This window comes from Streptomyces sp. CC0208 (assembly GCF_003443735.1).
Lineage (GTDB): Bacteria > Actinomycetota > Actinomycetes > Streptomycetales > Streptomycetaceae > Streptomyces > Streptomyces sviceus.
On the sequence record NZ_CP031969.1, the window covers coordinates 8,727,498 to 8,784,487 of the forward strand.

Sequence of the window (56,990 nt, forward strand, 5' to 3'; positions counted from 1 at the left end):
GCGCGGGGCGCAGAGCGGGAGTCCGCGGTTACGCTCGCCGCGTGATGCACCGGTGGAAAGGCCATGTAAGCCGCCACCCTCTGTGGGGCGCCGTCGAGTTCACGTTCGCCTGGCATGTGGCGTTGGTGCTGTTCGCCAAGGTGATCCTGCCTCCCCTGGCACCGTCCTGGTTTCCCGACCTGGGCGCCACCGTCGTCAACGCGGTCTGCTTCGCGGGCGTCTGGGTCGTCCTGTGGCGGTGGGGATGGCTGCGCGTGAGTGGCGTCGCCGCGCTGGGCGGACTGCGGCGCTGGTGGCTGGCTCTCCCGATGCTTCTCGTGGCCTGCTCGTACGCGGTGGCAGGCGTGGAGGGACGTACGACTCTGCTGGTCAGCAGTCTGATCTCGCTCATGTGGGTCAGCATCAACGAGGAGATCTACAGTCGCGGCCTCGTGCAACAGGTTCTCGCCCCGCTCGGTGCGACGCGGGCGGCGATCGGCGTCGGTTTCCTGTTCGGCGTCGGCCACTTGCAGAACTACCTGTTTTTCGGCGCCCCGTTGGACGACACGCTGTGGCAGATGCTGTCGGCCGGCCTGTTCGGCTTCACCTGCGCGGGGCTGCGGTTCGCGATCGGCTCGGTCTGGCCGATGGTCGCCGCCCACGGACTGGACGACTTCTTCCAGATCCGTTCACCGGGAGCGGCACCGGACTGGTGGCAGGTGTGCGTGTACGTCTTCCATGCCGTGTACGGGGTGTGGCTGCTGCGCCGCTACGGCACCGGAGATGTCCCTCTGACGCGGGACGGCGTTCCTGCGGACCCTGATGAGCGCCCCGAGCAGGCGGGTGCGTTGGAGTGACGGGCAGTTGCTCGATGGCGTGGCTGGTCTCGTGTCCTGTTCGGCACAGGGCGCGAACAGGACACGAGACCAGGAGCGGCGTCCCGGCTTTCGCCGGGGAGTGAGGAGGTGAGGTGCGGAGACGGAGCAAACCCTCGGGTCGGACCGAATCCGTACGCCACTTCCTCAACGCCATTGCGTCCCTGGCCGGTTCATCGGCTCATCGTGCGTGCTGGCACGCACGATGAGCCCCCGGCCTGACGATTGCCGCAGCAGCGGAATCAGGCGGGGCGGATGTTCTCCGCCTGCGGGCCCTTCTGGCCCTGCGTGACGTCGAACTCGACCTTCTGGCCTTCCTGCAGCTCGCGGAAACCCTGGGCGGCGATGTTGGAGTAGTGGGCGAAGACGTCGGGGCCGCCGCCCTCCTGCTCGATGAAGCCGAAGCCCTTTTCGCTGTTGAACCACTTGACAGTGCCCTTGGCCATAACCGTCTCCTTCGAGGGAAACCGGGCCCGCACTCTGCGCGCCCGGAGGTGATCGCCCTGGTCCGGAGAGGCGCTGACACGCAAGAACGCCCGTGACGGCGATCACGGGCGAACAGGACTTCGGAACCACGACTGCTGGATCACGACGCTACACCCGGGGAGGGGCCGCCGCTACCGAGAACGCGGTCGACTCGGTACCCGGCGTGTCGCCGAACTCGCCCGCGTGGGCCTGCTGCTGCTCCTCGGCGGTCCGAGTTTGCCCCCGGTTTCGGGGCGGATCCGGGCCCTGCTGGTCGCTCTCCCGGTGCCGTCCGCGTCGCTGACGCACGCGTTCCGGAAAAAGAGGATTGGGCCGGAAGGGCGATCGTGCGGTCGCGGCCGAGGGACCGGTCCCGGGTGACGGACGAGCGCGCGGATTCCGCCAGACCTCAGGACACCGAGCAACATCATGAGCAGACCCTGTGCCTGCCGCAGGAGGCGGTTCAGTAGTACTGGACCAAGCAGAATTCGTGCTCCTCGGGATCGGCCATCACGACGACCACTCCTTCGTCGTAGTCGTGCCGTTCGCCGGTGAGCAGGCCGCCGAGGGCGATGACCTGGGCGATGCCCCGGTCGATGTCGTCGACCGCGACATCGAGGTGCAGGCGTACCTTCCCACGCTTCGGCTCGGTCACAGGCTGGAAGGTGAGGCGGGGGTGTGGGTCGTCGGGGTGGCCGAGATAGACCCAGCCGGGGCGGGACGGCATGGTCGGGCGATCCAGCAGTGCGCTCCAGAAACCAGCGGTTCTCTCCACGTCGAGGCAGTCGATGGTCACTCCGGCCCAGCGGTTCCTCATGTCGTCAGCTCTCCTGTGTCGTCGGGCGTGATGTCGGCGGCCCGGGCATCCTCGGCCCGGCAGCCGACGGGGCCGGGGGCAGCACGTCAGCGCGAGCCAGGTGCGAGTCTCCCCGGCGTACGCGTTGCAGGGCGAGGTCCGTGGCCGCGTCGGCGGGGATGATCCCCCGGCTGCGAGCTGTGTGGAAGACCTGTCGGAGCGTCGCGGCGATGCCGGACAGCCGCTCGGTCACCTGTTCCTCGGATTCCCCGCGCAGTTCGACACCGGTGGCGTGTATGACTCCTCCCGCACTGACGACCACGTCGGGTGCCCAGAGGATGCCGCGTGCGGCGAGGAGACGGGCGGTGGCGGGTTCGTCGAGCTGGTTGTTGGCCGGGCCGGCGACAGCGGCGCACCGTAGCAGCGGCACCGTGCGCGCGGTCAGCAGGCCGCCGAGTGCCGCCGGCACGAGGACGTCGACCTCCGTCGCGAGGGCGGTGTCCGGATCCACCCAGGTCGCGCCCACCTCCTCGGCCCGGTTCCGAGCGGCCGGGTTGATGTCCGTCACGACGAGCCGCGCGCCGGCACGGGTCAGGAGCCGGGCCACGTGGGCGCCGACCGCACCGAGGCCGATCACCCCGAAGGTCCGGCCGGCGAGCTCCGGTGAGCCGTAGACCTCGTCGGCCACCGCGCCCAGTGCCGCCAGGGTCCCGCGTGCCGTGTGGATGGAGGAATCACCGCTGCCGCCGTCCTCCACGGGCCGGCAGCAGACATACGGGGTGCGTTCCCCGATCACGGACATGTCCACCGGGCTGCTTCCCACGTCCGGACCCGCGATGTAGCGGCCGCCGAGCGATTCGATCGCGTCGCCCAGGTCGTGGAGCAGAGCCGTACGCTCCGCGCCGGTGGGCCGAGCCATGGTGGGCAGGGCGACGACGGCCTTTGCGCCGCCGTGGTCCAGACCGGCCAGGGCGTTCTTCTCGGTCATCGCCGCCGCCAGTCGCAGTGCGTCCGTGAGCGCGGCGGCGGGGTCGGGGTAGTGAGCGATCCGGCAGCCGCCGGCGGCCGGCCCGAGCGCGGTCGAGTGGACCGCGATGGTGATCGCGAGGCCGCTGCGGCGACCCCGCACGACCTGCACCAGCTCGTGCGAAGGATCCGGGACGAGGGGTGCCAGAGCTTCCAGAAGTACGGCTGTCATGGGGCGAAGCTAGCTGTTCCGACAGCGGCCATGCCCATGGACCGAATGGTATTCGGCTCAGGCGCCATAATCGCGGCATGGACGAACTTGATTCGGCGATCGTCCGGCATCTGCAGCGCGATGCGCGGCAGACCAACCGTGACCTCGCGCGCACCCTCGGCATCGCCCCGTCGACCTGTCTGGAACGCATTCGCGCACTGCGCGCCCGCGGAGTCATCACCGGCTACCACGCCGCCGTGGATCCGGCCGCCCTCAACCGCCACGTCCAGGCGCTCATCCACTTCCAGATCCGCCCCCTCAGCCGAGCGGTCATCGAGGCGTTCAAGACCTATGCGGCCGGTCTGCCCGAGGTCAGTACCGTCTACGTCGTCACCGGCGGGGACGACATGATCGTGCACGTCTCCGCGCCCAGCGTCGACCACCTCCACGGCTTCCTCATGGACAAGTTCACCGCGCGCCGCGAAGTCGTCGGATTCCGCACCTCTGTGATCTACCAGCACACCGACAAACAGGTGCTTGAACCCCTCACACCGTGAACTGCCGACGTAGGAGATACTGGGGAGCAAGGCGCGGGGGACCAGGGGTGAGGCGTGGGCAGTTCGGGGGAGGCGGGGACACTGTCGGCATCGCCGGGCCCGCCCACAAGCGCGCTGCGTGTGCTCCCGCTGACGGACCGGCCGGGCTGGCAAGCGGCTGGAGAGGTCAGCCTGCTGACCCGCCCGGCCTGGGAGCAGGCCCTGTGCCACCTTGCCCGGAGCGACGAAGAGACGTGTCACTTGGAACTTTCAGCGGTCACCTTCGTCGAGGTCGCCGGCGTCTCCGCTCTGGCCATGACCGCCCAGGGCATTCCGCAGGGGCGACGCATCGTGATCGAGGAGCCGCCTGCCGCCCTGCGGCGCGTTCTGGACTTGTTCTGGCCGGGCCTGCTGACTGTCGAGGTGATGGGGCGATGACCGGGCCCAGCACCGAACCGTTCGTTCATCCCGCCTTGTTCTACCGGGGCGAGGAGGAGTACCTGCACGGCACGGTGCCCTTCATCCGCGACGGCGTGAAGGCCGGGGAGCCGGTGGCGGTGGCCGTTCCCGGGCCGAACCTCGCCCTCCTCAAGGCGGCCCTGGGCGAGGACGTCGCCAAGGTGACGTTCCTCGACATGACCGAGGCGGGGCGCAACCCCGGACGGATCATCCCGATGGTGCTGCGCGCCTTCGCGGACACCCACCGCCAGACGCGGGTGCGGATCATCGGTGAGCCGATCTGGGCCGGCCGCAGCAGGGTGGAATACCCGGCATGCGTCCAGCACGAGGCACTGATCAACCCGGCGTTCCAAGGCCGGGAGGTCACCATCCTGTGCCCCTACGACGCCGACCGCCTCGATGAGCAGGCTCTCACCGACGCGCAGGCGACCCACCCTCTGATCATCTCCGGCGGCAGGGAACGGCCCAGCACCGCCTACGCCCCGGAGCATGTGGTCGACCGCTACAACCAGCCCCTGGAGCAGCCGTCGGCGGCCGAGGAATTCGCCTTCCAGGCCGGCCAACTGCCCGGGGCCCGGCGCTTCGCGGTCGAGCAGGCGGCGCGGCTCGGTCTGTCCGGGGTCCGTCTGGAGGACGTGGCCCTGATCGTGGCCGAGCTGACCACCAACAGCGTGGTGCACGGCGGGGGTTCCGGCATCCTGCGGGTGTGGGCCGATGACGGCCAAGTGGTGTGCGAGGTACGCGACCACGGGTACCTGGGCGATCCGCTTGCCGGCCGTTGCCCACCCGCACGGGACAGGCTCGGCGGTCGGGGCCTGCTGCTCGTGCACACCCTGGCCGATCTCGTACGCATCCACACCGGTCCCGAGGGAACGGCCGTTCGCTGTTACATCTCGCGCTTCACCGCGCGACCGTAGATCCCTGGTGGCCGACGTGGCCACGTGAGTCGTTGCTCGTCACTGCGATCCGGCCGCCACCAGCGTCGCGGTGATGGGTTCGAGCCGGGTGGCCAGTTCGTCCAGTTCGGCGGGGGACAGGGCGTCGTACGGCGGGGCGGCGAGTTCGTCGGTAAGGGCTTCGATGCGTTGCTTGGTCTCGCGCCCGGCGTCGGTGAAGTGGCCTTCGGTGTCGACGAGTCCGCGCTCGCGCAGGCCGTCCATGACCGCGGCCAGCCGCTTCTTCGGCAGGTGATGAATGCGCCCGAACGACTCAGGCGGGAAAATGCCCTGGTCCAGCGCGGAGAGCACGTGGGACTCCGTGCCACCGATGCGCGCGCCGACGAGAGCGGCGACGTGCCCGTCGCCGCGGTGCTCGCGCAGCATGGTCGCGGAATGCCACAGGCGGGCGACCGGATCGCTCGGCACCGGAAGAGTGCGCATCCCGGCGTACATCACCCGGCCTTCCGTGGGCGCGGTCGTCGCGGCCTTGGTGGTCAGGTCGGCGGCCCGCAGGAGGCCCGGGGAGCCGACCAGCTCCTCGCCGAGGATCCGCCGCAACGAGGCCGCGCTGCCCCGCTCCCGAGCGGCCACGGACGCCTCGGGCGGGATCGTCTCCCACGCGCTCGGGATGTGCCGCGCGACCTCCCCGTCGGCGAAGCTGTAGAACGCCGCGTGCACGACCTGCGCCGGCACCCGCCCCAGCGGCGCGGCACGGCTGGCGAAGTACCCGTCCCAGTAGGTGCGGTGGCCGAGCCCGGCCAGCTCCTCGTTGCACTCGTCGGCGAAGTACGTGACCAGGCAGATCGGTTCAAGGAGCTCGTACATGCGGCGGGCGATGTGAGTCATGGCCCACATCATGCCTGCGGTGACGCTTCGTGGAGCGGTACGGGCCGCCGGATCAGCCACTGGACCCTGGGGACGGGCCCGCCCCCTCCCAAGCTACGAACTGGCACCTATCGTCGCCGTATCGAAAACCGCATACGGGCGGGCAACACCGCGCTGCCTTGGATGACGGCATGTCCAACAGCGAATCAGCCCGAACAGCCCGCCAGACCCGGTGGTACCCCAGATGCGTCAACGCGCCGTCCGGGAACGCCGACGCGGGGACGGCGGGCCGGTGAGTCGAACCACGATCCACCGAGTGGCCGGGGGCGGGGGCGGGGGCGGGGGCGGGGGCCTGACCGTCGTGCCGATCAGCGCCGCCGAGCACTTGGCGTTCGTGCGGACACAGCGGTCGGTCAGCTTCCTGCAGACCCCGGCATGGGCCCGCGTCAAGACCGAATGGCGCGGCGAGTCCCTCGGCTGGTTCGACGGTCGTCAACTGGTCGGGGCCGGGCTCGTCCTGCACCGGCCGGTGCCGCGACTCGAGCGCTTCACGCTGGCCTATCTCCCCGAGGGCCCGGTCATCGACTGGACCGGCGAGATCGACGTATGGCTCGACCCGTTGGCGGCCCATCTCAAGGCACAGGGCGCGTTCGCGATCCGGCTGGGTCCGCCGGTGCGCACGGACACCTGGAGCGCGGCACAGGTGAAGGAAGGGATCGCCGAGCCGGGCATCAAGCGCCTCACCGACCTGTCCGGGCAGTGGACCCATCCGGTCGGCGCCCGGGTGACCGGGCGGCTCAGGGACGCCGGCTGGCTGCCGCAGAGTCCCGAGAACGGCTTCGGAGTCGGGCATCCGCAGTTCAAGTACGAGATTCCGCTGGCCGACAGGACCGAGGACGAGCTGCTCAGGGGCATGAACCAGCTCTGGCGCCGCAACATCAAGAAGGCGGCCAAGGAGGGGGTCGAGGTCACGGTCGGCGGGGACTTGAAGGTGTTCCACGACCTCTACGTCCACACCGCCGAACGCGACCACTTCACACCCAGGCCGCTGCGCTACTTCGAGACCATGTTCACGGCCCTGAACGCGGAGGACCCTGAGCGGATCAGGCTCTACCTGGCCCGTCACCAGGGCGATGTGGTCGCCGCCACCATCCTGGTCCGAGTCGGCGCCCACGCGTGGTACTCCTACGGGGCCTCATCGACCCGCAAGCGCGAGGTGCGCGGCTCCAACGCCTGCCAGTGGGCGATGATCCGCGACTCGCTGGCGTCCGGATGCGACGTCTATGACCTGCGCGGCATCACACCCACCCTCGACCCCGACGATCCGCACGTGGGACTGATCCAGTTCAAGGTCGGCACCGGCGGTCAGGCGGTGAGGTACGTCGGCGAATGGGACCTGCCGCTGCGGCCGTTGGTCTACCGCGCCTTCGACCTGTACATCAAGCGGCGCGGGCGATGAGCGGGGGCCCGCCACCCGTGGCCTGCGACCGAGCGCCACGCCCGAGCATGGCGCGTGGCGCCGCACTTGCTGATGGGTGTGTCGGCCCCTTCGGTGCGACCCGGCCCAACTACGTGAGTGCGGCGGCCACTTCGTCGAGGCGCGCCCCTCGGGACGCCTTGACGAGCACGACATCGTCGGCGGCCAGGTGGTTGCGCAGCCAGTGGACGGCGGCGCCGTTGTCGGCCAGCGCCACCGCCCGGTCGCCCGCGCCCTCGGCGATCCGGAGGGCGGCCTTGCCAACCGTGACCACCACATCGGCCCGGGCGGCGGCGTACTCCCCGACGGCTCGGTGCCAGACCTCGCTGTCGTCGCCCAGCTCGAGCATCTCGCCGAGCACGGCGATGTGGCGCCTGCCCTCGATCGCGGCCAGGGCGTCCAGGGCCGCACGGGTCGAATCGGGGTTGGCGTTGTAGGAGTCGTTGAGCAGAATCGCACCGCTCGCGAGGTCGCGCGGCTCCATACGCCACCGCGACAGTGAGGCGGTGGCGAGCATCGCCGCGGCCGTGTCGAGGGGTACGCCGGCCACCAGCCCCGCGGCCACGGCAGCCGACGCGTTGAGCGCCTGGTGGGCGCCGACGTGCGGGAGCGAGACGGGAGCCGAGGCATCGGCGGTCCGCAGGGTGAAGGACGGCCGACCGAGCCGGTCCAGAGCCAGGCCGAGCGCCCGTACATCGGCGTGCTCCGTCCGACCGAAGGTCAGCACCGGACGGTCGGTGAGCGAGCGCATCGCGGCCACCCGGGGATCGTCGGCGTTGAGGACGGCGGTGCCGCCGGGCGCCAACCCTTGGACGAGCTCGCCCTTGGCCTTGGCGATGGCCTCGCGAGACCCGAACTCGCCGAGATGGGCCTGGCCGACGTTGAGGACGACGGCGATGTCGGGCGCGACCAGGCCGGTGAGTTCGGAGATGTCCCCGAGGTGACGGGCTCCCATCTCCAGGGCGAGGAACCGGGTGGTCGCCTCGGTGCGCAGCATCGTAAGCGGTACACCCAGCTCGTTGTTGAAGGAGCCGAACGTGGCGATCGTCTGCCCCGCGCTCGACAGCACGGCCGCCAGGAGGTCTTTGGTACTGGTCTTGCCCTGTGAGCCGGTCACCCCGAAGACGGTCAGCCTGTCGCGCAGCCTGCCCACGACGTGGACGGCGAGTGCCTGCAGCGCGGCCTGGGTGTCCTCGGCGACGACGGTGGGCAACGGCGTGGGCCGGGACCCGAGGACGGCCGCGGCACCCGCCTGGCCTGCTTGTTCGGCGTAGGCATGGCCGTCGACGTGCTCGCCTGCGAAGGCCAGGAAGAGGCTGCCCTGTTGTGCACGTCGGCTGTCGAGCACAGCGGGCGCGGTCACCGTCACCGAACCGTCGCCCGAGACCGTCCCGCCGACGACCGCGGCGATCTCACCGACGCTGAGCGGGATCATGCCGAGGCCTCGTGGGCTCGAGAGAACGGGTGCGGGAAAAGCGGAATGTGATGAACGGTCAATGCGGCCATGTGCTCGACGCTACCGGCCTGTTGCATATCGCCGGCGTATCGAAAACCGCATACGCCCCGGCAACACCGCGTCATCTTGACTGTCGGCATGACCCACAGCGAATCAGCCCGAAAGGCGGCCGGCCGCCCCCGATCTCCGGCGACTTCGCCCTCGTCGTCGGGACCGGCAACGGGTATCACCGTCTACGGATGTGAGCCGGACGAGGCCGCCCTGTTCCGGGAGAAGGCATTCCGCTTCGGTGTCACCACGACCATAACGGAGGCGGCGGTGTCCGAGGCCAATGCCGACCTGGCCTCGGGGAATCGGTGCGTCAGCGTAGGCCATAAGACCCGGGTCACCAATTCCGCACTTCTCGCCCTCAGCCGAGTCGGCGTCACGTACGTCTCCACGCGGAGCATCGGCTGCAACCACATCGACGTGGAATACGCGGCAAGCCTCGGCATCTCGGTCGAAAATGTCACCTACTCGCCCGACAGCGTGGCCGACTACACGTTGATGGTGATGCTGATGGCGGTACGGAACGCGAAAACGACCGTCCGCCGCTCCGATCGCCACGACTACCGGCTGAGCGAGACGCGCGGGAAGGAACTGCGCGACCTGACCATCGGAGTCGTCGGAACAGGGCGGATCGGCACAGCGGTGGTGGAAAGGCTACGGGGTTTCGGCGGTCGAATACTGGCCCATGATCGCAACCCCAAGACGTCTTCCGACTACGTCTCGCTCGACGACTTGCTGCGCCTGAGTGACATCGTCACGCTCCACCCGCCCCTCACCGCGGAGACGCATCATCTCCTCGACCGTCAACGGATCGAGGGGATGAAGCCCGGCGCCTTCATCGTCAATACCGGACGCGGATCCCTGATCGACACCGAGGCCCTCGTTTCGGCGTTGGAAGGCGGTCGGCTGGGCGGCGCGGCGCTGGATGTCATCGAAGGAGAAGAAGGAATCTTCTATGCCGACTGCCGCAACAAGCACATCAAGAGCAAGGCGTTGGTGCGGCTGCAAGAGATGCCGAACGTGCTCATCACCCCGCACACCGCGTATTACACCGATCACGCCCTGATCGACACGGTCGAGAACTCGATCACCAACTGCCTGACATTCGAAAGAAGGAATCAGCGTGGCTAGGTTGAAGGTCGGCATCATTTTCGGTGGCTGCTCCGAGGAACACCCCGTCTCCGTCAAGTCCGCGCGGGAGGTCGCGCAAAATCTGGACGTCGAGAAGTACGAGCCGTTCTTCGTCGGGATCACGAAGGGCGGTGACTGGAGGCTCTGCAACGGGCCCGACACGGACTGGGAGAGGGGCGACCACCGCCCGGCCGTGCTGTCACCCGACCGCGGCGACCGCGGACTGCTCGTCCTGGACCAGGGGCGATACGAGACGATCACTCTGGACGTCGTGCTGCCGGTGCTGCACGGCAAGCTCGGCGAGGACGGTGCGATCCAGGGTCTCCTCGAACTCTCCGGCATTCCGTACGTCGGCTGTGACATCCAGAGTTCCGCGCTGTGCATGGACAAGTCCCTCGCCTACCTCGTCGCCTCAAGCGCGGGAATCCGCACGCCGAGCCACTGGACCGTCACCGCGGGGGAACACATCGATCCCGACCGGATCAGCTGGCCCGTCTTCGTGAAGCCGGCCCGTTCGGGGCCCTCCTTCGGCGTCACCAAAGTGTCCCGGAGAGAGGAACTCCTGAGTGCGGTGGAAACCGCCCGGCAGTACGACTCGAAGGTGCTGATCGAAGAGGTCGTCGTCGGCAGCGAGATCGGATGCGCCGTTCTCGGGAACGAGAAGGGCCTGATCACCGGTCAGGTGGACCACATCGCCCTCTCCCACGGCTTCTTCAGGATCCATCAGGAGGACCAGCCCGAGACCGGATCCGACAACTCCGTTGCGATTGTTCCCGCCGACATCCCGGAAGAGTCGCGATCCCTCGTCACGGAGCAGGCGAAGGCTCTCTACCGAGCCCTGGGGTGCCGGGGACTGGCGCGGGTGGACATGTTCCTCAGGGAGGACGGCGAAGTAGTCCTCAACGAGGTCAACACGTTCCCCGGCATGACCTCGTACAGCCGCTATCCGAGGATGATGGCCGCCGCGGATCTTCCGCTCACCGAAGTGATCGACCGGCTGGTGTCCCTGGCACTGCCGGGGGAGCCGCGATGAACGAGGACTTCGCCTTCGTGGACGAGCTCGTACCCGGAATACGCTGGGACGCCAAGTACGCCACCTGGGACAACTTCACCGGCAAACCGGTCGACGGCTATCTGGCGAATCGCATCGTCGGCACGAAGGTCCTGTGCGCGGCACTGGAAAAGGCGCGGGACAAGGCCGCATCCCTCGGTTTCGGCCTGCTGCTCTGGGACGGTTACCGTCCCCAACGCGCTGTGGACTGTTTCGTGCGCTGGTCGCAACAGCCGGAGGACGGCCGGACCAAGCCACGGCACTATCCGGACATCAACAGGTCCGACATGTTCGAAAGGGGATACGTGGCCGCCCTGTCCGGCCACAGTCGGGGCAGCACCGTCGACATGACCCTGTATCACCTGGACACCGGCGAACTCGCCCCCATGGGGGGTGGACACGACCTGATGGATTCCCGCTCCCATCACGGAGCGACGGAAATCGAGCCAGTCGAAGGGCGAAACCGTGAACACCTGCGTTCCCTCATGGAGGACTGCGGGTTCAGCTCGTACGCCTGCGAATGGTGGCATTACACACTGAAAGGCGAACCTTACCCGGACACCTACTTCGACTTTCCCATCACGTAGAGCTCGTAAGACGATCTTGTTGAAGTACTCTGGTCGGGCGTGACCGATGTGACGATTCGGCCGTGGGGGAGGGTGTGGGTACTCGGCCGTGGATCGTGGATCACGACTTGTGGGCGTTGATCGAGCCGCTGCTGCCGCCCTGGCCGGAGCGGGTGCCGGGGCCGCGGCCGGTGGTGGACCGGCTGTGTATGCCGGGCATCCTGTACGTCCCCTGCAACGAGATAGCTTGGCGAGCTGAGCGCGGTCGGCGAACTCGACTGGTCGCGCGCGTGCGTGGACGGCTCCCACATCCGCGCGAAAAAGGGGGAGCCGACGCCGGTACCCCGTTCAAGGTCATCACCACCGCGGCGAACGTCCATGACGTCACCTAGGCCCTTGCCCTCGGCGACGGCATTCCGCCCGTGGCCCGCCGGCCGGCCGGCGGGCCGCCCGCGCCGCAGCCCCGACTGATATGCCGTGCCGAACGAGGATGATGGAGCCCGGTGCGGCGCACCATATCCCCCCAAGCTGAAAAGCCGCAGCCGGACCGCTCCGCGGTCAGGGCTGGTCGTACCAGGCAAACGCTGCGATCCGCCAGCCCTCGGAGGTGCGGACGAACTGGATGGTCTTGGTCCCGTTTCCCTCGAACGGCTCACCATCCAAGATCCCGGACTTGCGGTACTCGCTGAACCGCGACGCGATATCGCCCGTGATCTCTGTCCGTTCAGAGGTCTCCCACTCGGAGAACTCGACCAGCCGACCGTCGGTCAGCAGCCGCTGGCGAGGCTCGATGAACTCGTCCACGGTGTAGACCGTGAACTCCGGGCCGGTCTTGACGATCACGCCACCCGGAAGAACCAGCCGGTGGATCCGGGCCACGTCGGCAGCCTTGCCACCCCGGTTGTCAAAGGCATCGAAGAACTCGGCGGTCACGACGTCTATCTCGATCTTGGACATGGCGCGACAGTAACAGCGAAGGGGCGCCGGACATCGTCGGTCTCCGCTGGCTGCGGAAGGTCGTCGAGGCAGACCGTCGCGCGCCGGTTCAAGCGCCTCGCAGTCCGCTGGCAGACGGTCGACCTCCACAACGCCATAGTCCCCCTGGCCTGCGGACTGACGACTCAACAGCCTTTCACCATGGTCGTGTTACGAGCTCGTACTACTCGAGCCGTAGATCCCTACGGTCGTGGCGTCGATCGGCCGAGTCGCATGGCCGGGCCCGTCCTATCCCTGTGTGGCGGTCCTTCCGAGCCATGGCCGCAGGCCCCGCTGCGCGACCTGAAGGACCTCGTCCGGGGACCGCTCGTCAGCTCGTTCGATCACAACGAGACCCCAGCCGTTCCGGCGGACTGCGCCAAGTGTCACTGCACGCTCGCGCAGCAGGTACGTCACGGCCGAGGCGACGTCAGTCACCGGAGGGCGTACCTCGTAACCGGCGAGTTTCCCGACGTACCAGTCCAGCCACTGCTTGCCTTCCCGCGTCGCAGCCCGGGACAGTGCGGACTCGGCATTCCCGTCGAGAAAGACCATGACCGGCCGGACCCGTGCGAGAACCTCGGTGAGGTCAGTCATGAAGGCGTCGATCGACTCTTCGCCGTGCCCCATGGACAGCAGCGTCGGCACGAAGGGCATCAGCGCATCCGTGATCACCACGTCATCGCCGCTCGCCACAACCGCATCGACGAACCTCGCAGTCGCCGCGATCAGTGTCCCCGGCTCGACCCTGCCTGTCGCCTTGAACTCCTGGGCCACCGCAGCGAACTGCGGTCGGGTCAGGACCTCCTCCTCGCGGAAGTGATCCACCCGCAGTTTCGAACCAGACAGCCATTGGGACAGTCCGGCACACAGCGTCGACTTGCCCACTCCGGGGGATGCTCCCCACACCGTGATCAGAACCGTCATGTCTGCCGAGCCTAGGATCCACAGACATCGGAGCGCGGCTGAACAACGCGAGCGTCTATCGGCTGACCAATATCGGACAGCCTTCGCGTGCCAATGCTGTGGGCCCGGCAGTTGCGACTCATCCGCCCCGACAGCCTCGTTCGCGAGGTCTCCTGCGGCAACAGCACCAGCCCGCACCTTGGCTGCGCGCAGCCGGACGCCGTGGTCGCGCGGCCGCTGAGGTCCGGTCCGTGGCCGCCCGGGTCAGTTCCTGCCGGACAGCGGGTCAATACGTTTTCTCCCACCCCGTGAAGCGGGAGAACGAGGAGGCAGACCCGTGAAGGAAAGCCAGTTGGACACGTGCGTCATCGGGGCGGGACCTGCCGGTCTGGCGGTTGCCAGGGCCCTGGTGGAGCGGCATCTGCCGTACACGCATCTTGAGCGGCACACCGGGCCCGGCGGTATCTGGGACATCGACAGCCCCGGCAGCCCGATGTACGAGTCAGCTCACTTCATTTCGAGCAGGACCCTGTCGGGATTCGGCGGTTTCCCGATGCCCGACCACTTCGCGGACTATCCGCCCCACCGGCAGGTCCTGTCCTACCTGCGGTCCTTCGCCGACGCCTACGGGCTGAGGGACCGCATCGAGTTCGGCGTCGAGGTCGAGAACGTCGAGAAGAACGCGGACGGCACGTGGACGGTCACCAGGTCCGACGGGCAGGAAAGCGTGCACGGCCAGGTCGTCGTGTGTACGGGCTCGCAGTGGCACCCCAACATCCCTGAACTGCCGGGTGAGTTCAGTGGGGAGGTCCGGCACACCGTCGGTTACCGCAGCGCGGAGGAGCTGCGGGGCAAGCGGGTCCTGGTGGTGGGTGCGGGGAACTCCGGGTGCGACATCGCGTGCGACGCGGCCCGGAGCGCGGACCACGCGGTGATCAGCATGCGGCGTGGGTACTGGTTCATCCCCAAGCACCTTTTCGGCCGGCCCGTGGACACCATCGCCAACAGCGGGCCGCACCTGCCGATGTGGCTGGCGCAGCGCGTCTTCGGTGCCCTCCTGCGGATCATCAACGGCGACCCGACGCGGCTGGGGCTGCCGAAGCCCGACCACAAGCTGTTCGAGACCCATCCGGCCATCAACTCGATGCTGATCCACCACCTCCAGCACGGCGACATCACGGCCAAGCCCGGGATCGCCCGCACCGAGGGCCGGACCGTGCACTTCACCGACGGAACGAGCGACGACTTCGATCTCATCCTCCTGGCCACCGGCTACGTCCACAAGGTGCCGGTCGCGCAGCGGTACTTCGGCGTCGAGCAGCACCCCGACCTGTACCTGTCGTCGTTCTCGCGCGAGCACGAGGGCCTGTTCGGCATCGGCTTCGTCGAGACCAACGCCGGTGCGTACCAGCTCTTCGACATGCAGGCGCAGTTGATCGCCGGATACCTCCATGACGTACAGCACCAGCGGCCGAACGCGGAGAGGTTCGCCCAGAGGATCCGTGCCGACCGGCCGGATCTGTCGGGCGGGCTGAAGTTCGTCGACTCGCCCCGCCACACCGGGTACGTCGACAGCGGGGCCTTCGTGAAGTACCTGCGCAAGGTCGCGGGGGAGATGGGCTGGCGCACCGAGGGCCGGCCGCCGTCCGTGCGATCCCTTCGACCCGCGGAGGCGACGGCGTGAGTGGGTTCGACTTCACCGACAAGGTCATCCTGGTGACCGGCGGCGCGGGCGGCATCGGCAGCGCGCTGTGCCGCCGCTTCGCCTCCGGCGGCGCCCGCTGCGTCGTCGTCGACATCGACGGGGTTCGCGCCAAGAAGATCGCCGCGGACCTTCCGGGCACCGGGCACACGGGCATCGGCTGCGACCTGACGGACCGCGCCCAGGTGGAGCGGTTGTTCGACGTGGTCGCCGATGACCACGGTCGCCTCGACGTACTCGTCAACAACGTGGGCATGACCAGCGCGGAACGCTTCGACGTCCGCAGCGTCGAGAGCATCGAGCGGGAGATCGCCCTCAACCTGACCTCACCGCTGGTCGCGACCCGGATCGCCATTCCCCTTCTCATGGCTTCCCGCGACCCGAGGGTGGTCACCACGGTCTCCCTCGGCGGGATCTTCCCGCTGGGCGAGACCCCGATCTACACGGCTTCCAAGTTCGGGCTGCGTGGCGCGATGTTGGCCATCGGGCTCGACCTGAGGAGCAAGGGCATTCTGGCCGGGTCCGTGCTCCCGTCGGCGACCGACACCCGGATGCTGCGCCAGGAGGCCGTGGACGGCGGGAACTCCATGCAGTTCCAGGACCGGCCCCAGCGGCCCGCCGACGTCGTCTCGGCGGTGGTGAGCCTGCTGGACAAGCCCCGACTGGAGGCCTACCCCCGGGCCGGCGAGTCCCGTCTGGTGCGGTTCGCGATGCTCGTACCGAACCTGCTGCCCCGGCTCTTCCCGCTGTTCCGAAAGCGCGGTGACCGCGGCATGGCCCGCTATCTGGAGGAACTCCGCCGCCGCGGACTGGCCCGCCGGACCGACGGGCGCTGGGAACTGGTGGAGGAGGCATGACCACGAACGAGACGCTGCACGTCGTCAACCCCGCCACCGGTGAGCCGATCATCACCCTGCCGGCCGCGAGCGCCGACGACGTCGCCAAGGCCGTCGAGCGGGCCCGCCAGGTCCACGACGCCGGGGTGTGGTCGCGGCTGCCGGTCCGCGAGCGAAGCGCGGTGCTGCTGCGGCTGGCCGAGCTCATGGAACGCGACGCGGAGATCCTCGCCCGGCTGGACAGCGAGGACGCGGGCAAGCCGATCACGGAGTGCCGTACGGGCGACGTACCGGGCGCGATCGAGTCGATCCGCTGGTTCGCCGAGGCGGCCGACAAGGTCTTCGGCCGCATCGCGCCGAGCGGGCCCGACGGTCTCGGTCTCATGAGCCGCGAACCGGTCGGGGTCGTCGCGGCGATCCTGCCGTGGAACTACCCGCTCGCCATGACCGCGTGGAAGGTCGGACCGGCCCTGGCCGCCGGCAACTGTCTGCTGGTCAAACCCGCCGAGGCGACCCCACGCTCGGCCCTGCACCTGGCGACGCTCGCAGCCGAGGCCGGCCTGCCCGACGGAGTGCTCACGGTACTTCCGGGCTACGGCCGGGAAGCCGGGGCGGCCCTCGCCCGTCACCCCCTCGTGGGGGCGCTCTCCTTCACCGGGTCCACCGCGACCGGCCGCCGCATCCTCAAGGACGCCGCCGAGAGCAACTTCAAGCGCGTCGCGCTGGAGATGGGCGGCAAGAGCCCCCAGGTGCTGATGGCCGACGCGCTCTCCTACGGCGACGAGCTCATCGACAACATGATCGAGGCCGCGTTCCTGACCATGGGACAGAACTGCACGGCCGGCTCCAGGGTTCTGGCCCACCGCTGTATCGCCGAGGAGGTCCTGGAGCGGTTGACGGCAGCCGCGGGAAAGCTCGTCATCGGCGATCCGGCCGACCCGCGCACCCAGATGGGGCCGCTCATCAACCACGCCGCCTTCGACCGGGTAGCGGGAGCCGTGGAGGCCGCCCGGGCCGGCGGAGCCCGGATCCACACCGGAGGACTGCCTCACGGGCTGCCTGCGCGAGGCGCCTATTACCCGCCGACCGTGATCACCCGAGCCCCGGAGGGCAGCGACGTCCTCACCAAGGAGTTGTTCGGTCCGGTCGTCACCGTCCAGACCTTCAGCTCCGAGGACGAAGCGGTACGTCTGGCCAACGCCACCGAGTACGGTCTCGCCGCGTCCGTATGGACCCGCGACCTCGACAGCGCGTTTCGGCTGGCACGAGGCATCGAGGCCGGCGTGGTCTCCGTGAACGCCTACAGCGAGGGCGACATCACCACCCCCTTCGGCGGCTGGAAGCAGTCCGGATTCGGGGGAGTGGAGAAGTCCACCAACGCCTTCGAACAGTGGACCCGGGAGAAGACGATCTGGATCCGCACCCGCTGACCTCAGCCTCGAAGGCGATCCGTACGCATCCGCTCCCGCAGCTGGACCGGCGAGATACCGTGCCAGCGGCGTACCGCGCGACGCAGCGCCCGTTCGTCGGAGAAACCCGCCTGGCGGGCGATGTCGCGCAGGGTCAGTTCTGGGCGGAGCAACAGCTGCTCGACACGTTCCCGGCGCACTCCCTCGGCGAGTGCCTCGTACGTCGTGCCGCAGTCGGCAAGCCGGCGGCGCAGCGTCCGCTCGCTCGTCGCATGCCGCCGCGCCTGCTCGCCGAACGACGGCACCACCGGCAGGCCCTGCGCGACGGAGATCTCGAGCACCTCCAGCAGATCCTGCTGGTCACGGCGGGAAGCCATCTGCGCGTCGAGCGCCTCCAGCGTCGACGCGTAGCTCACCGGATCCCGGCCGGGCATCCGGACACGGGCCCACGCGGGGTCGATGACCATGCGGTTCGTGGGGGCGCCGAAGCGGACCGGACAGCGGAACAGAGCGTCGTAGAGGTCGCGTTGGCGCGGTCGCGGAAAAGAGAACTCCACTGCCCTCGGCGCGAAGGCCGGGTCGACGGCGAGCCGGGACAAGGTGACCACGGAGGCGAACGCCTCCTCGCTCAGGAAGGCGGCCACCGCCGGGTCCATGGCGGGATCGGGAAGGTCGGCGCGCAGCACGAAGGCGTCGTCCTCCTCGCCCGCACCGGCCGACCACACCACCATCGCCCCGGACAGGTTCTGGTACTTCACCCCGGTTTCGATGGCGTGCCGCAGCGTGTCGTCGGCCATCAGAGCGAAGCCGAGCAGGCCCCACGCGGTCAGGTGCTGCGCCGCGCCGACCTTCAGCCCCAGGTGCTGGTCCCTGGTGAGCTCCAGCGCACGACGGATCACCGCACTGCCCTGCCGGTACGACACCCGCAGCGCGGCGGAGCGCATGACTGTCTCGTCCAGTGCCATCTGCTTCAGCAGCGGCCGCAGATCGACACCGCGCTGCTCGGCCACCACGACGAGATACCGCAGGATGTTCGGCTGGATCGTCGCCGACGTGCTGCGGCTGGTCCCGGGAGGGTCTGCCGGACCGGGGGCAAGGGACATCGCGCTCACCTTCTGCTCGAACGATCACCGTAGAGGCATCGGGCGTCACCGGTCTCCGCTGTGGCCCCCGAAGTCCCCTGTACGGCCTCTGGCGTCCTGAGCCTGCCTGCCGCGCCTGCATACGGTTCGGTAACCCGCACGGAAATGAGGGCGCGACGACATGATGTCCTTCAATGCTCCAGCCCGAGCGGGGGCCGGGCATCCGGTCTCCAGGTCGGGCGCCCGCAAGGCCGCGACCCTCGCGTTCGCAGCGCAAGGGGTCTGTGTCGCTGCCGTCTACACGACCGTTCCCGCTGTCACGGAACACCTGAGACTGCCTCCGCTCCTGACGACCACCCTGATGGTCGCGGTGGCGCTGATGGCAGGGGGCGGCAGCTTCCTGGGTCTGGCCGCGATCCGCCGCGCCGGTCCTCTCGCCACGATGCGCGGGGCCGTGCTGACGGCCGTCGCCGCGCTGGTGCTGATCGGGTGGGCCCCGGGCGAGGCGACCGCCATCGGCGCGTACATCCTCTTCGGGCTGGCTGTCGGTGCCCTCGATGTCGGGGTCAACACCCAGGCGGCGGCGATCGAACGCGCCTACGGCCGCAGCGTCTTCGGCTCCTTCTACACGGCATGGAGCGTGGGCGGTGTGGTCGCGGCCCTGCTCACTGCCGGTGCCGCCCGACTGGACTGGCCCGTAGCCACCGGCCTCAGTGTTCAGGCAGGGATCGTGCTGCTCCTCGCCATCTGTTTGCGGGCGTACGCCCTGCCCGACTCCTCCGGGAGGTCGTCGGACGCCGTAGCGCAGCCGCCGCTGGGGCGTCACCTGTGGATCCGGCTCGTCCCGTTCGGCCTGGCCCTCCTCGTCGTCTACGTCGTCGACTCCACCGTCTCGGCGTGGTCGGCCGTCTACCTACGCCAGACCCTCGCCGCGTCCCTCACGGTCGCGCCGCTGGCGTACGCGGCCTACCAGGCCGGAACTGTCGTCGGCCGCGCCGCCACCGATCGGCTCGTGCAACGGTTCGGAGCGGTCGCCGTCGTCCGCGCCGCGGCCCTGCTGGCCGCGGGCGCCCTGACAGCCATGGCCGCCGCACGGGGCTGGCCGGTCGCCGTTCTCGCAGCCGGGACGGTGGGTCTGGGGGCGTCCGTCCTGGCTCCGCTGTGTCTGGCCTCCGCGGCGCGGCTGCGTCCCGCAGCCTCGGAGGCGGTCCTGGCGCGGCTGAACCTCTTCAACTACGTCGGCGTCATCACCGGTGGCGCAGTGGGCGGACTCCTCGGGTCCACCGGCCAGTTCCGTCTCGCCTACGCGGCACCGGCCGCGCTGGCGGTCCTTCTCCTGGCAGCTGCCCGACACTTCACCCAGCAGCGTCCGGGCTTGGCCGTCGACGACGAAGGGACACGACGGTGCCGAACCGCATGACCCCCGTCCTGCCGCGTCCTGCAGCCGTCATTGCTGGTTGAGGCCGCCGAGGCAGGCGTACTTGAACAGGGTCATGTCGCCGGGGCCGCTCGACGTTGGCCACCGCCAGCTCCGGGGCGCCGGTCTGGGGCAGGAGGTTGCGTCTGAACTCCCAGGTGTCCAGGTCGTACGAGCGGCGGAGACACCTCTGAGATCACGCCGCCGGGTCGTCTCAAGACGGTGAAGTCCGCCCCCCGCCCGTTTCGGCAAGGCCGCGCAGGGCGCCGACCATCAGGCCCTCTACCTGGTCCGGGGCCGTAGGCACGAGACGGCCGCCGCCACCCGGTCGAGGCATGGGAGGGGGCGACCGGGTGGCGGCGGGGCTGAGGGGGAGCGGGTGAGGTCAGTCGTCGATCGCTCGGGTCGGGTTGTCGGACAGACTGCCGGCGAGCCACTGCTCCACGGCCGTGATGTGGACGGTCGCCGCGGCGGCGGCGAGCAGGGCATCGCGTGACTCCAGCGCGCTGAGGATCTGTTCGTGGTCCTCGTGGGCGCTGTTCAGGGCGTCACCGGTCTGGCTGCCGCGGACGATACGGACACGCTGGGTGCGGGTGGACAGCACTTGCAGCAGCATCGACAGCACCGGATTTCCGACCGCTTCGACGATTCTGAGGTGGAAGGCGATGTCGTGGGCGACGAACTCCTCCACGGTGGCCACGGTCCGGGACCGCTTGAGGATGTTGCGCAGTTCCTGGAGGTCCTCCGGCTTCAGCAGCGCGGCGGCCAGCCCCGTCGCCTGCGGTTCGAGCAGTCGGCGTATCTGGAGCAACTGCAGAGCCGTGTGGCCCTGGGAGACGTCGGCGGCGAAGGAGAGGCTCTCCAGCAGGAGATGGGGCTCCAGACTGGAGACGTACGTGCCGTCTCCCTGCCGGGTGATCAGGATCCGCATGGCCGTCAGCGCCCGGACCGCCTCGCGCAGGGAGTTGCGGGACAGGCCGAGCTGTCCGGCGAGGACCTCCTCCTTGGGCAGCCGTGAACCGGGCGCGAGTTCACCGGCGACGATCATCGCCTTGATCTTGTCGATCGCCTCGTCCGTCAGTGCCACGAGAGTGCCTCTCTGTCCGAGGGGGGATGCGCCGGCCGGTGGTTCCGCCGGCCCGGCCCGGGCCGGCGGAACCGCGTGCGGTACGGGTTATTCCTGCTTCTCGCCGGAGGCGAACCGGGAGATGATCAAGGCGATGATGATGATGGCTCCGTTGAGGAACTGGTTCCACAGCGGAGGTACGCCCGCCAGGGTCATGACGTTCACGACCAGCTGGAGGGTGAGGACGCCGGTGAGGGCGCCGAACACGGAGCCCTTGCCGCCGTTGAGGCTGACTCCGCCGATGACGGTCGCGGCGAAGACCTGGAAGATCCAGCCGCTGCCCTGGGTGGCGGAGATGGAGCCGTAATGGCCGCTGTAGAGGATTCCGGCGAACGCGGCGAGGACGCTGCCGAGGATGAGCACGATCCACACGATGCGGTCGACGCGAATGCCCGCGGTACGGGCCGCCTCCGCGTTGCCGCCGATCGCGTACAGCGCCCGGCCGTGCCGGAGCCAGGCCAGCGCACTGCCGCCGAGGGCGAAGAGGAGCGCGCACACCCAGATGGCGGCGGGCGCACCCAGCCAGGACGCTCTGCCCAGGTAGGTGAAGGAGGAGGGCAGCTCGACGATCGACTGGCCCTCGGAGAGGGCGACCTGGAGGCCGCGGAGCATGGTCAGGGCGCCGAGGGTGACGATGAAGCCGTTGAGGCGCAGCTTGAGGATGAGGAAGCCGTTGACGGCGCCGATCACCGCGCCGACCAGGAGGCACAGGGGGACGGCCGTCCACTCGGGAAAGAGGCCGAGCCCGTTGAACCGGCCGCCGCTGGTCGGCAGGACGAGCCACACGGCGATGACGGGGGCCACGCCGATGGTGGACTCGAGGGACAGGTCCATCCGCCCTGAGATCAGGATGAAGGTCGTGGCGAGCACCAGCAGGCTCAGCTCTGTGGACTGCTGGGCCACCCCGATGAGGTTGTCGGCGGTGAGGAAGGCCGGCGAGACGATGAACCCGATCAGGCCCAGGACGAGGATCGCCGGGACCAGGGACAGTTCACGGAAGCGCCCGAGGTCGACCCGGCGGCGCGTGGTGTCCGGGGCGGCCGGCTCGGCCTTGCTCACTGCGGGTTCGGTGAGATCTGTGGTGGCGGACATGACTACCTTCCGTGCTCGTCTGCGCCGGTTGAGGCGGGTACGGCGGATACGGGAGACGCGGTGACGGGGGCCCTGTCGCCGCTGACGCCCTCGATGGCGGCGACGACGACCTCGTCCTTCCAGCCGCGGTCGAACTCGGCGACCACGCGCCCGTGGAACATGACGACGACGCGGTCGCAGACCTTCAGGTCGTCCAGCTCGTCGGAGACGATCAGCGCGGCCTTGCCGCCGTCCGCGACCTGCCGGATGCGGCCCAGGAGGAACTCCTTGGACTTGACGTCCACTCCGTTGGTGGGACGGATGGCCACCAGGACGTGCGGATCGGTGGCCAGGGCACGGGCGACGACGACCTTCTGCTGGTTGCCGCCCGAGAGGGCGGAGACCGGGGTGGCGGCTCCCGGGGTCTTGATGTCGAGGTCCCGGATCATGCGCCCGGCGAACGCCTTGGTGCGGGCCGGCAGCACCGTGCCGAACGGACCGAGCTGATCGGTGACCGTGAGCGTCGCGTTCTCCGCCACGCTGCGGTTGTTCACCAGGCCCTGGAGGTGGCGGTCCTCGGGGACCAGACCGACTCCGGCGGTGAGCGCGGATGGCACACTGCCGGTGCGCACGTTCCGGCCGCCGACCGTGATCCGGCCGTCCTTGGTGCGGTGCAGGCCGGCGATCGCCTCACCCACCTGCACATTGCCGCTGGCGGTGGCGCCGGCGAGCCCGACGACCTCACCGGCGCGCACTGAGAGGGAGATGTCCTCGCAGACGCCGGGCAGGGTCAGGCCGTCGATCGCCAGCAGTTCCGTGGAGCCGGATCGCGAGGCCGGGAGCCCGCCGACGGCGGCGGCGACCGTGGAGGCGGACTCGCCGGTCATCGCCTCCACCAGTGCGTGGTGGCCGAGTCCGGCGACGGGTGCGGTGAGGATGTGGCCCGCGTCGCGGTAGACCGTGACCGTGGTGCAGAGGTCGTACACCTCTTGCAGATGGTGCGAGATGAAGAGGAAGGCGACGCCCTGGCGCTGGAGGTCGCGGAGCTTTTCGAAGAGCCGGTCGATGCCGCGGGCGTCGAGCTTCGCGGTCGGCTCGTCGAGGATGATGAAGCGCGCGCCGAACGACAGGGCCCGTGCGATCTCCACGAACTGCCGCTGCTCGACGGTGAGGTCCTTGGCCCGGGCGGTGGGGTTGACGGCCACGCCGTACTCGCCGAGCAGTTCCTCGGCACGCCGGCGCAGCTGCTTCCAGCGGATGGGCTGCACCGACCCGGCGCTCTGCCGGTTCAGGAAGAGGTTCTCGGCGACGGTCAGGTCCCCGATGATGGTGGAACGCTGATAGACGCAGGCCACGCGGGAGCGCCAGGCGTCGATGTCACCGAAGGCGGGCGCCGGCTCACCGGAGAAACGCAGGGTTCCGGTGTCGGGCTGCTGGAGGCCGGTGAGGATGGACACCAGCGTCGACTTGCCGGCGCCGTTGCGTCCGACCAGGGCGTGCGACTCGCCCGGGGCGACGGTGATGCGGGCTTCGCGCAGTGCGACGGTCGCGCCGAATCGTTTGCTGATGCCGGTCGCCTCGGCCACCGGGGCCGGGGTGCCGGGGCCGGTCGCCGGGGCGGTCGCGGTGTCCGCCATGGTGGATACCGTCCTTTGTGTACGGAGGCTGGGGCCGGGGGCGCGGGCCTGCACCCGGGCCTGCGGGGTGGGGTGGGGTGGGCGTCGGTGGACGGGGGAGGCTTTGCTCACTGCCCACCGACGCGATGGATGGAACCGACGGTCGATCAGCCGACGTTGTTGCCCCACAGGGTCTTGTCGTCGACGTTGTCCTTGGTGACCAGGGGCGCGGGCAGCTGGTCCTCCAAGCCGTTGGGGAGCTTGATGATGGTGGAGTCGTGGTCGGTCTTGCCCGGCTGGAACGTCTTGCCCTCGGCGGCGGCCTTGGCGTAGTACAGCGCGTACTTGGCGTAGAGGTCGGCGGGCTGGGAGATGGTGGCGTCGATCTGGCCCTTGCGGATGGCGTCGAACTCCTGCGGGATGCCGTCGTTGGAGACGATGCTGATGTGGCCCTTGGCCCCGGCGGGCTTGAGCAGGCCCTTCTGCTCCAGCAGGGCGAGGGTCGGCTGCAGGAAGACGCCGCCGGCCTGCATGTAGATGCCGTTCAGGTCCGAGTGCTGGGCGAGCAGGCTCTGCAGCTTGGCGGAGGCCACGTCGCCCTTCCAGTCGGTGGGCAGCTCGAACACCTTGATCTTCGGGAACTTCGTCTTCATGCACTCCGCGAACGCCTCGGAACGGTCGCGTCCGTTGATCGAGTCCAGGGCGCCCTGCAACTCGGCGACCTTGCCCTTGCCCCCCAGCTGCTTGCCGAGGAACTCGCAGGCCTTGGTGCCGTAGGCCCGGTTGTCGGCACGGACCACCATGTAGACATCGCCCTTGTCGGGTCTCGTGTCGACGCTGACCACGGGGATCTTCTTCGACGCGAGGGTGTCGAGGGTGGAGGCGATGGCGCCGGTGTCCTGCGGGGCCATGACGACGGCCTTGGCACCGGTGTTCTGGAACACCTGCACGTTGGCGACCAGCTTGGTGACGTCGTTCTGCGAGTTGCTGATCGGCAGGGCCTTGATGCCGTCGGTCTTGATGTCCTTGTCGATGTACTGCGCGTAGGAGTTCCAGAAGTCGGAGTCGGAGCGCGGCAGGTCGATGCCGATGGCGGGCTTGTCGCCGCCCGAGGCGACCGAGGCGGTGCTCTCGCGGTTGCACGCGGTGGCGAGGGTCAGCACCGCGAGGACGGTGGCGGCTGCGGCGGTGGAGCGGGTGTGAGCGAGCTTCATGGCCGTGTTCTCTCCTTAGCCAGGGGCACTGGGCCGCAGGGCGACGGTGGGAGGGGGTGTACCTGCCTGGGGGGAGAGGCGAGGTCGTCGTACGGACAGTGCCGATCCGGCGCGGAAGACGCGCGGATCGTGCCTGAAAGGGGCGGGGTGAGGGTCAATCGGAGGCCGAGGTGCGAAGGCGTGGCGACCGGCCGGATGCCGGTCGAAACGGGCGCACTGGAAGGTGCGACCATTCCTCCGATGTATCTCGGACGACGAGGACGTTACGACGACGTTGCCGCCGTTGACAAGAGCTCACAGCCAGAGATTTACGGACAGCCCGCGCGGCGGGTCGAGGCGCCCTTCCGGCCTCCTGGCACCGCGTGGGTTCCGATCTGGCCTGCGTGTTCGCCGGCCGAGCGGATGGGGGCACCCGCGCCGCGGCAGCTCACGGTTTGGCAACGGGAGGCGCACCCGGGTGTCGCGTCCCTGCGCGGCGGCCCGTCCGTATGCCATCTGGACGCGCTCTCACCAGGGGAAGCGGGCCCGTCACACATCTTTCGATTCATCGGAGGGCAGGTCGCCGGCCAAGTGCTTGGTCGTGGGCGAGAGGGAAAGATCCACCCCTTTGAGTGGCTTGACTGGCGGCAGAGAGCAAATACATCCGAGGAATCCATTGCCAGGCGCGATCTCCGCACTTTAAGGTCACCGTGCCGTCATTCATCCGATGACTGGCGATGTGCCGGTGGAGGCTCTTCCGAGGCCTCCCGTCCGGTCGCATCGCAGGCGGCCCGGCCCCACGGCCGACCACCTCTCAGACGAAAACCCGCATGGCAAGGGAGCTCCCCAGTGAAACTGCTACGAGTCGGCGCCCCCGGTGAGGAGCGGCCGGCGGTCCGTACCGACGACGGCCGGCTGCTGGACCTGTCCTCCCTGACCCCGGACATCGACGGCGTCTTCCTCGCTTCCGGGGGAGTCGACCGGGCCCGCGCGGCCGCCGCGACGGGGGACTTGCCCGAGCTCGACCCGGACGGCCTGCGGATCGGCGCCCCCGTCACACGCCCCGGCAAGGTCATCTGCGTCGGACTGAACTACCGCGATCACGCCGCCGAGACCGGCGCGGCCATTCCTCAGCGCCCGGTGGTCTTCATGAAGGACCCGGGCACGGTCGTCGGCCCGTACGACGAGGTACTGATACCGCGGGGGTCGGTGAAGACCGACTGGGAGGTCGAACTCGCCGTCGTCATCGGACAGCGGGCCCGCTACCTCGACGGACCCGAGGCCGCCCGGGACGTGATCGCCGGATACGCGATCAGCCATGATGTCTCGGAGCGCGAGTTCCAGCTGGAGTACTCCCCGCAGTGGGACCTGGGCAAGTCCTGCGAGACCTTCAACCCGCTCGGCCCGTGGCTGGTCACAGCGGACGAGGTCGGCGACCCGCAGAACCTCGGCCTGCACCTGAGCGTCAACGGCGTGAAGCGGCAGGACGGCCACACCAGCGACATGATCTTCCGGATCGACCACATCGTGTCCTACCTCAGCCAGTACATGGTTCTGGAACCCGGCGACGTGATCAACACCGGTACGCCCGCGGGCGTCGCCCTGGGCCTTCCCGGCACCCCCTTCCTGCGCTCCGGCGACACCGTCGAGCTCTCCGTCGACGGTCTCGGCAGCCAGCGCCAGACCTTCGCCCAAGCGTGAAAGGCAGCACGACCTTGACTGCGACACCCGCCCGGATCACCACCGTCGACACCTACGACATCCGCTTCCCCACCTCGCGGGAACTGGACGGCTCCGACGCGATGAACCCGGACCCCGACTACTCCGCGGCCTACGTCGTGCTCGGCACCGACGCCGGTGACGGACACGAGGGCCACGGGTTCACCTTCACCATCGGACGCGGCAACGACGTCCAGGTCGCCGCGATCAACGCACTGCGACCGCACATCGTGGGCCGTTCCGTCCAGGAGCTGTGCGCCGACCCCGGCGCCCTCAGCCGCGACCTGATCGGTGACAGTCAGCTGCGCTGGCTCGGACCAGAGAAGGGCGTGATGCACATGGCGATCGGCGCCGTCGTCAATGCCGTCTGGGACCTCACCGCCAAGCGCGCCGGACAGCCCCTGTGGCGGCTGCTCGCCCATGCCGACCCCGAGTGGCTGGTCTCCCAGGTCGACTTCCGCTACATCGCCGACGCCCTCACCCCCGAGGACGCCCTCCGACTGCTGCGCGAGGGCCGCACCGGACTCGCGGAGCGCGAGGCCGGCCTGCTGGAGCGCGGCTACCCCGGCTACACCACCTCTCCGGGCTGGCTCGGCTACTCCGACGACAAGCTCACCCGGCTGGCCAAGCAGGCCGTCGCCGACGGCTTCACCCAGATCAAGCTCAAGGTCGGCGCCGACCTCGCTGACGACATCCGTCGCATGCGTGCCGCCCGTGCCGCGGTCGGCGAGGAGATCCGTATCGCCATCGACGCCAACCAGCGCTGGAACGTGGACGAGGCGATCGAGTGGACCAACGCGCTCGCCGAGTTCGACCCGTACTGGATCGAGGAGCCCACCAGCCCCGACGACGTCCTCGGCCACGCGACGATCCGCAAGGCCGTGGCCCCCGTGAAGGTCGCCACCGGCGAGCACGTCCAGAACCGCGTCGTCTTCAAGCAGCTCCTCCAGGCCGGCGCCATCGATGTCCTCCAGATCGACGCGGCCCGGGTCGGCGGGGTCAACGAGAACCTCGCCATCCTGCTGCTCGCCGCCAAGTTCGGCGTGCCGGTCTGCCCGCACGCCGGCGGAGTGGGCCTGTGCGAGCTGGTGCAGCATCTGTCGATGTTCGACTACCTGGCGCTGTCGGGCACGACCGAGAACCGCGTCATCGAGTTCGTCGACCACCTCCACGAGCACTTCACCGCGCCCGTGGTGATGCGCGACGGCCACTACACCGCGCCGCTGACGCCGGGCTTCTCGGCCACCATGCACCCCGAGTCCCTCACCGAATTCCGTTACCCGGACGGCACCTTCTGGGCCGCCGACCTCGCTGGGCGTGAGGAGGCGGCATGACCGCTCTGACCGGACTCAGAGCCGTCGTCACCGGGGGCGCGTCCGGCATCGGGCTCGCCACGGCCCGCGCACTGGCGGCGCAGGGCGCGGCGGTGGCCGTGCTCGACCTCGATCCGGACGGTGTCGGCGAACCGCTGCTCGGCCTCAAGGCCGACGTCGGCGACGACGCCTCCGTACGCGCCGCCGTGGACACGGCGGCCGAGCGGCTCGGCGGCATCGACATCCTCGTCAACAACGCGGGCATCGGCGCCGCGGGCACGGTAGAGGACAACCCCGACGAGCAGTGGCACCGGGTCCTGGACGTCAACGTCCTCGGCATCGTCCGTACCACCCGCGCCGCCATGCCCCACCTGCGCCACGCTGCCACTGCCCGTCCGGGCACCGCGTCCGTCGTCAACACCTGCTCCATCGCGGCCACCGCAGGCCTGCCGCAGCGCGCCCTGTACTCCGCCAGCAAGGGCGCCGTGCTGTCGCTGACCCTGGCCATGGCCGCCGACCACGTCCGCGAGGGCATCCGCGTCAACTGCGTCAATCCCGGCACCGCCGACACCCCCTGGGTCTCCCGGCTGCTGGACGCGGCCGACGACCCCGAGGCCGAGCGCGCGGCCCTCAACGCCCGCCAGCCCCTGGGGCGTCTGGTCACCGCGGACGAGGTGGCGGCCGCCATCGTCTACCTCGCGAGCCCGGCCGCGGCATCCGTCACCGGCACCGCGCTCGCCGTGGACGGCGGCATGCAGGGGCTGCGGCTGCGGCCGGTGGACCGGCCGTGAGGACCACCACGCTGGGCGGCGGCGCCGTACCGGTCTCGGAACTGGCGCTGGGCTGCGCCGCCCTCGGCAACCTCTTCCACCCGGTCACCGAGGAGGCCGCCCGCGCCACGGTGGACGCGGCCTGGAACGCCGGTGTCCGCACGTTCGACACGGCGCCCCACTACGGTCTGGGCCTGTCGGAACGGCGCCTCGGCGCCGCGCTGCGCGACCGCCCCCGCGATGCGTACACCCTCTCCACCAAGGTGGGCCGGCTTCTCGTGCCGAACCCGGACGGCGGCGCCGCCGACGACGACCTCACGAACGGCTTCGCCGTCTCGGCCACCCACCGGCGGGTCTGGGACTTCAGTGCCGACGGAGTGCTGCGCTCCCTGGAGGCGAGCCTGGAACGCATCGGCGTCGACCGCGTCGACGTGGCCCTGCTGCACGACCCGGACGACCACGCCGAGCAGGCGCTGGACGAGGCGTATCCGGCGCTGGAGCGGCTGCGTGCCGAAGGCGTGATCGGCGCGATCGGCATCGGGATGAACCAGTCCGCGCTGCCCGCCCGGTTCGTCCGCGAGACCGACATCGACGTGGTGCTGCTGGCCGGCCGTTACACCCTCCTGGAACAGGACGGGCTCACCGAACTGCTTCCGGAGGCGGCCGCCCGGGGCCGGAGCGTGGTCATCGGCGGGGTCTTCAACTCCGGCCTGCTGACGGCTCCCCGGCCAGACGCCACCTACGACTACGCACCCGCCCCGCAGCCGGTCCTCGACCGTGCGCTGCGACTGCTCGCGGTCTGCGAACGCCACGGGGTGCCACTGCGTGCCGCCGCCCTGCGCTTCCCGTTCGGCCACCCCGCGGTCGCGAGCGTCCTGACCGGTGCGCGCACCCCCGAGGAGGTGCGCGACACGGTGGAGCAACTGCGGCGCCCGATCCCGGACGCGCTGTGGGACGAACTGCGCGCCGAGGGACTGCTGAACCCGGACACCCCTGTCCCCGCGGTCGCGCCGGTCGGGGACGCCATGCCGCCGAAGGAGCCGTCATGAAGGTCGCCCTGCACACCAAGGTCCGTGCCGACCGCATCGAGGAGTACGAGGCCGCGCACCGGGAGGTGCCCGAGGAACTCACCGCCGCCATCCGCGCCGCGGGGGTGAGCGAGTGGACGATCTGGCGGTGGGGGTCCCCCCGCGCGAGCGCAGTCGAGCGTGGGGGAGGCACGGACCTGTTCCATGTGCTGGAGGTCGAGGACTACCAGGCGATGATCGCCGAACTCGACCAGCTGCCCGTCAACATCGCCTGGCAGGCCCGGATGGCCGACCTGCTCGACGTCGTCCACGACTACTCCGCACACGGCGCGGACGCCTCGCTGCCGACGGTGTGGCACCTGTGACCGGAGCGGAAAGCGGGCTCGGCATCGTGGACGCCCACCACCATGTGTGGGACCTGTCGGTCCGCGACCAGGACTGGATCACCGACCCCGAACTCGCCCCGCTGCGACGCGACTTCACCCTCGTCGACCTGGCACCGGAAGCCCGTGCGGCCGGTGTCGTCGCCACCGTGCTGGTGCAGACGATCACCGTGGCGGAGGAGACCCCGGAGTTCCTGGCCCTGGCCGCCGACAGCGACCTGGTCGCCGGGGTCGTCGGCTGGACCGACCTGACCGCCCCCGATGTCACCGAGACCCTCGCCGCGCTGCGGGCGGGCACCGGAGGGGATCACCTGGTGGGCATTCGCCACCAGGTGCAGGGCGAGCCGGATCCGCGCTGGCTGGTACGCCCCGACGTACTGCGCGGCCTCGCCGCGGTCGCCGAGGCGGGGCTCGTCTACGACCTCGTGGTGAAGCCCCACCAACTCGCGGCGGCCGTCGAGGCCGCGCAGCGCCTGCCCGGTCTCACCTTCGTCCTCGACCACCTCGGCAAGCCGCCCGTCGCGTCCGGCGAACTCGCCCCCTGGGCGCAGCAGATCCGGCGCCTCGCCGCTCTCCCCAACACCGTCTGCAAACTGTCCGGCATGGTCACCGAAGCCGACTGGGACTCGTGGACCGTCGCGGCCCTCACGCCGTACGCCGACACCGTGCTGGACGCTTTCGGCCCCGGGCGGCTGATGTTCGGCTCCGACTGGCCCGTCTGCCGGCTCGCCGCCTCGTACGCCGAAGTGGTCTCCGTCGTACGCGAGCTGACGACCGCACTCGGGCCGGCCGAGCGTCACGACGTCTTCACCGGCACGGCCGTGCGGACCTACGACCTGCGGGTCACCGCACGACCGGCCCCGCTCCAGGAAACCCCATGCGCATAGCTCTCTTCATCACCTGCTTCAACGACACGATGTTCCCCCGCACCGGTCGCGCGGTGACCGAACTGCTGGAACGCCTCGGCCACACCGTGGAGTTCCCGCAGGCCCAGACCTGTTGCGGCCAGATGCACTTCAACACCGGCTATCGCCCCGAGACCCTGCCGATGGTCCGCCGCTTCGCCGAGGTCTTCGCGGGCTACGACGCAGTCGTCGCCCCCTCCGGGTCCTGCGCGGGCATGGTGCGCGACCACCACCGCGTGGTGGCGGCCCAATACGGCGACGACAGCCTCGCCGCAGCGGTCGAGCAGGTGGTGCCGACGGTGTACGAGCTGTCGGAACTCCTCGTCGACGTCCTCGGCGTCACCGATGTCGGCGCCTGCTTCCCGCACCGCGTCACCTACCACCCGACCTGCCACTCCCTGCGCATGCTGCGCGTCGGAGACAGGCCGCTCAAGCTGCTGCGTGCCGTGAAGGGCATCGACCTCGTCGAACTGCCCGCCGCGGAGTCCTGCTGCGGCTTCGGCGGCACCTTCGCCCTGAAGAACGCGGACGTGTCCAACGCGATGCTCGCCGACAAGATGCGCCATGTCCTGGACACCGGCGCCGAGTACCTGTGCGCGGGTGACAACTCCTGCCTCACCCACATCGGCGGCGGGCTGTCCCGGCTGCGTACCGGCGTCGGCACGATGCACCTGGCCGAGATCCTTGCCTCCACAGAAGGAGACGTGCGGTGAGCGGTGCCGACAACGTCGTATGGCTGGGCACCCCGGCCTTCCCCGAGGCGGCGCGCACCGCGCTCGCCGACACCCGGCTGCGAGCGAACCTGCGCCGCGCCACCGGCACCATCCGGGACAAGCGGCTGGCGGTCGCCGCCGAGCTCGACGACTGGGAGGAACTGCGGGATACGGCGGCAGCCGTCAAGCGCCGTACCCTGCGTCACCTCGACCACCATCTCCTGCGGCTGGAGGAGACGGTGACCGCCGCCGGCGGCACGGTCCATTGGGCGGCGGACGCCGCCGAGGCGAACGCCATCGTGACGCGGCTGGTGAAGGCGACCGGCGAGAGCGAGGTCGTCAAGGTCAAGTCGATGGCGACCCAGGAGATCGGCCTCAACGAGGCGCTCGCCGAGGCGGGCATCCGTGCCTACGAGACCGATCTCGCGGAACTCATCGTGCAGTTGGCAGAGGACCGCCCCTCGCACATCCTCGTACCGGCCATCCACCGGGGCCGCTCCGAGATACGGGAGATCTTCCGCCGGGAGATGGGGGAGTGGGGCAGGCCCGCCCCCGAGGACCTCACCGACGAGCCCCGCGACCTCGCCGAGGCGGCCCGGCTGCATCTGCGGGAGAAGTTTCTGCGGGCCAAGGTGGCCGTCTCCGGCGCCAACTTCGCCGCCGCCGACACCGGAACGGTGGTGGTCGTGGAGTCGGAGGGCAACGGGCGGATGTGTCTGACCCTGCCGGAAACCCTGATCACCGTCATGGGCATCGAGAAGGTCCTGCCGTCCTTCGCCGACCTGGACGTCTTCCTCCAGCTCCTGCCCCGCTCGTCGACCGGCGAGCGGATGAACCCGTACACCTCGCTGTGGACCGGCGTCACCGAGGGCGACGGGCCGCAGAACTTCCATCTGGTGCTCCTCGACAACGGCCGCACCGCCACACTCGCCGACGAGGTGGGCCGCCAGGCGCTGTCCTGCATCCGCTGCTCGGCCTGCCTCAACGTCTGCCCGGTGTACGAGCGCACGGGCGGCCATGCCTACGGTTCCGTCTACCCCGGCCCGATCGGCGCCGTCCTGACCCCGCAGCTCGTCGGCGTCAAGAACGCGGCCTCGCTGCCCTTCGCCTCCACCCTGTGCGGCGCCTGTTACGACGCCTGCCCAGTGAAGATCAACATTCCCGAGGTGCTGGTCCATCTGCGCGCCGAGGCCGTGGAGGCCAAACGCCGGGACCGGTTGCTCCCCACGACCGAGGCACTCGTCATGAAGGCGGCCGGCGCCGTACTGGGCTCACCGCGGCGACTGGCCGCCGTACAGCGGCTGGCCGCCCTGGGGGCCCGTCTGGTGGCCCGTGACGGCCGGATCGGTGCCCTGCCCGGCCCGGTCGCCCGCTGGTCCGGCACCCGGGACACGCCGGCGCCGGCCCGCGAATCGCTGCGCGCCTGGTGGCGCCGTACGAGAACACCTACGAGCGAGGACGCCCGTACGACGGCTGAAGGGAAGGTACGACGATGAACGGCCGCGAGAGCGTCCTGAGCGCCATCCAGGGAGCGCTGTCCGGCGTTCCCGATTCCGAGCGCCCCGATGACGTACCCCCTTCGACCGGTCCCCGCGCCGACCATGCGGGACCGGACGTCGTCGGGCTGTTCGCCGAGCGTGCCGCCGAGTACCGCGCCACGGTGGTCCGCGTTCCGCAGGCCGATGCCGCGGCGGCGGTCGGTCGTGCCCTGGCCCGTACCGGAGCGCGGTCGCTGGTGGTGCCGCCCGGGTTTCCCGAGGACTTGCTCCCGGAGGGGCCGTGGTCGCGGCTGGCTGACGTCCCGCCGCTGACGGTCGCGCAACTCGACGCGGCGGAGGCCGTGGTCACCACCGTCGCCACCGCCGTCGCCGTCACCGGCACCGTGACCCTCGACCACGGTCCGGGCCAGGGGCGGCGGGTCCTGACCCTGCTGCCGGACCAGCACATCTGCGTGGTCCGGGCGGACCAGATCGCCCCCGACGTGCCCGAGGCACTGCGCCTGCTCGATGCCTACCGCCCGCTGACGCTGATCTCCGGGCCCTCGGCCACCAGTGACATCGAGCTGGACCGGGTCGAGGGCGTGCACGGGCCCAGGACTCTCGACATCGTCGTGGTGGAGGACGCGTAGTCGCCGGCGCCGGGACCGTATGGCTTCGCAGCGCGGCCAGGTGGCCGCGCTGCGAAGCCATGTTCGCGTTCATCCCTGACCAGACCTCTCTATAGACCCAATGTTTCGGGATCCCGCATATCTGCTACGGGCCCGTAAACAGGGAGTTTCTAAAAAATCTGGCTTCGCTCTAGACAGGGGGAACGGCTGTGTCTGTTAATACATCCGATGTCCCTGGGGAGTCGCTTGAACCCCGGTAGGACACGTAGCCGCCGTACTCCGCCGTCTGTGCGGTGCCGCGGACCAGCAAGTCGCCGACACCTTGTGTCCCTCACTTTCCAGGAGCCGCACGATGTCCTCCGCCCCCCTCAGCAGGCGCTTCCTCATCAAGGCCGCGGCCCTCGCCGGCGGTACCGTGGCGTTCGGTCTGCCGCAGGCCCTGTGGCCCTCCAGCGCCGAGGCCTACTCCGTCTCCTCGAAGCTGGACTGGTGGTACCAGGCGCGGTTCGGGATGTTCATCCACTTCGGGTCCTACTCCTACTACGGCAAGGGCGAGTGGGAGTTCAGCCAGAACAACTGGACCAAGGCCGACTGGCAGAACAACGTCAGCAAGCCGTTTAACCCCTCCACCTTCAACGCCGCCCAGATCGCCGGGCTGGCCGCGAGCGCCGGCATGAAGTACCTCGTGATCACGGCCAAGCACCACGAGGGTTACGGGATGTGGGACTCCGACGTCGCGGGCTTCAAGGACACCACCGGCACCAAGCAGTACAACCTGCACGACTACAGCAACTTCCAGCCCGACCTGCTGGCCCAGCTGAAGACCGAGTGCACGAACCGGGGCGTCAAGTTCGGGCTCTACTACTCGATCATGGACTGGAACCACCCCTCGCAGACCTGTCGTCCCAGCAACTGGGACTCGACCATCGACCCGGCGGCCCGCACCGGCTACATCAACGACATGAAGGGCCAGCTGCAGGAACTGCTGGACCGCTACGACCCGGCCGTCCTGTGGTTCGACGGCGACTGGTGCAACTGGTGGGCCAAGTCCGACGGCGAGGACCTGTACGCCTGGCTGATGGCGCGCAAGCCCAACCTCATCGTCAACGAACGGGTCAAGCGCGACCAGGGTCTCGGTGACTTCGCCTGCCCGGAGCAGTCCGTTCCCGCCGAGCCGATGGACCGGCCGTGGGAGACCTGCGCCACCATGAACGGCAACTGGGGCTACACCGACTGGGCGGAAAACCTCTACCGTCCCGTCAAGGACATCATCCGGGAGATGGTCACCGTCATCTCCCGGGACGGCAACTACCTGCTCAACATCGGCCCCAAGGGCGACGGCTCCATGACCCCCGGATCCGTGACCATCCTGAACGGTCTGGCCTCGTGGATGGCCACCCACGGCGACAGCATCCACGGCACCAGCGGCAGCCCCTTCGCCACCGAGCCGTCCTGGGGCAAGATCACCAAGAAGGACGGCAAGCTCTTCGCCCACGTCTTCACCTGGCCCACGGGCGGCACCCTGCAGATCCCGGCCGTGTACAACACGATCAACCGGGTCTACCTGATGAACAACCCTGGCACCAACCTCAACTACTCGGTCAGCGGCGGCCAGATCAACGTCAGCGTGCCGAGCACGGCCCCCAACGCGAACGACTCCGTGGTCTGCGTGGAGGTCAACGGCATGCCGGCCGTCCTGGCGGGCGGTGTCTACCGGCTGATCTGCGCCCAGAGCGGCAAGGCACTCGACAACGGCAACACCGGCAACGAGGGCAGTCCGGTCATCCAGTGGACCGCCAACGGTGGCTCGCCGCAGCAGTGGACGGTCACCGACCTGGGCCACGGCTACTACAAGCTGGTCTGCGTCCGCAGCGGCAAGGCCCTCGACGACAACAACAGCACCTCCGACAGCGGGGTGATGGTGCAGAAGACCGACAACGGCAGTCGCCAGCAGCAGTGGGCCGTCACCGCGCTGGGCAACGGCGCGTTCCGGCTCATCAACCGGCACAGCGGAAAGGCGCTGGACAACTCCAACAACACGGCGGACAACACCCAGGTCATCCAGTGGACCCCCAATGGCGGCGCCCCGCAGCAGTGGAACATGACCAAGGTCGGCTGACCCGCGCAAGCCTCCGTGCTCCCGTCCAAGGGCTCTTGGGCGGGAGCACGCCGACGTCACAGAGACCGAAAATTCAGCGGCAACCTTTTCGCCGTCCGCGGCCACTGAGCAGTGCAACACCGACACGCTCTTCCGAACGGATGGACATGCAAGAATCACGCCAGGCCGCGCGGCAGCGCAGGCGCAGACGCCGGCTGATGGTGGGCAGCACCGCGGGGCTGGTCGTCACAGGTCTCCTTGTCTGCCTGGCCATCGCGATGCAGCCGGACCGCAAGGACGATGCCGGGCGGGCCGCGGCCACGGCCGTCGCCGACTCCCAGGAGACCGGCCCGGCGTCGTCGCCGACCGGATCGAAGTCCCCCACGCCCTCGCCGTCCGCGGTCTCCGCCTCCCTCAAGGCCAAGGCCAAGAAGCCGAAGGCATCCGCGTCCCCGTCGGCGACGAAGCCGTCATCGGCCTCTCCACGGAAGGCGACCACCACTTCGTCCTTGGCCGGACGGATCCTGGGCAAGGTCACCTACCCGGGAGTCGCCACGGTCTACAAGGCCGGGGTCGGGGACGGCGCCTGCTCGTACGGTCCGAGCAGCGACATGATGATCGCGGCGATGAACACCACCGACTACGAAACGTCCAAGGCCTGCGGCGCCTACGTGTTCGTCCGCGCGGCGAACGGCAACTCCGTCACGGTCCGGATCACCAACGAATGCCCGCTGCCCTGCGCACCGGGACAACTGGACCTCAGCGAACAGGCCTTCGCCAAGCTGGCCCCCGTCTCGACCGGCCGGCTCGCCGTCACCTGGAGCCTGGTGAGCCCCAGCTCGGTGGGCACGATATCGATCCGCTACAAGATCGGATCCAGCCCCTACTGGTGCGGGATCCAGGCGATCGGCCATCGCAACCCGCTCGCCCGGCTGGAGGTCAGCACCGGAGGCGGCTGGCGCCAACTGGCCCGCACCGACTACAACTACTTCCTCTCGCCCGACGGCAGCGGATGCGGCAAGGCGATCAGGCTCACCGACATCTACGGGGAACAACTGACCGTCAACGGCGTCGCCTTGCGGCCGGACGTCGTGCAGTCGACGGGACTCCAGTTCGCCCGCCACTGACCTCGCCGTCGAGAGGCCCGGTGTCGCTGTGTCAGGCCGGTTGCCCGACCTGGACACCGCGGCCGTGGGTGGCCAGGCACACCACCGATCCAGCCCCAATGTGCTGGTCGTCGTTGGTCCAGTGCCGCCGGCGACGGCCAGTTCGTGCACACTGCCGTCGTACGCGGCCCGCACGGGCATCACGGCTGCCGCTCCGGGCGGAGGCGAGGCGCGGCCACGCCCGCGGATCGGTGACCGATCCGCGGGCGTGATCACCCCAGCTGGTGGTGAATGGTTTTTTGCGGGTGAGTGCCTGGCGTCATCGGAGAACGGACGGGTGTGTGGATCAGGAGGGTACGATCCGCCACTGCTGGTGGGACTGCGACGTGTAGGGCTGCTGCTCGACGGCGGCTCCGTTCGCGGTGCTGCCCTCGTCCACGGCGAGCGAGAGCCCGCTGAAGCGATTGAGGAGGAAGTAGTGCCCGTCACCGGTGGGGGTGACGGCCCAGTGCTGCTGGGGGGCGTCGGCGTCTCCCCAGATGCCGGCGGTGCCGCCGTCCGCGCGGGAGAGACCCGCGATCTCCAGGAGCTTGCCGCTGCCCACACCCTTGATCTTGTAGTAGCCGTCGCCGGTCTTGATGAAGGTCCACTTCTGGTTCGTCTGGCCGAGCCAAGGCCACTGCTGGACCGCGGTGCCGTCGGTGGTGCGCCTGTTCACGACGTCGGCCACCTGGCCGCTGTTTCGGTTGACCAACTGGTAGACGGTGCCGTCGCCGGGCAGCGCGCTGGACAACAGTGCCGGTTTGACCGAGCGGCCGCCGACCCTCACACCGCTGATGTTGGCGTAGCCGCCGGTGGCCGCGTTGACCTGGATCCGTACGAAGCCCACGTTCCGGTTGGGCCACTCGACCAGCTTGGCCTTCTTGTTGCCGGCCCAGGTGCCGGTGGCGACCTGGGTGAAGTTGACCCCGTCGGTGCTGGTCAGGATGGTGTAGGAAGTGATGTCGCCGTCGGTGGAGTTGTTGCGGCCCCACTGCTTGGGCAGGTACTCCAGGGTGGAGACGTTGCTCCACACGCCGCCCAGGTCGATGGTGATGGACTGCGGCAGCGGCAGGCTCCAGGTCGACCAGCAGGTCTCGTAGCCGGCGTCGCTGAGTCCGTCGATGGCGTTGAACGGACCCTCGCCGGTGTGGAAACCGGTGGCGTACGCGTTGACCGGGGTGACGGGATGCTCGGCGCGCAGCGGCTGGGTGGGCAGCGGCGGCCTGGAGGTGTTGGGACTCCAGGCCGCGCCGACCTCGGCCAGCCGGTTGACGACGTTGGTGTCCAGCAGGCCGTTGCGGTTGGGCGGGCAGTTGAGGATGAACGAGGTGTACTTCGGTTCCAGGTCGGCCAGGTGCGAGAGGATCGCGGTCTTGCTCAGGAGGCTCTCGGTCGGGGTGGACGGGTGCCAGAACCAGCCGTTGCTGATGGTCTGTCCCTGCAGAGCGGCGTAGGTGTTGCCCGCCGGCGCCGTAATGCCCATCGGCTCTTCGAAGAAGATCGCGTCGCCGAGGAAGGGCTCCGACAGTGCGCCGAGGTCGATCATGACGCAGTCCGGCTGCAGCTCTTTCACCAGCGAACGGATTGCCTGGTAGGAGACGGCCTGCTGCCCCATCTGCCATGCGTAGCCGTCAGTCATGAACATGTCGATGGTGCCGTAGTTGGTGAGCAGCTCGCGGATCTGACCGAGGACGAAGGTCATGTGCTTGGGCTGGATGGCATCGGTGATCTGGAGCCCGGACACCTTGTGCCGGCTCTCCCACGCCTCGACGCCGAAGGTGCGGTCCCAGACCGAGTAGTAGAGTCCGACCTTGAGCCCCCTCGCGCGGAAGGCGTCGCAGTACGCCTGGACGACGTCGTGCTTGTAGGAGCTGTTCGCGACGTTCTGGGTGCCGTGCGCGCTCGGCCACAGGGCGAAGCCGTCGTGGTGCCTGGTGGTCAGGAAGCCGTAGCTCATCTTCGCGGCGGCCGCCGCGTCGGCCCACTGTGCGCAGTTGACACTCGGGGGAGCGAAGAGGGTGGGGCTCTGGTTGGGCTCCGCCCACTCCTCGTTGGTGAAGGTGCCCAGGCTGAAGTGGTTGAACATGCCGAACCGCATGTCGACCAGCTTGCTCAGGTTGGTCTGGATGTCCGCGGCGGACGCCTGCGACAGAAGGCCGGAGAAGCCGGGGATGATCGGCAGTGCGGTCGCGGCGGTCGCCGCCCCCGCCGCTCCGAGGAACGTACGGCGAGACATTCGTGGTGAGGACACGGGTCACTCCTGTGGATCGATGGCAGTGCCATGTGCCGGCGACCGGGCTGCCCTGGGAGGCGCAATCGGTGTCGCACTGAGCGACGCGCGCCGACGACAGGCGTTACGGCGTGGGCTGGGCGGCAGGTCTTACGTAAAGCGGGTGTTTCGACTAGCAACATCGGATGTATTAACGAGCACCGGGTGGTGGTCTGTCTAGAGCCTCGGCAGAAATAGCCAGATCAAGCCTGCTCGTCGCTGCGTGGCGTAGGTGCCCCTCAAGTGACCCGGCCCCGATACGTAGGATGTGTAGAGTCAGTTGCTGTCGCGCGCGTGTAGTACGGCGGGCAAGCCTCGCCGAACGCCCGGGCCGCGCAGGACATCCGATGTATCCAAGGTTGGGGCATCCTCGACCTGGTCGGGCCCCGTGATTTGTGTGGGTCTCGGCGAACCCCTAGACACGACAGGGTCTGTTGCTGATTAATACATCCGATGTCACCTGGGTGAAACACACTCCTCGCGGCGCTACGTGGAGCACGTGTCCAGGTCGCCCGTTCCCCTCGTAACTCCCTGCCTTGCCTCTCTTGACTCATGGAGCCGCACCCATGTCCTCAGCCCACCTCAGCAGACGCTCTCTGATGAAGGCCGCCGCCCTTGCCGGAGGAGTGGCGGCCTTCGGGCTGCCGCAGGCCCTGTGGCCCTCCACCGCCGAGGCGTACACCGTCGCGTCGAAGCTGGACTGGTGGTACCAGGCCCGGTTCGGGATGTTCATCCACTACGGGTCGTACTCGCAGCTCGGCCAGGGCGAGTGGGCGTTCACCAACTCGCAGTGGACCAAGGCGAACTACCAGACCCAGGTCACCCAGAACTTCAACCCCAGCCAGTTCAACGCCGCCCAGATAGCCGAACTGGCCAAGAACGCCGGCATGAAGTACCTCGTGATCACGGCCAAGCACCACGAGGGCTACGCGATGTGGGACTCCGATGTCGCGGGCTTCAAGGACGCCACCGGCACCAAGCTGTACAACCTGCACGACTTCGGCGGGGTCCAGAGCGACCCGCTCATGAACCTCAAGAACGAGTGCGAGAACCGCGGGATCAAGTTCTGCCTCTACTACTCGATCCTCGACTGGGACCACCCTTCCCAGACCGACCGCCACGACAGCGGCCTTACGACCATGTCGTCGCAGGCCGCGCGCACCGCCTACATCGCCGACATGAAGGCGCAGCTTCAGGAACTGCTGGACCGCTACGACCCGGCACTGCTGTGGTTCGACGGCGACTGGTTCGGCGAGCCCTCCAGTCCCACCCTCGAGAACTGGTGGCTGGAAGCGGACGGCGTCGACCTCTACAACTGGCTGATGGCACGCAAGCCCAACCTCATCGTCAACGAGCGAGTCAAGCGGGACCACCGGCTCGGCGACTACGCGGTCGCGGAGTTCGGGATACCCGGCGAGCCGATGAGCCGACCGTGGGAGCGGTGCGCCACCATGAACGGCGCCTGGGGTTACAACGCGTCGAGTGAGAACTCCTACCGATCCCTCAAGGACATCGTCCAGGAGCTCGTCACGGTGGTCTCCCGGGACGGCAACCTCCTGCTGAACATCGGTCCCAAGGGCGACGGCTCGGTCACGGCGGGCACTCAGACCGTCCTGAACGGCCTGGCCTCCTGGATGTCGACGCACAGCGACAGCATTCACGGCACCAGCGGCAGCCCGTTCGCCACCGAACCCTCGTGGGGGAAGCTCACCAAGAAGAACGGCAAGCTCTTCGCCCATGTCTTCACCTGGCCCACCAACGGCCAGCTGCGGATTCCGAGGATGGACAACACCATCAGTCGCGTCTATCTGCTGAACAACCCCTCGGTCTCACTCCCTTACACCGTCACCGACCAGATCAACGTCACCGTGCCGGCCACCGCACCGAACGCGACCCTCCCGGTGGTGTGCGTCGAGGTCCAGGGCATGCCCACGACGGTCTCCCCGTCGGTGTTCCAGAACGTCGACTACCAAGGCGCCCGCGGCGTTCTTCAGTTGGGCAGCTACACCTCCTCGCAGCTGTCCGCCGCCGGTTTGGGACCCGCCCAGGCCTCCTCCATCCTGGTACCCGACGGCTTTCAGGTGATCGGCTACTCCGGCGACAACTTCACCGGCACCGCCTGGACGTTCACCTCGAACGCCTCCGACCTCCGGACGACCGGCAACAACGACGCCATCGCCTCGCTGAGGGTGACGTTCAACCCTGCCACGTACTTCCGCCTGGGCAACGTCACGAGCGGCCTGGTGCTGGACAGCGGCGGCAGTTTCTCCAGCGGCTCGAACCTGAAGCAGTGGGAGATCGTGGACAACGCGAACCTCCAGTGGCAGGCGATCGAACTCGGGAACGGCTACTACCGGCTCGTCAATCGCACCAACGGCCTGGCCGCCGACGGCTGGGGCGCCACCAGCAACGGTGACCCGGCCCGGCAGGCACCCTGGAACGGCGGCACCAACCAGCAGTGGCAGATCACCCACCGCGGCCAGGGCCGGTACTCCATCGCCAACCGCACCACGGGACTGGTCCTCGACGGCGGTGGCATGGTCGCCGCAGGGGCCGTGATCAAGCAGTGGACGTGGCAGGACAGCACCAACCTGATGTGGACGTTCAAGTCTTGATCGCCCGTACATCTGCGGTGTACGAGCTGGCTCCGTCGTATCGCCGGCTGTGACTTCTCGTACCCCGTCGCCCGGCCGACGAAGTGCTCGGGCAACCCCGACTCCGGCTCATCCGCCACTGGGGCAAGCGGAAAGCCCCAGGACCTTCCGGCCCTGGGGCACCGACCCGGCGGAATGCACCGGTGGACTGCCGTCACACGAACGCGCTCTGGCCCGTGATCGACTTGCCCACGATCAGGGTGTTCATCTCACGGGTGCCCTCGAAGGAGTAGATCGCCTCGGCGTCGGCGAAGAACCGGGGGATGTCGTGGTCCAGGAGGATGCCGTTGCCGCCGAAGATCTCCCGGCTCCAGCCGACGACCTCCCGCATCCGCGAGGTGACGAACGCCTTGGCCAGGGAGGAGTGTTCGTCGCGGAAGATGCCGGCGTCCTGGAGGCGGGCGAGCTGGACCAGCATGCCCCAGGAGGCGGTGATGTTGCCGAGGCTCCTGACCAGGAGGTCCTGGACGAGCTGGAAGCCGCCGATGGGGCGGCCGAACTGCTCGCGCTCGCGGGCGTAGTCCAGGGCCAGTTCGTAGGCGCCCGTCATGACGCCGAGCGCCTGCCAGGCCACCCCGGCGCGGGTCGCGCGCAGGATCTCGGCGACGTCTCGGAAGGAGTTGATGTTCTGCAGGCGGTTCGCCTCCGGCACCGGGACGTCGGTCAGGGTGATCTCGGCGTTCTCGACGATCCGGAAGGCGAGCTTGTTCTGGATCTTCACCGGGTCGAAGCCGGGCGTGCCCTTCTCGACGACGAAGCCCTTGACGTGGTTGTCGTCGACGTCCCGGGCCCAGACCACGACGTAGTCGGCGAAGGTGGCGTTGCCGATCCACTTCTTGGCGCCGTTCAGGATCCAGGTGTCGCCCTCGCGCCGGGCGGTGGTGCGCATGCCGCCCGCGACGTCGGAGCCGCCGAGGGGCTCGGTCATCGCGAACGCGCCGATCTTGTCCATCGCGGCCATCGCCGGCAGCCAGCGGTCGCGCTGCTCCTCGTCACCGCCGGAGTGGATCGAGTACATGGCCAGGCCGTTGTGAACGCCGAAGAACGTCGACACCGAGGCGTCGGTGCGTGTCATCTCCAGGGCGAGCATGCCGCTCAGGAGGTTGCTCGCGGCGGGCTTGTGCTCGCCGTAGCCCTCGTAGGGGAGGCCGGCCAGGCCGCTGTCGCGGAACAGGGTGATGAGCTCCTTCGGGAAGACGCCCTTGGCCCAGTTGTCGTTGACCAGCGGCTTGACCTCGTCGCGCATGAACGCGCGGGCCTTGAGGAGGATCTTGCGCTCCTCGTCCGGCAGCAGCGACTCGAAGTGGTAGAAGTCGGCGGTCAGTTCGTCGGTGAGGGGGCCCACGGTCCGGGTGGTCATCAGTTCTCCTCCTTCATGGTGGTCGTCCCGGCCGCGGCCAGCGCGTCCAGGACCGCCAGTTGCCTGCGGTCGCGCGTCCCGGCGAGTTCCGGGTACGTGGAGGAGCCGTAAGCCTTCTCGACGGCTTCGATGAGCCGTTCCTGTTGGTCGGGGGTCTGCGCGGGGCGGCCGAGGCCGTCACCCATGTCCCGCATCGAGGCGCCGATGTGCTCGACGAGGTGCCGGTAGCCGCCGGGGCCCCCGCCCAGGTGTGCGCCGAGGAACGGGCCGACGGTGGCCCAGCGCAGCCCCAGGGAGTTGGTCATAACCTTGTCGAGGTCCTCGGGCGTCACCACGCCCTGCTCGACGAGATACACCGCCTCGCGGCTCAGCGCGTTCTGCAGGCGGTTGCCGACGAAGCCGGGGATCTCCTTGCGCTCGACGACCGGGGTGCGGCCGACCGAGGTGTAGAAGTCCAGCGCGGCCTGTACGGCGTCCTCGCCGGTGCGCTCGCCCGGCACGACCTCGACCAGCGGGATGAGGTGCGGCGGGTTGAAGGGGTGGCCGATCAGGACACGGGCGGCGTCCTCGGCCGTCAGCGCGCCCGTGAACGCGGTCGAGGGGATCGCGGACGAGGAGCTGAGCAGCAGTGCGTGGGCAGGTGCCTCTCGGACGAGCGTGGCGAACAGGTCCTTCTTGAACTCGACGCGCTCCGGGCCGTTCTCCTGGACGACGTCCGCGTCCCGGACCGCCTCGGTCACGTCCGCCGCGAGATGCACCCGGTCGGCGAGGCCGGTCACGTCCAGGCCGCGGGCGGTCAGGTGCGGGGCGTACTGCTCCAGGGCGTCGGCGACGGCCTCGGCGAGGTCCTCGCGCGGGTCGCTCACGCGGACGGTCAGGCCGTATGCGGCGAACAGGGCCGTCCAGGACAGACCGATGGTTCCGGCGCCGATGACGGCGGCCGTACGGAAGGGGCGGGTCATGCGGAAGCGCCTCCCTTCAGGTAGTCGTGGACCGGCTCGACGCCGTCCAGCGTCAGGTCGGTGAGGATGTGGCTGGCGGAGACGACCTCCAGCACCGGCAGGTCGGCGAGTGGGGCGAGCACGTGCGCGAAGAGCTGGAGCCGGGCGGGGCCGGTCCAGGCGCCCTTGACGGTGAGGTCGGTGATGCGGGTGCGGACGAGTTCCTGCACACGCGGCGTGCCGTCGTAGCCGGGAACGGTCTTGAGCATGAACGTCGGTACGCCGATCTGTTCCTCGGCCTCGCGCCGGTCCAGCTCGTGGTGCTTGTAGCCCATGGTGGCCGTGGCGACCCGCAGCGAGCCGTGGTCGAGCGTGCCGACGAGCGCGCCGGAGTCGACGTACAGCGACGGGGAGCCGATGACCTTCGGGTAGGCGGCGACCTCGCGGCCGGAGGCGGTCGCCGGGAAGTTGTCGAGGTACATGGCGTGCAGGTACTCGCCCCGCTCGCCCTCGAAGGTGACGGGGATCGCCTGGCCCGCCTCGGTGTAGGGGCCGTAGCCGCTGACGTCGCCCATCCTCATGACCTCGAACCGGACCAACGGCTCGCCGATCCTCAGCGGTTCGGGGACGACGGCCCGCAGCGCGTCGGGGTCGGTGCGGTAGACGAGGTTGAGGTACTCGCGGTCGGTGAACCGCGGCACCATCGGCGCGAACGCCGGGCTCGTGAGCGGAGTCGTCAGGTGCTGTCGTACGTCTTCGGCCTTCATGTCCTCACCGCCCCGTCCAGCGCGGCGGGCGACGCTCGGCGAAGGCGGTCATGCCCTCGCGTACGTCGGCGGTGGCCATCAGGGTCTTCATCTCGCCTCGCTGGAAGGCGAAGGCCTGGGCGTCGGGGGCGCCGTCGGCGGCGCGGACGACGCGCTTGACGGCCGCCAGCGCGAGCGGGGCGTTCTCCGCGAGCCGGTCGGCCAGCCGGAGTGCCTCGGCGACGGCCTGCCCCTTGGCGGTGACCCGGTTGGCCAGGCCCAGGTCGCCGGCGCGGCGGCCGTCGACGGGCTCGCCGGTCAGCAGGAACTCCATGGCCAGGTGGTGCGGAACGCGCTTGGGCAGCCGGATCACGCCGCCGCCCGCGGCGATCAGACCGCGCCTGACCTCGGGCAGACCGAACCGGGCGTCCTCGGCAGCGACGATCAGGTCGCAGGCCAGGGCCAGTTCGAAGCCGCCCCCCATGGCAAAGCCCTCCACGGCGGCGATGAGGGGCTTGCTCGGCTCGGCCTCGGTGAGGCCGCCGAATCCGCGGCCCTCGACGTCGGGCGACTCTCCGCGCAGGGCGGCCTTGAGGTCCATGCCGGCGCTGAACGTGCCGCCTTCGCCGGTCAGGACGCCGGCCCGCAGTTCGGGGTCGGCCTCCAGCTCGTCGAGTGCGTCGGCCAGGGCGGCGGCGACCGCGGCGTTCACGGCGTTGCGGGCTTCGGGGCGGTTCAGGGTGATCAGCAGGGCGGAGCCGATGCGTTCGGTGCGTACCGCGGGAGTTGTGGGTGTGCTCATCGTGGCTGTCCTCCTGTGATGGTCAGCGGGCGGCGGCGTCGAGTTCGGCGAGAACGTCCTCGGTGTCCTGGCCCGCGACCGGCGCCAGGCGACGGATCGAGCCGGGAGTGGCGGAGAACCGCACCGGGATGCCGATGGTGCGGACCGTGCCCTCGGTCGGGTGCTCGACGCTGTCCAGCAGATGGCCGTCACGGACGTACGGGTCCTCGTGGGCGCGGTCCAGTTCCAGCACCGGGGCCATCGGGATGCTGTGCTTGGCGCACACCTCCGCCCACTCCTCGGTCGTCAGCGCCGGGGCGCAGGTCTCCAGGAGCGCGGCCAGCTCCTCGTGGTCGGCGCTGTCGATGGCTTCGCCGTTGACGCGCGGGTCCTCGGCGAGGTCCGGGCGTCCGGCGGCGGTGAGGAAGTCGCGGTAGTTCTGCGGGTTGTACGGCATGACGCAGGCCAGGCCGTCCTTGGTGCGTACCGCCTTGTGGCCCTTGAGCATCGACAGGGCGAAGCCGGTGGGGCCGGACTCGGGGACGTGGGTGTGGCCCGCGAGGTGCTCGACCAGGTTGAAGGCGATCAGCGTGTCCGTCATCGGGATCTCGACGAGCTGGCCGCGTCCGGTGCGGCTCCGGTGCAGCAGGGCGGCGAGCACGCTGTACGCGATGGTCAGCGAGGAGACCTTGTCGCCGATGATGGTCGGCAGGTAGACGGGCTCGCCCAGGGCGCGGTCGGCGATGTCGACCAGGCCGGAGGCGGCCTGCACGGTCTCGTCGTAGGCGGCGTTGCCGGCCCGGTCGGAGTCGCTGCGGAAGCCCTGGGCGTGTGCGTAGACGAGGCCCGGGTTGCGGGCGGCGATGTCCTCGTGGGACAGGCCGAGGCGGTGCAGTGCGCCGGGGCGCATGTTGGTGATCAGCACGTCCGCGGTGTCGATCAGCTGCAGCGCCCGCTCGCGGTCCGTCTCGTCCTTGAGGTTGAGGGACACGCTGCGCTTGTTGCGGTTGACATTGAGGTTCAGCGGGGTCATGCCCGGGGTGGTGCGGTAGTGGCCGACGCGGACGGTGTCCGCGGGCGACTCGATCTTGATGACGTCGGCGCCGAGGTCCCCGAGGATCTGGGCGGCGTAAGGGCCCATCACCACGGTCGACAGGTCGATCACGCGGGTGCCCTCCAGGGGGCCGGTGACGGTGTCTGCGAGGTCCGTCATGGCTTTCTTTCACTCCTTTTTCGCGCTGTCCGTGTATCTGGAAACTAAGTTACAGCGGGAGTCGAAGGAGAGAAAGCCGAGGGAATGACCAAATGGCGAAAGGCGGTATGACCGCAGTGGTCGTACCGCCTTTGTTGGGGTGCCTCCGCTCCTTACGAGTGGAGCGGTTCGATGAACACCTCGCGGGCCGCCGCCACGACTTCCTCCAGGTCGCCGCCGTGTCCTCGATCCTTGCGCCAGATCAGGCCGGTCTCGAGTCGGGGCTGGAAATCGGAGAACGGTAGAACGGTGACATTGTCCAGATGGTAATTCTGGACGGGGCTCCGTGGGTCCAGCATGGAAATGGAGAAAGCCAGTCCGCTGGACACTATCTCGGAAATTCCTTCGAAAGCGGCACCGTTGATTTCGATGCGTTTTTTGATGCCGAGTTCGGAGAGCTGCTGGTCGAGTCCGCGGAAGAACGCGTTGGTCACGGCTGTCGGGGAAACGACGTAGGCGAGTTCGGTCAGTTCCGTCAGGGCGACGGACTCGCGCCCGGCGAACCGGTCCCTGGGGACGACCGCGCCGAGCCGTTCCGACATCACCGGCAGCAGTTCCAGCGCGGGGTCGCCACCTGCCGGGAGACGGGCCAGGGTCAGCGCGAGTCTGCCGTCGCAGACGGCGTCGACGAGGCGGTCGGTGCCGCCCGGCCAGCGCTTGATCTCGAACCGGTCGCGGACCCGCTCGGCCAGGGCGTCCATCCGCTCCCGCAGGTCAGGATGGACGCCGCTGGGCACACCCAGCAGCAGGGTGGCCCGCCGCGGGCGGGCCGTCTCGTCAAGGCGCCACTGGATGGAGTCGACCTGCTCCAGCACGCCCCGTGCGATGGGCAGCAGGGCGTTGCCGGCCTGAGTGAGCGTCACGCGGTGGGTGTCGCGGTCGAACAGGCGGTGTCCCAGTTCGTTTTCCAGATCCTTGATCCGTCTGCTCAGCGGGGAGGCCGCCATGTGCAGCTTGCGGGCAGCCATGGAGAAGTTCAGTTCCTGGGCGACAGCGACGAAGTAACGCAGATGCAGGAGTTCCACGGTGCCCACCGTAAAGGGCTGACCGGCGGGCGTGATCGGCCGACGTGATCAAGACCTTGGCCGGCCCCATCGCTTCCGGCCTCGCCCACGAACCGTCACTCGTCACCCGTCGGAGTGCGCCCGCGGTCAGAACCAGTGCAGGCAGTGCGGGGCACGGTCGGTGCGGAAGAGGGCGTCGGCGAGGATGGCCGCCTCCGGGCGATGGGCCCGGATGTGTCCGGCACGCACGAGCGTGCTGGGCGCGGTGCCGCCGAGGTAGACCGAGCCCAGGTCTCTCACGTCCAGGGACAGGTCGGGCTCCCGGTCCGTCAGGACGCAGTCGGCCTTGCCGTCCTGGACGGTCAGCAGATAGCGACCGTGCTCGCCGAGGAAGGGGTCCTCGACGTCCAGGACGAGCTCGCCGTCCGTGAACCAGCCGCGCGCGGTCAGCGCGCGCGGGACGTCCAGCAGCCGCACCCAGAGCCAGTCCGTGTCGCCGCTCACCTCACCGGCGCGGAAGTCCGCGAGCTGCCAGCGCAACGGGTGCTGGGGTGGGACGTGCTGGAACACCACCCGAGAGGCCAGGTCGTGGCCGAGCACGAACCGGGCGAGGGCCGTGAAGACGGTGTCGTCGACGGTGATGGTCTCGTCGACCGTCAAGGTGTTGTCGGGCTCGCCGATCGAGTAGCTGGCGTACCCGTCCGGGACGCCGTCGGCGTCCCGGTGGACGGCGACGTAACGCGGAGCCGGCGAGATCGGGGGCTGCCCCGCGCGCAGGGCCCACCAGCGGTGCGGCCGGGACAGTGCACCGGGCTGGGCGCGGCGGTACCGGTCGTACACGTCTTCCAGGATCTCGCCGCACTCGGAACGACGCAGCACCTCGACCGAGCCGCGGTCCGGGCCGTGGTCCGGGCCGTGGTCCGAGACGTCGTACGGGCCGTGGTCCGGACCGGTCGCCGGTGCGTCCGCCGTTGCGCGTGCCCGGGGGAGGGCGAGGACGGACCGGTGGCGCTGCACCGTCAGCCGCTGCGTGTACGTCGCCGGTCCGTAGCCGAACCTGCCGTAGATCGTGGCCTCGGAGGCCAGCAACACGGAGAGGAACTCCCCGCGGGCCCGCAGGTCGGCGAGCTGATGCCGCATCATCGCGCTGAGCACGCCCTGGCGTCGGTGCGAGGGCAGGACGCCGACAGCGGTCACCCCGGGGGCCGGAACGAGGGTTTCGCCGGGCAGCGTGAGCTCGAAGGAGTGTGTGGCGGCGGTGCCCACGGGCCGCCCGTCAGCCGTCAGGGCGAGCAGGCAGCGGTCCATTTCGAGTGCCGACCACCACAGCCCGCCGCCCTCGACCGGGGTTTCCGGGAAGCGCCCGAACGCGGCATGGACGGTGTCGACGAAGACGTCGAGATCCTCGTCGGTCGTGGGACGTATCTCCATCGGTGCCGCTGCCTCCTCGAAAGACCGGCCCCACGACGGGTGGCGCCTGCCACAGTCCAGCGTCGACCGGTGGCCCGGTCAAACGAATTACGCCGGGAGCGTTGGGAGTTGGCCAGGGTGAACTGCCGGGGGGACGGCCTTACCGCCCTCGTGCCTGCTCCTGGTTCGAGCGGTGGGGGCCCTGGAGCCAGTCCGCATGCGGCCCCAGACGCGTGTCGACCGGCTCCTTACCTCGCCGGAGTGCGTCGATGTAGGCACGGTCCGCGGCGAGCCGAGCCGCCACCTGGGGACCCTCCGCGACGGCACCATGGCCGGGGACCACGACCTCGGCGTGCCTGGCGGCCTCGTCCAGCCGGTCCAGTGACTTCTCGTAGGCATCCACCTGGTCGTCCTGGCGAATGTCGAGGAGCGGGATCAGCACGTCGGAGAGCATGTCACCGACGAGCAGGACGCCACGGTCCGCGAGGAGGATCGCGGCGTGGCCGACGGCGTGCGCCTGATGCTCGATGATCTCGCCCGGCACGGGTCCGCCGTTCGCGGGCAGCGGGGTGAGGAGTCCGATCAGCTCGAGAGGGATGCCGGACGCGCTCTGCGCCGCCATCGCCTGCGCCCGCTCCCGGGCTTCAGCGGCGACCCGGGTGGCGGCCGGGGTGGCGTAGCGCGGCACGTCGCCGAACCGGCTGTGCCAGAGCAGGTGGTCCCAGTGCGGGTGGGTGCAGAAACCGGCGACCACCGGGTCACTCAACTGATCGACGTCATCGGCGAGTTGGTCCAGTTCGGAGCCGTTGATGCCGGGATCGATCACGATCAGCCCCTCGTCCCCGCGCACCACGACGGAATTGCTCCAGACCCACTCGCTCTGCCGGACCCAGACGCCGTCGGCCACCTGACGCAGCTTGCCCATCTCTGCTCCCATCGGTCGGTCACAGTGCTGAGACTGCGATCCGTGGCTGAACTCATCGGTGAAGGTCCTGGAGATCGAGAGCGAGCAGCTTGATCGGGCGTACGGCGGTGTCCCGCGCCTTCCGCAAGGGCGCGGGACCTTGCGAAGCCCGCTCGATCACAGGCCGGTGGCCAGCCAGATGGTCGCGGCCGCGGTGGTGAGGAGTCCGAGGTTGAGCGTGATCCGGCGGTCGTCGCCGGTCAGATGGACGGCGACCGCACCGAGCTGCAGGAGAAGGAACCCGATGGCCGCGGCCGACGCCAGCCAGGGAGCGATGCCGGTCAGCGGCGGCAGGATCAGCCCGGTCGCGCCGAGTATTTCGACGGTCCCCAGCGCTCTGACGACGGGCAACGGCATGCGGTCGACCCAGGCCATCATCGGACGGAGCTGATCGGGGCTGCGGATCACCTTCATCGTGCCTGCGTAGAAGTAGAAGAGGGCGAGAAGTCCCGCGACGATCCAATAGGCGATGTTCATGGTTCCCGTTCATGGTTCCCGTTCATGGGCCACCGGCGGACGCGCCACGGCCCGGCGGTTTCAGACAGAGTCAGGGGCGGGCTCGGTCGCGTAACGGCTCATCGCGTCGATGTTGGCCTGTGGGGTCAGCGGTCGACCGTCGGCGAGCACCTTCTGGAGGTCCCGGAAGTACTGCACGTACAGGTCGGGGGTGAAGGTGCTGAGCATGACGGCGGGTTGGTCGGTCGGGTTGGCGAAGGTGTGCGGGGTACCGGGCGGAACCACGACGAGCGTCCCCGTGGTGGCGTCGTGGTCCTCGTCCCCGACGGTGAACCGCACGGTGCCGGAGAGGATGTAGAAGCCCTCGTCGTGTCGGGCGTGGCGGTGCTGGGGCGGTCCCTGGGTGTGAGGGGGGAGGACGGACTCGGCGATCGCGAGGCGGTGTCCGGTGCGGCTGCCGTCCTCCAGCACGCGCATGCGCGTGGTGCCCAGAACGATCGTCTCGCCGTCACCGGGACCCACCACCGATACAGCGGGGTCGGCCTGTGGCTCGCTGGTCGTTGCTTCTTCGGTCATGCTCACGAGTCCACCGCCGGCGCCCTGCCGGTGTCCAAGACCTGTCCCGCAGCGCCGATACCTGATCGGTATTGTCGCAGCGTGGAGCTACGGACCTTGCGCTATTTCGTGGCGGTCGCCGAGGAACTCCACTTCGGCCGGGCCGCCACCCGACTGCACATGAGCCAGCCGCCGCTGAGCCGGGCGATCAAGCAGTTGGAGGCCGAGGTCGGGGCCCTGCTGTTCGCCCGCTCGCCTGTCGGCGTCACACTCACGCCGGTGGGCACGGTGCTGCTCGACGAGGCGCGGGCGTTGCTCGACCATGCCGACCGCGTCCGGGCACGCGTGGGCGCGGCGGCCGGCGTCACGACGCTCACCGTCGGCATCCTGGGGGACGGCACCGATCCGGGAATGTCCAGGCTCGCCGCCGCCTACCGGCGGCGCCACCCCGGCATAGAGATCCGCATCCGCGACACCGATCTGACCGACCCGACGTGCGGGCTGCGCGCCGGACTCGTCGACGTCGCCTTGACGCGCGCGCCGTTCGACGAGACCGCCCTGACGGTGCGTGCGCTGCGGACCGATCCGGTCGGCGTGGTCCTGCGCGCAGACGATCCGCTGGCCCGCCGCGACCGGCTGCGGCTGGCTGAGCTGAGCGACCGCCCTTGGTTCCAGTTCCCCCAGGGAACCGACCCCGTCTGGCAGTCGTACTGGAATGCCGGCAGGCCGCGCGAAGGTCCCGTGGTGCGCGCCGTCCAGGAATGTCTGCAGGCGGTGCTGTGGAACGGCACGGTCGGCATGGCCCCGCTCGGACACGACCTTCCCCCGGAGTTGGCCGTGGTACCGCTGACCGACATGACGCCGAGCCGGGTGGTGGCGGTGTGGAACGAGGGTGACACCAATCCGTTGATCCGGTCTTTCATCGAGATCGCCACAGCCGCGTACCGCCGCTGAGTACGGGCAACCGCGGCGCAGGTCCCGCATTCGTGTCCCGCCTCCGCGTGTCCACCGCCCCGTGCTCAGAGCGCTTCACGCGGGAGCCGGCGGTGGAGGTCTGCGCGGTGAGAAGCGAGGGGTCGGGCGCAGGCGATGAGCAGGGCGACGTCGTCGTGGTCGCCGGGGTGTCTGAGGTCGGCGAGGAGCCGGTCGCAGGTCTCCTCCAGTGGAGATGCGGGTGTGTCCAGGAGATGGAGGAGGGTGTCGAGGCGTTCGTCGATGGAGTGCCGGCGGGTTTCGACCAGTCCGTCGGTGTACAGAACCAGTCGGTCGCCGGGCCCGAAGGCGAAGGTGGTCGTTTCGAAGGGGACGCCACCGACGCCGAGAGGCGCGCCGGTGGGCACGTCGAGGAGTTGCGGGTGCCCGCCCCTGCGGACGAGAGCGGGGGGCAGGTGGCCGGCGTTGGCGATGCGGCACTCGCGGCGGTGGGGGTCGTAGACCGCGTAGACGCAGGTGGCGATGTACTGCTCAAGGCCGGAGGTGATCGAGTCGAGTTGCTCGAGGACTTGGGCGGGGTCGAGGCTGAGACCGGCGAAGGCGGTCGTGGCCGTGCGCAGACGTCCCATGGCGGCGGCGGCCTCGATGCCGCTGCCCATGACGTCCCCCACGGCGAGCGCCGTTCTGTCGCCGCTGAGCGGGAGGACGTCGTACCAGTCGCCGCCGATCTCGTAGGCGGCCTGCGCGGGCCGGTAGCGGGATGCGACCTGGAGGCCGGGCAGGTCGGGAGGGGCGGTCGGGAGCAGACTGCGCTGGAGGGTCTCGGCCGCGTTGCGCATGTGCTGGTGCGCGCGGGCGTTGTCGATGCACACCGCTGCGCGGGAGGCCAGCTCGGCGGCGATGGCGAGGTCGTCCTCGTCGAAGGGACGTGGGTCCCGGGCGCGGGTCAGCCCCAGGAAGCCGAGGGTGATGCCGCGGGCGGTGAGTGGGACGGCCAGGTAGGAGTGCACGCCGGCGCGGGCCAGCAGTACGGCCGCGTGCTCGTCGCGAGCGATGTGCGACAGGTCGTTTCCGCCGGTGTGGGGGACCAGGACGGGCCGGCCGGTGCGTACGCACCGGGTGGCCAGGCGGTCGGGCTCGTACGCGGTGATCCGGCCGGGCGGGTCAGCGGCCGTCGCTGCGTCCGTGGCGTAGGCGGCCTTGACGGCGAGGGCGCGGAAGAGAGCGGGGCCGTCGCGGGTGGCGGGGCGGTGCTCGTCGAGGACGGAGTCCAGTACGTCCACGGCGGCCACGTCGGCGAACTCCGGGACGACGACGTCCGCCAGCTCCCGGGCCGTCTGGTCGGCCTCCAGAGTGGTGCCGATACGGGCGGCCCCGTCAGCGATCAGCGCCAGACGTCGCCGCGTCTCCGTGGCCTCCCGCGCCGACCGGTAGCGGTCGGTGACGTCCACCACCAGCTCGGCCACCCCGAGAACGTGCCCCCAGGTGTCCTCCAGCCGGTACACCGAGATCGCCCAGGCGTGCTGTTCCGGGTCGGCGAGGGTACGGCCCACGATGGGGGACCGGTCGAGCAGCGGCTCCCCGGTGCGCAGGACCTGCCGCATCGCGGTCTCGGCCTCCTCGAATTCCGGGGCGCTCATGACCTCGCGGTAGGGGCGGCCGAGGTGCTCTTCCTGGGGAATGCCGTGGATGCGCTCGAGAGCGGGGTTGACGGACACGTACGTGAGATCGGTGTCGAGGATCGCGATGCCGATGGGGGACTGGGAGACCAGCCGGGTGGACAGCGCGAGGTCCCGCTCCACCTGGCGCAGCCTGGGTGTGTCGGTGCCGAGCCCGAGGGCGTAGAAGTCCCCGTGGTCGTCCATGAGCCGCATGTTGCGCAGTTCCACCAGCCGCGTGCCACCGTCCTTGCAGCGGATGGGGAACGTGCCGCCCCAGCTCTTTCCACTCTCCATGACGTCGGCGAACGTCTTGATCACCCAGTCCCACTGCCCCGTGTGGACCAGTAGGTGTGCGGCGTACTGCCCGAGCGCCTCCTGGGCCGTGTAGCCGTACAGTTCCTCGGCCTGCGGACTCCACAGAACGACCCGCCCCTCGGCGTCCAGCAGCACCGCGGCCACCCCGAGGAGGTCCATCAGCCCGCTGGGCTGCGGTGACTCGTCCTCGGGACGGCGGGCGTCCGCCGGGCCCTGGTCCACGGAAGACCGATCGGCTTCGTCCATCGCCGGCCCTCCTTCCGCCGGCCGACGTCACGGGGCGTCCGTCGGCCTCGGCACGCGCCTGCCGCCGTCTGCAGGCGCTGCGACTTCCATGGTCCCCCCGAGCACCTGACACCACACCCCGTCCAGGTGAGTGGTCCTTGTCATCCACGACAGGCCCGGCACGCTGAGCAGGGCGGGCAGACGGTGCCACGGCGGCCTCGGTGAGGTCTGATGTACCCCCTGCCTGGACGTCGGGCGGGGTGGGCCTTGCCGAGCCGTGGCCGTCGCAGCCGAGCCGGGTTCCGAACATCTGGGTGCCCCGTGCGGAGGCCAGCCGTCCGTCAGCTGCCCCGTTAGCCGTCCGTCAGCCGCCCGTCAGGCGTCGAAGCGACGGCGGGCGGCCTCGATGTGACCGAGGTACTGGTGGGTCCAGCCGCACATGCCGTCGACCGTGGCGCGCAGGGCTTGGCCCGGCTCCGTGAGGGTGTATTCGACCCGCGGCGGCACGGTGGGGTGCACCTCCCGCTCGACCAGGCCGTAGCGCTCCAGCATGCGCAGGTTCTGGGTGAGCATCTTGTGACTGACGCCCTCGACCTCGTTGCGCAACTCGCTGAAGCGCAGCGTGCGTTCTCCGAGAGCCTCGATGATCAGGAACGCCCACTTGTTGGCTACGTCCGAGAAGATCGCGCGCGCCAGAGAGTCGGCGCGCCTCAGGTCCGCGTCTTCGGGCGAGCCCGTGTACTGCTTGGTCGCCATCTGGTTCCTCAGTCACTGAAAAGTGCGTTCTTCCAGGTCAACGGTCACTCTCCTACGGTTTTCGAGTAACCACAAGAGAGCGAGCGCGTCTTGGTTCCGCTGAAGTGAATCCGCGGCCGTCTTCAACCACAACCTGTCGGCCGAGAGCGACTTCGGCTACGCGCAGGCGATCAAGTCCGGCGACCTGGTCCACGTCTCCGGCCGGCTCTCGCTCGACGAGAGGGGCGGGGCGACTTCCTCCATGTGGACGACTTCGTCGCCCAGCTGTACGTGGTGAATCTGCGCGAACTGAGTATGGGTCCCATCGTGCGCAGCGACCCGACTCGCAACGACGCAGGTCTCCCACCCGCGGGGGAGCCAGGTGGGAGGGGGCGAACGCGGTGTCGGGTCGGCAGCACGAGCACGCGGTGCTCGATCTCGCCGTGCGCTCGGTGAGGGGTCGCGGGCCCGGTCAGCCGGCCGGGTCAGCGCAGGCCGGCGAAGAGATCGTTCTCGGGGACGTCCGCACCGGTGGTGTCTTGGACCCGTACGAAGGTCTCCATGCCCATCAACTCGCCGAACCTCTCCTTGCCCATCTTGAGGAAGAAGATGTTCTCACCCTGACTGGCGTGGGCGGCCAACGCGTCGAACTTCTGATCGCTGAACGCGGTGGTGTCCACCCACGTGGTGATCTCCTCGTCGGGGAGGCCGATCTCGGCCGCCGCGGCGGCCTCGGCGGCCTCGGCAGGATCCGGCTCCGGCATGTCCTCGTGAAACTCGCGCATGATCTCGCCGAACCGCTGCATCATCGAGCGGGGCATCGTGGTCCAGTACACCTTCGGAGTCAGCTCGGTCATCTCCAGCGCCGCCATCGTGATGCGGTGGGCCTGGATGTGGTCGGGGTGGCCGTAGAAGCCGTTCTCGTCATAGGTGACGACCACATCAGGTCGGTAGTGCCGCATGAGTTCTGCGAGTCGGGCCGCGCCTTCCTCCACGGGGGTCTGCCAGAAGGACCCGGGGGCGTCGTTGCTCGCCCAGCCCGCCATCCCGGAGTCGGCGTAGTCCAGCGTCTCCAGATCGCTGATCTTCAGAACCTCACAGCTCGCCTCGAGTTCTTGACGGCGCATCAGGGCGACTGCCGCCGGATCGTGCCCGGGATCGCCCGGCTTGACACCCCCTGGCCCGTCACCGCAACCGCCGTCGGTACACGTCACGAGAACCGTACGCATGCCTTCCGCCGCGTACCGCGCGAGGACCCCTCCTGTGCCGGTGGCCTCGTCGTCGGGGTGGGCGTGTACTGCCATGAGCGTCAAGGGCCGGCCAGTCATCAAACAGTCCTCCTGCATAAATGTGTCTCGGTCGATGCAACCGCGCCGGACGGTCCGGCTGTTCCCGGTGCCGGCGTTTGGCCAGGCGGAGGCGCCCGTGGTAAG

The 56,990-nt window shown here is 69.3% G+C and carries 51 protein-coding genes and 1 pseudogene; 26 read left to right on the top strand and 26 right to left on the bottom strand.

Annotation, left to right across the window (positions count from 1 at the left end; all coding sequences use genetic code 11):
• Positions 1-44 precede the first annotated feature (44 nt).
• A complete protein-coding gene (locus D1369_RS40100) occupies positions 45-836 on the top strand; it encodes a CPBP family intramembrane glutamic endopeptidase (protein WP_007379523.1) in 792 nt (263 codons plus the stop codon).
• A gap of 260 nt (positions 837-1,096) precedes the next feature.
• Here the strand turns inward: D1369_RS40100 and D1369_RS40105 are convergent, their stop codons facing one another.
• The 3 genes from D1369_RS40105 to D1369_RS40115 all read right to left on the bottom strand — a co-directional run bounded on the left by D1369_RS40105 (position 1,097) and on the right by D1369_RS40115 (position 3,313).
• Entirely contained in the window at positions 1,097-1,300 is a 204-nt protein-coding gene (locus tag D1369_RS40105; protein WP_007379522.1) for a cold-shock protein, read from the bottom strand.
• Positions 1,301-1,782: 482 nt separating this feature from the next.
• Complete coding sequence (locus tag D1369_RS40110; RefSeq protein ID WP_037898662.1) at positions 1,783-2,136, bottom strand: VOC family protein; 354 nt, start codon at positions 2,134-2,136, stop codon at positions 1,783-1,785.
• A 4-nt stretch (positions 2,137-2,140) separates the two neighbouring features.
• Positions 2,141-3,313 carry a Glu/Leu/Phe/Val dehydrogenase dimerization domain-containing protein gene (locus D1369_RS40115; RefSeq protein WP_063649562.1) on the bottom strand — a complete coding sequence of 391 codons (1,173 nt, stop codon included), beginning with the start codon at positions 3,311-3,313 and terminating at the stop codon, positions 2,141-2,143.
• A gap of 77 nt (positions 3,314-3,390) precedes the next feature.
• Between D1369_RS40115 and D1369_RS40120 the strand changes: the two genes are divergently transcribed.
• The 3 genes from D1369_RS40120 (at position 3,391) to D1369_RS40130 (ending at position 5,204) form a co-directional block, all read left to right on the top strand.
• Positions 3,391-3,849 carry an Lrp/AsnC family transcriptional regulator gene (locus tag D1369_RS40120; RefSeq protein ID WP_007379519.1) on the top strand — a complete coding sequence of 153 codons (459 nt, stop codon included), beginning with the start codon at positions 3,391-3,393 and terminating at the stop codon, positions 3,847-3,849.
• Between the two features lie 120 nt (positions 3,850-3,969).
• Positions 3,970-4,266, top strand: coding sequence for an STAS domain-containing protein (locus D1369_RS40125; protein ID WP_205574505.1), 297 nt, complete (start codon positions 3,970-3,972; stop codon positions 4,264-4,266).
• Positions 4,263-5,204, top strand: coding sequence for a sensor histidine kinase (locus tag D1369_RS40130; protein ID WP_007379517.1), 942 nt, complete (start codon positions 4,263-4,265; stop codon positions 5,202-5,204). Before D1369_RS40125 ends, D1369_RS40130 begins: the two co-directional genes overlap by 4 nt.
• A 39-nt stretch (positions 5,205-5,243) precedes the next feature.
• Here D1369_RS40130 and D1369_RS40135 read toward each other — a convergent pair whose 3' ends face one another.
• A complete protein-coding gene (locus D1369_RS40135; RefSeq protein ID WP_037902914.1) occupies positions 5,244-6,071 on the bottom strand; it encodes a hypothetical protein in 828 nt (275 codons plus the stop codon).
• Between the two features lie 331 nt (positions 6,072-6,402).
• Between D1369_RS40135 and D1369_RS40140 the strand changes: the two genes are divergently transcribed.
• The gene (locus D1369_RS40140) at positions 6,403-7,509 is read left to right on the top strand and encodes a peptidoglycan bridge formation glycyltransferase FemA/FemB family protein (RefSeq protein WP_037902910.1); all 1,107 of its coding nucleotides are present in this window, start codon (positions 6,403-6,405) and stop codon (positions 7,507-7,509) included.
• Positions 7,510-7,618: 109 nt separating this feature from the next.
• On the opposite strand, the gene murF is transcribed toward D1369_RS40140, so the two are convergent.
• Positions 7,619-8,962, bottom strand: a complete 1,344-nt coding sequence (murF, locus tag D1369_RS40145) for a UDP-N-acetylmuramoyl-tripeptide--D-alanyl-D-alanine ligase (protein WP_007379514.1) — start codon at positions 8,960-8,962, stop codon at positions 7,619-7,621.
• Between the two features lie 159 nt (positions 8,963-9,121).
• On the opposite strand from murF, the gene vanH reads away from it, so the two are divergent.
• Genes vanH through vanX form a run of 3 tightly spaced genes read left to right on the top strand, consistent with a single transcriptional unit; the run spans position 9,122 to position 11,800 of the window.
• The gene (gene vanH / locus D1369_RS40150) at positions 9,122-10,162 is read left to right on the top strand and encodes a D-lactate dehydrogenase VanH (RefSeq protein ID WP_082319344.1); all 1,041 of its coding nucleotides are present in this window, start codon (positions 9,122-9,124) and stop codon (positions 10,160-10,162) included.
• A complete protein-coding gene (gene vanA, locus D1369_RS40155; protein ID WP_007379512.1) occupies positions 10,155-11,195 on the top strand; it encodes a D-alanine--(R)-lactate ligase in 1,041 nt (346 codons plus the stop codon). The genes vanH and vanA overlap by 8 nt, the downstream gene beginning before the upstream one ends.
• On the top strand, positions 11,192-11,800 hold the full coding sequence (gene vanX / locus D1369_RS40160) for a D-Ala-D-Ala dipeptidase VanX (protein WP_007379511.1): 609 nt from the start codon (positions 11,192-11,194) through the stop codon (positions 11,798-11,800). Before vanA ends, vanX begins: the two co-directional genes overlap by 4 nt.
• A gap of 537 nt (positions 11,801-12,337) precedes the next feature.
• Here vanX and D1369_RS40170 read toward each other — a convergent pair.
• On the bottom strand, positions 12,338-12,736 hold the full coding sequence (locus D1369_RS40170) for a nuclear transport factor 2 family protein (RefSeq protein WP_007379509.1): 399 nt from the start codon (positions 12,734-12,736) through the stop codon (positions 12,338-12,340).
• Between the two features lie 267 nt (positions 12,737-13,003).
• Complete coding sequence (locus D1369_RS40175; RefSeq protein WP_007379508.1) at positions 13,004-13,681, bottom strand: hypothetical protein; 678 nt, start codon at positions 13,679-13,681, stop codon at positions 13,004-13,006.
• 316 nt (positions 13,682-13,997) lie between these two features.
• On the opposite strand from D1369_RS40175, the gene D1369_RS40180 reads away from it, so the two are divergent.
• From D1369_RS40180 to D1369_RS40190, 3 genes are read left to right on the top strand one after another with little or no spacing between them, the layout of a single operon-like run.
• Positions 13,998-15,344 carry an NAD(P)-binding domain-containing protein gene (locus D1369_RS40180; RefSeq protein WP_037898660.1) on the top strand — a complete coding sequence of 449 codons (1,347 nt, stop codon included), beginning with the start codon at positions 13,998-14,000 and terminating at the stop codon, positions 15,342-15,344.
• Positions 15,341-16,219, top strand: coding sequence for an SDR family oxidoreductase (locus tag D1369_RS40185; RefSeq protein ID WP_007379506.1), 879 nt, complete (start codon positions 15,341-15,343; stop codon positions 16,217-16,219). The genes D1369_RS40180 and D1369_RS40185 overlap by 4 nt, the downstream gene beginning before the upstream one ends.
• Positions 16,216-17,628: an aldehyde dehydrogenase family protein gene (locus D1369_RS40190; protein ID WP_050789659.1), complete on the top strand. Its 1,413-nt coding sequence runs from the start codon at positions 16,216-16,218 to the stop codon at positions 17,626-17,628. Before D1369_RS40185 ends, D1369_RS40190 begins: the two co-directional genes overlap by 4 nt.
• 2 nt (positions 17,629-17,630) lie before the next feature.
• Here D1369_RS40190 and D1369_RS40195 read toward each other — a convergent pair whose 3' ends face one another.
• Positions 17,631-18,710 carry an AraC family transcriptional regulator gene (locus D1369_RS40195; RefSeq protein ID WP_037898657.1) on the bottom strand — a complete coding sequence of 360 codons (1,080 nt, stop codon included), beginning with the start codon at positions 18,708-18,710 and terminating at the stop codon, positions 17,631-17,633.
• A gap of 160 nt (positions 18,711-18,870) precedes the next feature.
• Here D1369_RS40195 and D1369_RS40200 point away from each other — a divergent pair, with 160 nt between their 5' ends.
• Positions 18,871-20,109 (top strand): MFS transporter, encoded by a 1,239-nt coding sequence (locus tag D1369_RS40200; protein ID WP_007379503.1) that lies wholly within the window; start codon positions 18,871-18,873, stop codon positions 20,107-20,109.
• Positions 20,110-20,491: 382 nt separating this feature from the next.
• Here the strand turns inward: D1369_RS40200 and D1369_RS40205 are convergent, their stop codons facing one another.
• From D1369_RS40205 to D1369_RS40220, 4 genes are all read right to left on the bottom strand, one after another.
• Complete coding sequence (locus D1369_RS40205) at positions 20,492-21,193, bottom strand: FCD domain-containing protein (protein WP_007379502.1); 702 nt, start codon at positions 21,191-21,193, stop codon at positions 20,492-20,494.
• Positions 21,194-21,280: 87 nt separating this feature from the next.
• On the bottom strand, positions 21,281-22,324 hold the full coding sequence (locus tag D1369_RS40210) for an ABC transporter permease (RefSeq protein ID WP_007379501.1): 1,044 nt from the start codon (positions 22,322-22,324) through the stop codon (positions 21,281-21,283).
• Positions 22,325-22,326: 2 nt separating this feature from the next.
• Positions 22,327-23,940: a sugar ABC transporter ATP-binding protein gene (locus D1369_RS40215; protein ID WP_118083045.1), complete on the bottom strand. Its 1,614-nt coding sequence runs from the start codon at positions 23,938-23,940 to the stop codon at positions 22,327-22,329.
• Positions 23,941-24,086: 146 nt separating this feature from the next.
• Positions 24,087-25,133, bottom strand: coding sequence for a sugar ABC transporter substrate-binding protein (locus D1369_RS40220; RefSeq protein ID WP_118083046.1), 1,047 nt, complete (start codon positions 25,131-25,133; stop codon positions 24,087-24,089).
• A gap of 828 nt (positions 25,134-25,961) precedes the next feature.
• Here D1369_RS40220 and D1369_RS40225 point away from each other — a divergent pair.
• From D1369_RS40225 to D1369_RS40275, 11 genes are all read left to right on the top strand, one after another.
• Positions 25,962-26,813: a fumarylacetoacetate hydrolase family protein gene (locus D1369_RS40225; RefSeq protein ID WP_007379498.1), complete on the top strand. Its 852-nt coding sequence runs from the start codon at positions 25,962-25,964 to the stop codon at positions 26,811-26,813.
• 14 nt (positions 26,814-26,827) lie between these two features.
• Positions 26,828-28,165 carry an L-fuconate dehydratase gene (locus tag D1369_RS40230; protein WP_037902900.1) on the top strand — a complete coding sequence of 446 codons (1,338 nt, stop codon included), beginning with the start codon at positions 26,828-26,830 and terminating at the stop codon, positions 28,163-28,165.
• On the top strand, positions 28,162-28,935 hold the full coding sequence (locus D1369_RS40235; RefSeq protein WP_118083047.1) for an SDR family oxidoreductase: 774 nt from the start codon (positions 28,162-28,164) through the stop codon (positions 28,933-28,935). Before D1369_RS40230 ends, D1369_RS40235 begins: the two co-directional genes overlap by 4 nt.
• Complete coding sequence (locus D1369_RS40240; protein ID WP_118083048.1) at positions 28,932-29,963, top strand: aldo/keto reductase; 1,032 nt, start codon at positions 28,932-28,934, stop codon at positions 29,961-29,963. The genes D1369_RS40235 and D1369_RS40240 overlap by 4 nt, the downstream gene beginning before the upstream one ends.
• Entirely contained in the window at positions 29,960-30,307 is a 348-nt protein-coding gene (locus D1369_RS40245) for an L-rhamnose mutarotase (protein WP_007379494.1), read from the top strand. The genes D1369_RS40240 and D1369_RS40245 overlap by 4 nt, the downstream gene beginning before the upstream one ends.
• On the top strand, positions 30,304-31,212 hold the full coding sequence (locus D1369_RS40250; RefSeq protein ID WP_050789658.1) for an amidohydrolase family protein: 909 nt from the start codon (positions 30,304-30,306) through the stop codon (positions 31,210-31,212). The genes D1369_RS40245 and D1369_RS40250 overlap by 4 nt, the downstream gene beginning before the upstream one ends.
• The gene (locus D1369_RS40255) at positions 31,203-31,943 is read left to right on the top strand and encodes a (Fe-S)-binding protein (RefSeq protein WP_007379492.1); all 741 of its coding nucleotides are present in this window, start codon (positions 31,203-31,205) and stop codon (positions 31,941-31,943) included. Before D1369_RS40250 ends, D1369_RS40255 begins: the two co-directional genes overlap by 10 nt.
• Entirely contained in the window at positions 31,940-33,439 is a 1,500-nt protein-coding gene (locus D1369_RS40260) for a LutB/LldF family L-lactate oxidation iron-sulfur protein (RefSeq protein WP_007379491.1), read from the top strand. Before D1369_RS40255 ends, D1369_RS40260 begins: the two co-directional genes overlap by 4 nt.
• On the top strand, positions 33,436-34,071 hold the full coding sequence (locus D1369_RS40265; RefSeq protein ID WP_118083049.1) for an LUD domain-containing protein: 636 nt from the start codon (positions 33,436-33,438) through the stop codon (positions 34,069-34,071). The genes D1369_RS40260 and D1369_RS40265 overlap by 4 nt, the downstream gene beginning before the upstream one ends.
• 331 nt (positions 34,072-34,402) lie before the next feature.
• Entirely contained in the window at positions 34,403-36,169 is a 1,767-nt protein-coding gene (locus D1369_RS40270) for an alpha-L-fucosidase (protein ID WP_007379489.1), read from the top strand.
• A 146-nt stretch (positions 36,170-36,315) separates the two neighbouring features.
• Positions 36,316-37,275 carry an expansin EXLX1 family cellulose-binding protein gene (locus tag D1369_RS40275; protein ID WP_037902893.1) on the top strand — a complete coding sequence of 320 codons (960 nt, stop codon included), beginning with the start codon at positions 36,316-36,318 and terminating at the stop codon, positions 37,273-37,275.
• A gap of 325 nt (positions 37,276-37,600) precedes the next feature.
• Here the strand turns inward: D1369_RS40275 and D1369_RS40280 are convergent, their stop codons facing one another.
• A complete protein-coding gene (locus D1369_RS40280; protein ID WP_050789657.1) occupies positions 37,601-39,532 on the bottom strand; it encodes an alpha-L-fucosidase in 1,932 nt (643 codons plus the stop codon).
• A 599-nt stretch (positions 39,533-40,131) separates the two neighbouring features.
• Here D1369_RS40280 and D1369_RS40285 point away from each other — a divergent pair.
• Positions 40,132-42,180 (top strand): alpha-L-fucosidase, encoded by a 2,049-nt coding sequence (locus tag D1369_RS40285; protein WP_007379485.1) that lies wholly within the window; start codon positions 40,132-40,134, stop codon positions 42,178-42,180.
• 193 nt (positions 42,181-42,373) lie between these two features.
• Here D1369_RS40285 and D1369_RS40290 read toward each other — a convergent pair whose 3' ends face one another.
• From D1369_RS40290 to D1369_RS40335, 10 genes are all read right to left on the bottom strand, one after another.
• Positions 42,374-43,579 (bottom strand): acyl-CoA dehydrogenase family protein, encoded by a 1,206-nt coding sequence (locus D1369_RS40290; protein WP_007379484.1) that lies wholly within the window; start codon positions 43,577-43,579, stop codon positions 42,374-42,376.
• Positions 43,579-44,541: a 3-hydroxyacyl-CoA dehydrogenase NAD-binding domain-containing protein gene (locus D1369_RS40295; RefSeq protein WP_007379483.1), complete on the bottom strand. Its 963-nt coding sequence runs from the start codon at positions 44,539-44,541 to the stop codon at positions 43,579-43,581. The genes D1369_RS40290 and D1369_RS40295 overlap by 1 nt, the downstream gene beginning before the upstream one ends.
• A complete protein-coding gene (locus D1369_RS40300; RefSeq protein ID WP_007379482.1) occupies positions 44,538-45,287 on the bottom strand; it encodes an acetoacetate decarboxylase in 750 nt (249 codons plus the stop codon). Before D1369_RS40300 ends, D1369_RS40295 begins: the two co-directional genes overlap by 4 nt.
• A gap of 4 nt (positions 45,288-45,291) precedes the next feature.
• Positions 45,292-46,068 (bottom strand): crotonase/enoyl-CoA hydratase family protein, encoded by a 777-nt coding sequence (locus D1369_RS40305; RefSeq protein ID WP_118083050.1) that lies wholly within the window; start codon positions 46,066-46,068, stop codon positions 45,292-45,294.
• A 22-nt stretch (positions 46,069-46,090) separates the two neighbouring features.
• Positions 46,091-47,260 carry a CoA transferase gene (locus tag D1369_RS40310; protein ID WP_007379480.1) on the bottom strand — a complete coding sequence of 390 codons (1,170 nt, stop codon included), beginning with the start codon at positions 47,258-47,260 and terminating at the stop codon, positions 46,091-46,093.
• Positions 47,261-47,412: 152 nt separating this feature from the next.
• Positions 47,413-48,324, bottom strand: coding sequence for a LysR family transcriptional regulator (locus D1369_RS40315; RefSeq protein ID WP_007379479.1), 912 nt, complete (start codon positions 48,322-48,324; stop codon positions 47,413-47,415).
• A 126-nt stretch (positions 48,325-48,450) separates the two neighbouring features.
• Positions 48,451-49,734 (bottom strand): GNAT family N-acetyltransferase, encoded by a 1,284-nt coding sequence (locus D1369_RS40320; protein WP_007379478.1) that lies wholly within the window; start codon positions 49,732-49,734, stop codon positions 48,451-48,453.
• A 139-nt stretch (positions 49,735-49,873) separates the two neighbouring features.
• Positions 49,874-50,638, bottom strand: a complete 765-nt coding sequence (locus tag D1369_RS40325) for an MBL fold metallo-hydrolase (protein WP_037898654.1) — start codon at positions 50,636-50,638, stop codon at positions 49,874-49,876.
• A gap of 156 nt (positions 50,639-50,794) precedes the next feature.
• Positions 50,795-51,154: a DoxX family protein gene (locus tag D1369_RS40330; protein ID WP_007379476.1), complete on the bottom strand. Its 360-nt coding sequence runs from the start codon at positions 51,152-51,154 to the stop codon at positions 50,795-50,797.
• A gap of 60 nt (positions 51,155-51,214) precedes the next feature.
• A complete protein-coding gene (locus D1369_RS40335) occupies positions 51,215-51,709 on the bottom strand; it encodes a cupin domain-containing protein (protein WP_202476905.1) in 495 nt (164 codons plus the stop codon).
• Positions 51,710-51,805: 96 nt separating this feature from the next.
• On the opposite strand from D1369_RS40335, the gene D1369_RS40340 reads away from it, so the two are divergent.
• Positions 51,806-52,642, top strand: coding sequence for a LysR substrate-binding domain-containing protein (locus D1369_RS40340; RefSeq protein ID WP_037898652.1), 837 nt, complete (start codon positions 51,806-51,808; stop codon positions 52,640-52,642).
• A gap of 65 nt (positions 52,643-52,707) precedes the next feature.
• On the opposite strand, the gene D1369_RS40345 is transcribed toward D1369_RS40340, so the two are convergent.
• Both D1369_RS40345 and D1369_RS40350 read right to left on the bottom strand, forming a co-directional pair.
• Positions 52,708-54,843 (bottom strand): SpoIIE family protein phosphatase, encoded by a 2,136-nt coding sequence (locus tag D1369_RS40345; protein ID WP_007379473.1) that lies wholly within the window; start codon positions 54,841-54,843, stop codon positions 52,708-52,710.
• A 354-nt stretch (positions 54,844-55,197) separates the two neighbouring features.
• Positions 55,198-55,578, bottom strand: coding sequence for a helix-turn-helix domain-containing protein (locus D1369_RS40350; RefSeq protein ID WP_007379472.1), 381 nt, complete (start codon positions 55,576-55,578; stop codon positions 55,198-55,200).
• A 133-nt stretch (positions 55,579-55,711) separates the two neighbouring features.
• Between D1369_RS40350 and D1369_RS44260 the strand changes: the two are divergent.
• A pseudogene (locus tag D1369_RS44260) lies at positions 55,712-55,845 on the top strand (RidA family protein); the annotation flags it as partial.
• 197 nt (positions 55,846-56,042) lie between these two features.
• Here D1369_RS44260 and D1369_RS40360 read toward each other — a convergent pair.
• Positions 56,043-56,885 carry a PIG-L family deacetylase gene (locus D1369_RS40360; RefSeq protein WP_007379471.1) on the bottom strand — a complete coding sequence of 281 codons (843 nt, stop codon included), beginning with the start codon at positions 56,883-56,885 and terminating at the stop codon, positions 56,043-56,045.
• Positions 56,886-56,990: the final 105 nt, after the last annotated feature.

Bases quoted from the DNA above. Each gene is read 5' to 3' on its own strand.
- D1369_RS40100 (WP_007379523.1), top strand. From the start codon at position 45: ATGCACCGGTGGAAAGGCCATGTAAGCCGCCACCCTCTGTGGGGCGCC.
- D1369_RS40105 (WP_007379522.1), bottom strand. From the start codon at position 1,300: ATGGCCAAGGGCACTGTCAAGTGGTTCAACAGCGAAAAGGGCTTCGGC.
- D1369_RS40110 (WP_037898662.1), bottom strand. From the start codon at position 2,136: ATGAGGAACCGCTGGGCCGGAGTGACCATCGACTGCCTCGACGTGGAG.
- D1369_RS40115 (WP_063649562.1), bottom strand. From the start codon at position 3,313: ATGACAGCCGTACTTCTGGAAGCTCTGGCACCCCTCGTCCCGGATCCT.
- D1369_RS40120 (WP_007379519.1), top strand. From the start codon at position 3,391: ATGGACGAACTTGATTCGGCGATCGTCCGGCATCTGCAGCGCGATGCG.
- D1369_RS40130 (WP_007379517.1), top strand. From the start codon at position 4,263: ATGACCGGGCCCAGCACCGAACCGTTCGTTCATCCCGCCTTGTTCTAC.
- D1369_RS40135 (WP_037902914.1), bottom strand. From the start codon at position 6,071: ATGACTCACATCGCCCGCCGCATGTACGAGCTCCTTGAACCGATCTGC.
- murF (WP_007379514.1), bottom strand. From the start codon at position 8,962: ATGATCCCGCTCAGCGTCGGTGAGATCGCCGCGGTCGTCGGCGGGACG.
- vanH (WP_082319344.1), top strand. From the start codon at position 9,122: ATGACCCACAGCGAATCAGCCCGAAAGGCGGCCGGCCGCCCCCGATCT.
- vanX (WP_007379511.1), top strand. From the start codon at position 11,192: ATGAACGAGGACTTCGCCTTCGTGGACGAGCTCGTACCCGGAATACGC.
- D1369_RS40170 (WP_007379509.1), bottom strand. From the start codon at position 12,736: ATGTCCAAGATCGAGATAGACGTCGTGACCGCCGAGTTCTTCGATGCC.
- D1369_RS40175 (WP_007379508.1), bottom strand. From the start codon at position 13,681: ATGACGGTTCTGATCACGGTGTGGGGAGCATCCCCCGGAGTGGGCAAG.
- D1369_RS40190 (WP_050789659.1), top strand. From the start codon at position 16,216: ATGACCACGAACGAGACGCTGCACGTCGTCAACCCCGCCACCGGTGAG.
- D1369_RS40195 (WP_037898657.1), bottom strand. From the start codon at position 18,710: ATGTCCCTTGCCCCCGGTCCGGCAGACCCTCCCGGGACCAGCCGCAGC.
- D1369_RS40200 (WP_007379503.1), top strand. From the start codon at position 18,871: ATGATGTCCTTCAATGCTCCAGCCCGAGCGGGGGCCGGGCATCCGGTC.
- D1369_RS40210 (WP_007379501.1), bottom strand. From the start codon at position 22,324: ATGTCCGCCACCACAGATCTCACCGAACCCGCAGTGAGCAAGGCCGAG.
- D1369_RS40215 (WP_118083045.1), bottom strand. From the start codon at position 23,940: ATGGCGGACACCGCGACCGCCCCGGCGACCGGCCCCGGCACCCCGGCC.
- D1369_RS40220 (WP_118083046.1), bottom strand. From the start codon at position 25,133: ATGAAGCTCGCTCACACCCGCTCCACCGCCGCAGCCGCCACCGTCCTC.
- D1369_RS40235 (WP_118083047.1), top strand. From the start codon at position 28,162: ATGACCGCTCTGACCGGACTCAGAGCCGTCGTCACCGGGGGCGCGTCC.
- D1369_RS40245 (WP_007379494.1), top strand. From the start codon at position 29,960: ATGAAGGTCGCCCTGCACACCAAGGTCCGTGCCGACCGCATCGAGGAG.
- D1369_RS40255 (WP_007379492.1), top strand. From the start codon at position 31,203: ATGCGCATAGCTCTCTTCATCACCTGCTTCAACGACACGATGTTCCCC.
- D1369_RS40265 (WP_118083049.1), top strand. From the start codon at position 33,436: ATGAACGGCCGCGAGAGCGTCCTGAGCGCCATCCAGGGAGCGCTGTCC.
- D1369_RS40270 (WP_007379489.1), top strand. From the start codon at position 34,403: ATGTCCTCCGCCCCCCTCAGCAGGCGCTTCCTCATCAAGGCCGCGGCC.
- D1369_RS40275 (WP_037902893.1), top strand. From the start codon at position 36,316: ATGCAAGAATCACGCCAGGCCGCGCGGCAGCGCAGGCGCAGACGCCGG.
- D1369_RS40280 (WP_050789657.1), bottom strand. From the start codon at position 39,532: ATGTCTCGCCGTACGTTCCTCGGAGCGGCGGGGGCGGCGACCGCCGCG.
- D1369_RS40285 (WP_007379485.1), top strand. From the start codon at position 40,132: ATGTCCTCAGCCCACCTCAGCAGACGCTCTCTGATGAAGGCCGCCGCC.
- D1369_RS40290 (WP_007379484.1), bottom strand. From the start codon at position 43,579: ATGACCACCCGGACCGTGGGCCCCCTCACCGACGAACTGACCGCCGAC.
- D1369_RS40295 (WP_007379483.1), bottom strand. From the start codon at position 44,541: ATGACCCGCCCCTTCCGTACGGCCGCCGTCATCGGCGCCGGAACCATC.
- D1369_RS40300 (WP_007379482.1), bottom strand. From the start codon at position 45,287: ATGAAGGCCGAAGACGTACGACAGCACCTGACGACTCCGCTCACGAGC.
- D1369_RS40305 (WP_118083050.1), bottom strand. From the start codon at position 46,068: ATGAGCACACCCACAACTCCCGCGGTACGCACCGAACGCATCGGCTCC.
- D1369_RS40310 (WP_007379480.1), bottom strand. From the start codon at position 47,260: ATGACGGACCTCGCAGACACCGTCACCGGCCCCCTGGAGGGCACCCGC.
- D1369_RS40320 (WP_007379478.1), bottom strand. From the start codon at position 49,734: ATGGAGATACGTCCCACGACCGACGAGGATCTCGACGTCTTCGTCGAC.
- D1369_RS40325 (WP_037898654.1), bottom strand. From the start codon at position 50,638: ATGGGCAAGCTGCGTCAGGTGGCCGACGGCGTCTGGGTCCGGCAGAGC.
- D1369_RS40330 (WP_007379476.1), bottom strand. From the start codon at position 51,154: ATGAACATCGCCTATTGGATCGTCGCGGGACTTCTCGCCCTCTTCTAC.
- D1369_RS40335 (WP_202476905.1), bottom strand. From the start codon at position 51,709: ATGACCGAAGAAGCAACGACCAGCGAGCCACAGGCCGACCCCGCTGTA.
- D1369_RS40345 (WP_007379473.1), bottom strand. From the start codon at position 54,843: ATGGACGAAGCCGATCGGTCTTCCGTGGACCAGGGCCCGGCGGACGCC.
- D1369_RS40350 (WP_007379472.1), bottom strand. From the start codon at position 55,578: ATGGCGACCAAGCAGTACACGGGCTCGCCCGAAGACGCGGACCTGAGG.
- D1369_RS40360 (WP_007379471.1), bottom strand. From the start codon at position 56,885: ATGACTGGCCGGCCCTTGACGCTCATGGCAGTACACGCCCACCCCGAC.